The 57,671-nt window shown below is 40.5% G+C and carries 48 protein-coding genes, 2 tRNA genes and 4 pseudogenes (2 of these 54 only partly in view); 35 read left to right on the top strand and 19 right to left on the bottom strand.

Going from position 1 to position 57,671, the window contains the following annotated elements; all coding sequences use genetic code 11:
- Together MST16_RS12215 and MST16_RS12210 are read right to left on the bottom strand one after the other, a co-directional pair.
- Nucleotides 1-1,404 carry the 5' portion of an NAD+ synthase gene (locus tag MST16_RS12215; protein ID WP_180011027.1) on the bottom strand. It extends 222 nt beyond the left edge of the window, so 1,404 of the gene's 1,626 nt are visible here — the first part of the coding sequence; it begins with the start codon at nt 1,402-1,404; its stop codon lies off the left edge, out of view.
- Nucleotides 1,405-1,779: 375 nt separating this feature from the next.
- Entirely contained in the window at nt 1,780-2,292 is a 513-nt protein-coding gene (locus tag MST16_RS12210; protein ID WP_218946173.1) for a hypothetical protein, read from the bottom strand.
- Between the two features lie 165 nt (nt 2,293-2,457).
- Here MST16_RS12210 and MST16_RS12205 point away from each other — a divergent pair, with 165 nt between their 5' ends.
- From MST16_RS12205 to MST16_RS12185, 5 genes and pseudogenes are all read left to right on the top strand, one after another.
- Complete coding sequence (locus MST16_RS12205; protein ID WP_180011025.1) at nt 2,458-3,960, top strand: AAA family ATPase; 1,503 nt, start codon at nt 2,458-2,460, stop codon at nt 3,958-3,960.
- Nucleotides 3,948-5,387 carry a VWA domain-containing protein gene (locus MST16_RS12200; protein WP_180011024.1) on the top strand — a complete coding sequence of 480 codons (1,440 nt, stop codon included), beginning with the start codon at nt 3,948-3,950 and terminating at the stop codon, nt 5,385-5,387. The genes MST16_RS12205 and MST16_RS12200 overlap by 13 nt, the downstream gene beginning before the upstream one ends.
- 233 nt (nt 5,388-5,620) lie before the next feature.
- Nucleotides 5,621-6,577 carry a metal-dependent hydrolase gene (locus MST16_RS12195; RefSeq protein ID WP_180011022.1) on the top strand — a complete coding sequence of 319 codons (957 nt, stop codon included), beginning with the start codon at nt 5,621-5,623 and terminating at the stop codon, nt 6,575-6,577.
- Between the two features lie 12 nt (nt 6,578-6,589).
- Nucleotides 6,590-7,456: pseudogene (locus tag MST16_RS12190) on the top strand (SDR family NAD(P)-dependent oxidoreductase).
- A gap of 2 nt (nt 7,457-7,458) precedes the next feature.
- Nucleotides 7,459-9,093: an NAD(P)/FAD-dependent oxidoreductase gene (locus MST16_RS12185; RefSeq protein WP_180011047.1), complete on the top strand. Its 1,635-nt coding sequence runs from the start codon at nt 7,459-7,461 to the stop codon at nt 9,091-9,093.
- A gap of 332 nt (nt 9,094-9,425) precedes the next feature.
- On the opposite strand, the gene gltA is transcribed toward MST16_RS12185, so the two are convergent.
- Nucleotides 9,426-10,703, bottom strand: coding sequence for a citrate synthase (gltA, locus tag MST16_RS12180; RefSeq protein ID WP_078189909.1), 1,278 nt, complete (start codon nt 10,701-10,703; stop codon nt 9,426-9,428).
- 1,027 nt (nt 10,704-11,730) lie between these two features.
- Between gltA and sdhC the strand changes: the two genes are divergently transcribed.
- From sdhC to sucD, 9 genes are all read left to right on the top strand, one after another.
- Nucleotides 11,731-12,129 (top strand): succinate dehydrogenase, cytochrome b556 subunit, encoded by a 399-nt coding sequence (gene sdhC / locus MST16_RS12175; protein ID WP_078192993.1) that lies wholly within the window; start codon nt 11,731-11,733, stop codon nt 12,127-12,129.
- The gene (gene sdhD, locus MST16_RS12170; protein ID WP_078189907.1) at nt 12,129-12,494 is read left to right on the top strand and encodes a succinate dehydrogenase, hydrophobic membrane anchor protein; all 366 of its coding nucleotides are present in this window, start codon (nt 12,129-12,131) and stop codon (nt 12,492-12,494) included. Before sdhC ends, sdhD begins: the two co-directional genes overlap by 1 nt.
- Nucleotides 12,495-12,506: 12 nt before the next feature.
- Complete coding sequence (gene sdhA / locus MST16_RS12165; protein ID WP_180011021.1) at nt 12,507-14,405, top strand: succinate dehydrogenase flavoprotein subunit; 1,899 nt, start codon at nt 12,507-12,509, stop codon at nt 14,403-14,405.
- A gap of 14 nt (nt 14,406-14,419) precedes the next feature.
- Entirely contained in the window at nt 14,420-15,127 is a 708-nt protein-coding gene (locus tag MST16_RS12160; protein WP_078189905.1) for a succinate dehydrogenase iron-sulfur subunit, read from the top strand.
- Nucleotides 15,128-15,922: 795 nt separating this feature from the next.
- Entirely contained in the window at nt 15,923-18,745 is a 2,823-nt protein-coding gene (locus tag MST16_RS12155) for a 2-oxoglutarate dehydrogenase E1 component (RefSeq protein ID WP_111884450.1), read from the top strand.
- 16 nt (nt 18,746-18,761) lie between these two features.
- Nucleotides 18,762-19,979, top strand: coding sequence for a 2-oxoglutarate dehydrogenase complex dihydrolipoyllysine-residue succinyltransferase (gene odhB, locus MST16_RS12150; RefSeq protein WP_180011019.1), 1,218 nt, complete (start codon nt 18,762-18,764; stop codon nt 19,977-19,979).
- Between the two features lie 61 nt (nt 19,980-20,040).
- The gene (gene lpdA / locus MST16_RS12145) at nt 20,041-21,471 is read left to right on the top strand and encodes a dihydrolipoyl dehydrogenase (protein WP_168379217.1); all 1,431 of its coding nucleotides are present in this window, start codon (nt 20,041-20,043) and stop codon (nt 21,469-21,471) included.
- Nucleotides 21,472-21,652: 181 nt separating this feature from the next.
- Nucleotides 21,653-22,819 (top strand): ADP-forming succinate--CoA ligase subunit beta, encoded by a 1,167-nt coding sequence (gene sucC / locus MST16_RS12140; protein WP_078192988.1) that lies wholly within the window; start codon nt 21,653-21,655, stop codon nt 22,817-22,819.
- Nucleotides 22,820-22,832: 13 nt separating this feature from the next.
- Nucleotides 22,833-23,723, top strand: a complete 891-nt coding sequence (gene sucD / locus MST16_RS12135; RefSeq protein ID WP_168379215.1) for a succinate--CoA ligase subunit alpha — start codon at nt 22,833-22,835, stop codon at nt 23,721-23,723.
- Between the two features lie 1,013 nt (nt 23,724-24,736).
- Here sucD and MST16_RS12130 read toward each other — a convergent pair.
- From MST16_RS12130 to MST16_RS12120, 3 genes are all read right to left on the bottom strand, one after another.
- On the bottom strand, nt 24,737-26,449 hold the full coding sequence (locus MST16_RS12130; protein ID WP_180011015.1) for a flotillin family protein: 1,713 nt from the start codon (nt 26,447-26,449) through the stop codon (nt 24,737-24,739).
- Between the two features lie 176 nt (nt 26,450-26,625).
- Nucleotides 26,626-27,264, bottom strand: coding sequence for a YqiJ family protein (locus MST16_RS12125; protein WP_180007473.1), 639 nt, complete (start codon nt 27,262-27,264; stop codon nt 26,626-26,628).
- 465 nt (nt 27,265-27,729) lie between these two features.
- A complete protein-coding gene (locus MST16_RS12120; protein ID WP_111884395.1) occupies nt 27,730-28,272 on the bottom strand; it encodes a hypothetical protein in 543 nt (180 codons plus the stop codon).
- A gap of 321 nt (nt 28,273-28,593) precedes the next feature.
- Between MST16_RS12120 and cysD the strand changes: the two genes are divergently transcribed.
- From cysD to MST16_RS12085, 7 genes and pseudogenes are all read left to right on the top strand, one after another.
- Nucleotides 28,594-29,508 (top strand): sulfate adenylyltransferase subunit CysD, encoded by a 915-nt coding sequence (gene cysD / locus MST16_RS12115; RefSeq protein ID WP_078189893.1) that lies wholly within the window; start codon nt 28,594-28,596, stop codon nt 29,506-29,508.
- 163 nt (nt 29,509-29,671) lie between these two features.
- The gene (gene cysN / locus MST16_RS12110) at nt 29,672-31,285 is read left to right on the top strand and encodes a sulfate adenylyltransferase subunit CysN (protein ID WP_180011013.1); all 1,614 of its coding nucleotides are present in this window, start codon (nt 29,672-29,674) and stop codon (nt 31,283-31,285) included.
- 147 nt (nt 31,286-31,432) lie between these two features.
- Nucleotides 31,433-31,705 (top strand): hypothetical protein, encoded by a 273-nt coding sequence (locus tag MST16_RS12105; RefSeq protein WP_180011012.1) that lies wholly within the window; start codon nt 31,433-31,435, stop codon nt 31,703-31,705.
- Nucleotides 31,706-31,774: 69 nt separating this feature from the next.
- Nucleotides 31,775-32,890, top strand: coding sequence for a RelA/SpoT domain-containing protein (locus tag MST16_RS12100; protein WP_180011010.1), 1,116 nt, complete (start codon nt 31,775-31,777; stop codon nt 32,888-32,890).
- Between the two features lie 64 nt (nt 32,891-32,954).
- Nucleotides 32,955-33,476, top strand: a complete 522-nt coding sequence (locus tag MST16_RS12095) for a PadR family transcriptional regulator (protein WP_180011008.1) — start codon at nt 32,955-32,957, stop codon at nt 33,474-33,476.
- Nucleotides 33,473-33,790 (top strand): DUF3861 domain-containing protein, encoded by a 318-nt coding sequence (locus tag MST16_RS12090; RefSeq protein ID WP_180011006.1) that lies wholly within the window; start codon nt 33,473-33,475, stop codon nt 33,788-33,790. The genes MST16_RS12095 and MST16_RS12090 overlap by 4 nt, the downstream gene beginning before the upstream one ends.
- Before the next feature lie 13 nt (nt 33,791-33,803).
- Nucleotides 33,804-34,063 (top strand): annotated as a pseudogene (locus MST16_RS12085) (DUF2798 domain-containing protein).
- A 13-nt stretch (nt 34,064-34,076) separates the two neighbouring features.
- Here MST16_RS12085 and MST16_RS12080 read toward each other — a convergent pair.
- Nucleotides 34,077-34,427: a co-chaperone YbbN gene (locus MST16_RS12080; protein ID WP_180011002.1), complete on the bottom strand. Its 351-nt coding sequence runs from the start codon at nt 34,425-34,427 to the stop codon at nt 34,077-34,079.
- A gap of 134 nt (nt 34,428-34,561) precedes the next feature.
- On the opposite strand from MST16_RS12080, the gene MST16_RS12075 reads away from it, so the two are divergent.
- Complete coding sequence (locus MST16_RS12075) at nt 34,562-35,554, top strand: NAD(P)H-quinone oxidoreductase (RefSeq protein ID WP_180011000.1); 993 nt, start codon at nt 34,562-34,564, stop codon at nt 35,552-35,554.
- 495 nt (nt 35,555-36,049) lie between these two features.
- Here MST16_RS12075 and MST16_RS12070 read toward each other — a convergent pair.
- Together MST16_RS12070 and MST16_RS12065 are read right to left on the bottom strand one after the other, a co-directional pair.
- A tRNA-Leu gene (locus MST16_RS12070) sits at nt 36,050-36,135 on the bottom strand.
- A 10-nt stretch (nt 36,136-36,145) separates the two neighbouring features.
- Nucleotides 36,146-36,219 (bottom strand) — tRNA-Cys (locus MST16_RS12065).
- 152 nt (nt 36,220-36,371) lie between these two features.
- Here MST16_RS12065 and folD point away from each other — a divergent pair.
- Both folD and MST16_RS12055 read left to right on the top strand, forming a co-directional pair.
- Nucleotides 36,372-37,220 carry a bifunctional methylenetetrahydrofolate dehydrogenase/methenyltetrahydrofolate cyclohydrolase FolD gene (folD, locus tag MST16_RS12060; protein WP_180010998.1) on the top strand — a complete coding sequence of 283 codons (849 nt, stop codon included), beginning with the start codon at nt 36,372-36,374 and terminating at the stop codon, nt 37,218-37,220.
- 265 nt (nt 37,221-37,485) lie between these two features.
- Nucleotides 37,486-38,154: a methyltransferase gene (locus tag MST16_RS12055; RefSeq protein ID WP_180010996.1), complete on the top strand. Its 669-nt coding sequence runs from the start codon at nt 37,486-37,488 to the stop codon at nt 38,152-38,154.
- A 65-nt stretch (nt 38,155-38,219) separates the two neighbouring features.
- Here MST16_RS12055 and MST16_RS12050 read toward each other — a convergent pair whose 3' ends face one another.
- The 3 genes and pseudogenes from MST16_RS12050 to MST16_RS12040 form a co-directional block, all read right to left on the bottom strand.
- A complete protein-coding gene (locus tag MST16_RS12050) occupies nt 38,220-38,648 on the bottom strand; it encodes a hypothetical protein (RefSeq protein ID WP_078193296.1) in 429 nt (142 codons plus the stop codon).
- Between the two features lie 197 nt (nt 38,649-38,845).
- Nucleotides 38,846-40,165, bottom strand: coding sequence for an MFS transporter (locus MST16_RS12045; RefSeq protein WP_078190125.1), 1,320 nt, complete (start codon nt 40,163-40,165; stop codon nt 38,846-38,848).
- Between the two features lie 288 nt (nt 40,166-40,453).
- Nucleotides 40,454-41,379, bottom strand: a pseudogene (locus tag MST16_RS12040) (MFS transporter); the annotation flags it as partial.
- Nucleotides 41,380-41,413: 34 nt separating this feature from the next.
- On the opposite strand from MST16_RS12040, the gene MST16_RS12035 reads away from it, so the two are divergent.
- Entirely contained in the window at nt 41,414-41,719 is a 306-nt protein-coding gene (locus MST16_RS12035) for an IS630 transposase-related protein (protein ID WP_087547287.1), read from the top strand.
- A 47-nt stretch (nt 41,720-41,766) separates the two neighbouring features.
- Entirely contained in the window at nt 41,767-42,252 is a 486-nt protein-coding gene (locus tag MST16_RS12030) for a transposase (protein ID WP_227554803.1), read from the top strand.
- A 3-nt stretch (nt 42,253-42,255) separates the two neighbouring features.
- Here the strand turns inward: MST16_RS12030 and MST16_RS12025 are convergent.
- Nucleotides 42,256-42,651 (bottom strand): annotated as a pseudogene (locus MST16_RS12025) (MFS transporter); the annotation flags it as partial.
- 342 nt (nt 42,652-42,993) lie between these two features.
- Between MST16_RS12025 and glpD the strand changes: the two are divergent.
- On the top strand, nt 42,994-44,511 hold the full coding sequence (gene glpD / locus MST16_RS12020; RefSeq protein ID WP_180011863.1) for a glycerol-3-phosphate dehydrogenase: 1,518 nt from the start codon (nt 42,994-42,996) through the stop codon (nt 44,509-44,511).
- Between the two features lie 81 nt (nt 44,512-44,592).
- Here glpD and MST16_RS12015 read toward each other — a convergent pair whose 3' ends face one another.
- A complete protein-coding gene (locus MST16_RS12015) occupies nt 44,593-46,425 on the bottom strand; it encodes a phosphoenolpyruvate carboxykinase (GTP) (protein ID WP_180011862.1) in 1,833 nt (610 codons plus the stop codon).
- Nucleotides 46,426-46,837: 412 nt separating this feature from the next.
- Between MST16_RS12015 and MST16_RS12010 the strand changes: the two genes are divergently transcribed.
- From MST16_RS12010 to groL, 4 genes are all read left to right on the top strand, one after another.
- Entirely contained in the window at nt 46,838-47,776 is a 939-nt protein-coding gene (locus tag MST16_RS12010; RefSeq protein ID WP_180011860.1) for a diacylglycerol kinase family protein, read from the top strand.
- Nucleotides 47,757-48,542, top strand: a complete 786-nt coding sequence (locus tag MST16_RS12005) for a metallophosphoesterase (protein WP_180011858.1) — start codon at nt 47,757-47,759, stop codon at nt 48,540-48,542. Before MST16_RS12010 ends, MST16_RS12005 begins: the two co-directional genes overlap by 20 nt.
- Before the next feature lie 183 nt (nt 48,543-48,725).
- Complete coding sequence (gene groES, locus MST16_RS12000; RefSeq protein WP_078192966.1) at nt 48,726-49,016, top strand: co-chaperone GroES; 291 nt, start codon at nt 48,726-48,728, stop codon at nt 49,014-49,016.
- A 73-nt stretch (nt 49,017-49,089) separates the two neighbouring features.
- Nucleotides 49,090-50,724, top strand: coding sequence for a chaperonin GroEL (gene groL, locus MST16_RS11995; RefSeq protein WP_078192965.1), 1,635 nt, complete (start codon nt 49,090-49,092; stop codon nt 50,722-50,724).
- A gap of 78 nt (nt 50,725-50,802) precedes the next feature.
- Here groL and MST16_RS11990 read toward each other — a convergent pair whose 3' ends face one another.
- Entirely contained in the window at nt 50,803-51,285 is a 483-nt protein-coding gene (locus tag MST16_RS11990) for a copper resistance protein NlpE (protein ID WP_180011856.1), read from the bottom strand.
- A 280-nt stretch (nt 51,286-51,565) separates the two neighbouring features.
- Between MST16_RS11990 and MST16_RS11985 the strand changes: the two genes are divergently transcribed.
- On the top strand, nt 51,566-52,144 hold the full coding sequence (locus MST16_RS11985) for a 1-acyl-sn-glycerol-3-phosphate acyltransferase (RefSeq protein WP_180011855.1): 579 nt from the start codon (nt 51,566-51,568) through the stop codon (nt 52,142-52,144).
- An 80-nt stretch (nt 52,145-52,224) separates the two neighbouring features.
- Here MST16_RS11985 and MST16_RS11980 read toward each other — a convergent pair whose 3' ends face one another.
- Together MST16_RS11980 and MST16_RS11975 are read right to left on the bottom strand one after the other, a co-directional pair.
- Nucleotides 52,225-52,554 carry a hypothetical protein gene (locus MST16_RS11980; RefSeq protein ID WP_078192963.1) on the bottom strand — a complete coding sequence of 110 codons (330 nt, stop codon included), beginning with the start codon at nt 52,552-52,554 and terminating at the stop codon, nt 52,225-52,227.
- Nucleotides 52,555-52,744: 190 nt separating this feature from the next.
- Nucleotides 52,745-53,482: a sulfite exporter TauE/SafE family protein gene (locus MST16_RS11975; protein ID WP_180011853.1), complete on the bottom strand. Its 738-nt coding sequence runs from the start codon at nt 53,480-53,482 to the stop codon at nt 52,745-52,747.
- A 199-nt stretch (nt 53,483-53,681) separates the two neighbouring features.
- Between MST16_RS11975 and MST16_RS11970 the strand changes: the two genes are divergently transcribed.
- Entirely contained in the window at nt 53,682-54,164 is a 483-nt protein-coding gene (locus MST16_RS11970; protein WP_180011852.1) for a hypothetical protein, read from the top strand.
- A gap of 56 nt (nt 54,165-54,220) precedes the next feature.
- On the opposite strand, the gene rsmD is transcribed toward MST16_RS11970, so the two are convergent.
- Together rsmD and mrdA are read right to left on the bottom strand one after the other, a co-directional pair.
- Entirely contained in the window at nt 54,221-54,772 is a 552-nt protein-coding gene (gene rsmD, locus MST16_RS11965) for a 16S rRNA (guanine(966)-N(2))-methyltransferase RsmD (protein ID WP_180011850.1), read from the bottom strand.
- 3 nt (nt 54,773-54,775) lie between these two features.
- Nucleotides 54,776-56,818 (bottom strand): penicillin-binding protein 2, encoded by a 2,043-nt coding sequence (gene mrdA / locus MST16_RS11960; protein ID WP_180011847.1) that lies wholly within the window; start codon nt 56,816-56,818, stop codon nt 54,776-54,778.
- 234 nt (nt 56,819-57,052) lie between these two features.
- On the opposite strand from mrdA, the gene MST16_RS11955 reads away from it, so the two are divergent.
- Together MST16_RS11955 and MST16_RS11950 are read left to right on the top strand one after the other, a co-directional pair.
- Nucleotides 57,053-57,571: a hypothetical protein gene (locus MST16_RS11955; RefSeq protein WP_180011845.1), complete on the top strand. Its 519-nt coding sequence runs from the start codon at nt 57,053-57,055 to the stop codon at nt 57,569-57,571.
- Between the two features lie 64 nt (nt 57,572-57,635).
- On the top strand, nt 57,636-57,671 hold the 5' portion of the coding sequence (locus MST16_RS11950) for a hypothetical protein (RefSeq protein ID WP_218946197.1). Its footprint extends 1,281 nt past the window's final position; only the first 36 of its 1,317 coding nucleotides appear in the window; it begins with the start codon at nt 57,636-57,638; its stop codon lies beyond the right edge, outside the window.

The raw sequence follows: 57,671 nt of genomic DNA, 5'->3' as shown, positions 1-57,671 counted from the left end.
TTCATATTCAGGTAATGAGTCTTGGTCTTTCTGATCTGGACGAAGTTCCGCAGAAGGTGGACGAGTAATTACACGTTCAGGGATCACTGGTGTTTCTGAAATGCTGTTACGGTATTTTGCTAGTTCAAATACAATCGTTTTATAAACGTCTTTAAGAACTGCAAAGCCACCGACCATGTCACCGTACAATGTACAGTAACCAACAGATAATTCAGACTTGTTCCCTGTAGAAAGGACTAAATTGCCAAACTTGTTCGATAAGGCCATTAGCAACGTACCACGAGAACGCGCTTGTAGGTTTTCTTCAGTCGCATCAGTCGGTGCAGCGCCAAAGAAAGGGAATAAGGTTTGCATAAAGCCATTCACAATTGGATTGATTTCGGCAATACCAAAAGTTACGCCCATATTCTTGGCTTGTTCAGCCGCATCTTCAACACTGATTTGTGCAGTATAAGTATATGGCATCATGACCGCTTGAACTTTATCGGCGCCAATCGCATCGGCAGCAATCGCTAAAGTTAATGCTGAGTCAATACCACCAGATAGACCTAAAATCACGCCAGGGAAGCCTGAACGTTGTACGTAGTCACGGGTTGCGATTACAAGGCTTTGGTAGATTTCAGCCATGGTATTTAATACAGGCGTGATTGCACCTGTTTTAAAGGCTTTTTGTTCAGCATCGTATTCTGCGATATATAGATCTTCAACAAAACTCGGTGCTTGCAATGCAACTTCACCTGAATTGTTCATCACAAAGCTTGTGCCATCAAAGACAAGGTCATCTTGACCGCCCACTTGGTTACAGTAAACCAAATTGATGTTCAATTGTTTGGTCAATGCAGCCATGGTTTCAATGCGATGCTGTGGTTTACCAACTTCATAAGGTGAAGCATTTAAAACCAAAGCGGTTTCAACATTTAACTGAGCAAGCTGTTGAACAGTTGGTAATGCCCAAACATCTTCGCAAATCAACACACCAAACTTATGACCTAAATATTCAAAGACAAGGTGTTGATGACCTTCACTGAAATAACGTTTTTCATCAAAAACGCTATAGTTTGGAAGATTTTGTTTATTGTAAATCCCGAGAACTTGACCATTTTTCATGACAGCAGCAGAGTTATAGCGCTGACCATCTTCAGTTTGATTTACAAAACCAAAGACTAAAACGATGTCCTTAATGCTCGCTAATTGTTCAAAAGCTTGCTGTGTACGTTTATTTAAACTTGGACGTAATAATAAATCTTCAGCAGGATAACCAACTGTAGAAAGTTCCGGAAAAACAATAATATCTGCGTTCTGTTCTTTTGCAACATTGGCTTGTTGAAGCATTTTTGCTGCGTTTGATTCTAGGTTACCAATATGCGGAGAGAACTGAGCAAGTGCAATTTTAAAACTATTCATTCCAACTAAATCCTATTCCTATAGGTGAATACACTTAACACACTGATTTGTATTATTGTGATTATTCAGCGAGTGTATTTAGATACGAAAAATACTGCCGAAAGGCGAAAACAAAACACCATCATCGTATGATAATTCACTTGTTTTGATGCAAAGCAAAAAAATAAGGTGAACCTATTTTATCTGAATTTAAGCGAGATACTAGAGGTATTCATAGCTTTTAAAAGCCTAGCTGAGCTTATGTGCCATAAAGTAAATATTAATGCTGTTTTTTTGTACTCAAAATAGCGTCAATGGTCGAGCAATAGTGTGAAATAGAATGATCAGGCGATATTCAATTTTATCTAAAAATATTCGCTACAGAGCATGGAAGCTTTATAGCTCAATTTGATGAACAAGTTCTGGATATAAAATAATATTTTTAATTCGCTTTAAATAGATGTCACGTGCAATGTCACCTTGTTGCTCAATGTTGTAGTCAAAAAATGCCTTGTGTGCTTTGAGGGTATAGCGGTATGGATTATATTTTTTAAAACTAAAGAAATACGCCATCTGTAAAACAGCACCCCGACCCAAAACATTGATCTGCTGCTGGTATTGATAAACATGGGCCATCTCATGAATAAACAGGGCGCGATATCCTAAGGACGCTTTGGCATAGTCCGCTTTAAACAGTAAATTTCGTGCATGGATATACCCCTGAGGCGCCATGACCACATGCGCAGATTGCCAAGGCAAAAAAGGGTGATTCATCACTTTCACTTGCTCATATTGAATCAAATCCCCAAACACACTGCGACACATGGATATTTCACCTGCCGTGAGGGATCGATATTTAAAACCTTCAAGTTTTAACAGTCGGATGAGTGTAGGAAAGAAGGGCAACATGATGAAAAGTTTCTAGAGTTCCAAAGGGATGTGTAGTTTTACTATAACCTGAAAATACAATATCACGCTGTTGCGCTGTATTTAAAAAGCGATATTTTTGCATCTGCTACAGCGAAAAATCGATTAGGGCGTTACAATTTAGTTTTCGGTCAAACAGATAATCAGATGCAAGCACGGATCAATACTTTAATTTCTGAAATCAGCAAAAATATGTATGAACGTGAGCAGATTATTGCTTTGAGTTTGTTGGCTGGTGTTGCGGGTATGAATACCTTTTTATATGGTTTGCCTGGCACTGCAAAAAGTTTGATTTCACGTCGAATCGCCTCTGCTTTTGAAGTTCATGACTATTTTGAATATTTGATGAATCGTTTCAGTACGCCGGAAGAAATTTTTGGCCCAGTATCGATTAAAGCCTTAAAAGAAGATCAATACATTCGTAAAACAGAACATTATTTACCACGAGCAGATTTTGCTTTTTTAGATGAAATTTGGAAAGCCAGCCCTGCGATTTTAAATACTTTACTCACCTTGGTGAATGAACGGAGTTTTAAAAATGGTGATATTGTCCAAAAAGTTCCATTGAATGTTTTGGTCAGCGCATCGAATGAAATTCCCGAACCAAATCAAGGTCTAGATGCATTGTATGATCGTTTTATTTTGCGTTTAGAAGTGCCGCCGATTGCTATTGCAGAAAACTTCCATGCACTATTAGAGGCCAAACCGAGTCAAGTCAGTGTTGAAGTCGATGCAACTTTAAAAATAACAAAAGCAGAGTTACAAGATTGGCGGGAACAGATTTATCAGGTGGATTTACCCGAATCGATTTTAAATCTGTTTGATCAACTTAAAACTCGACTCAATCATAACTTTGAAGATCACGTGGTCTATGTCTCTGACCGTCGTTGGCAACGTGTGGCTTATTTAGTCAAAGCCTGTGCATTTTTAAATGATCGTTCATCGGTGATTTTGAGTGATTTATTAATTTTAAAACATTGTTTATGGAATCAGCCTGAAGACATTGGTTTTGTTTCACAGCAGATAGATGAAGTATTGGCTGAAAATGGCTTAAATTATGGGTTGCAGTTCGAACAGCATGTGGCAGAGAAGGATGCACTTGAACAGCGGGTGCTCAATCATTTTTATTATACCGATGATGTCTATGAGAGTTATTTAATTCATGGCATTGACTACTTGCGTGCAGTGACCAATCTAGATCGACACTATAAAGATAAAGTGTTGTATCTCGAACTGGATAAAATGGATACGAAAAAGGACTTCTTTGCCTTAGATGATACGGGTGAAGAAGTGCGTGGAATCGTGTGTAATTTTAATGGTTCAAGAGTGTGTACTTTAAAAGGTGGCTATTACGGCTTAGAAGAAGTGGTGACGCCGTATATAAAACATACCAAAGGTAGTCCACGCAGCTCTCTTTCAGCACAAAGCCAATATGAGCTGTTACACGAAGTTCAACAGCTCAAAGCACTGTTTCAAACAGAATTGGAACTGTTAACGGAACGATTTAACAGTCAAAAACATCAGTTTAAATCGGTCTTTGTCACTGAACAGGATATTCAACATTTGATTCAATCTATTGAGCAGCAATTGGCAAGATATCAATTGCAGTTGCAAGATTGTGAGCGTCTGGAACAGTTATGTCGCAATTAAAACCGACAAGACACCAAACCCAATCGGCACTCGATGAATTAAGTTCGCAGCTTTATGATGAATTAAAACAATCCAGCTTAAAACATTGGTTGGATGATCATAAAGTGGCAAAAAAGCTCGATCAAAAAATTCAGGAATGGGCCTTTCAGGCAAAATCGAGTTTAGATCAGCAGCATCCCTATGCAGTGGCGCAGCAGCAATTGGAATATTGGCTTGCGTTAAAGCATTGGGAGCAGGGTGATTTTGTTCAATTCCACACTGAATATGCCGCCTTCATGCAAACCTTAGGGATTCCAGAATTCACTGAAATGTGGCAACAGAGCCAACAGCCATTGCTGACCAAGCAGCAGCGTCAATTACAAATAGAGCTATTTAAAGGCAAATGGCAGCGCAAATTGACCGAAGCCATTGCACATTGGGAGTTTGAGCAGCTCCGTTTACAACGAGATGCCTTTTTAGATGAAATCAAAGATTTTCTCGCGACATTGTCGAAAATGGTCAAGCACCATGACAGTGTCGGGTTTGAAACTGGGATTTTTCTAGACTATTCCAAAGGACAATTAACAGAGCACGATGTACAGAACTTTGAGCAATGGGCGAATTATCTCGAGCAAGATCGGGCGCTTAAACGTCTATGTCAAATGATCGGAAGCGCACAGCCGAATATGCCACGTAAGCGGATTTCTGCTCAGTTAGAACAAGAACCACAGCAGCTTATTCACACCCCGATGGCGCAAGAGGAAATTACTGGAATTAAATTAGCACAAGAGCTCAGTATGGCTTTACCTAGCGAATTGGCGCTGTTAGCAGATCCAGACTTGCAGGTTTTATTTGATTTAAAATATTTAGAATCTAACCTGATGAGTTTTAATCGACAAGGGCAGCAACAAGGACGGGTTATCGAAGACCAACGCCATACGCAGCGTCGAGTCGGACAAAAAGGCCCGATGATTGTCTGCTTAGATACCAGTGGCTCAATGAATGGACAACCTGAACTGATTTCCAAAGCGATTTGTCTATATTTATCCATTCGAGCGCTGAAAGAAAAGCGAGCGATGTATTTGATGAATTTCTCGACCAATTTAACCGCGCTGAATTTACAGCATAACAGCGCTTTGGATGATGTCATTCACTTTTTAGGGCAGTCATTTCATGGGGGGACGGATATTATCCCTGCGATGAATCATGCCGTGGATATGCTGAAACAACCGAATTTTGTACATGCCGATGTGGTGGTGATTTCAGACTTTATAATGGGTCAACTGACTGAAGAACTCATGCAAGAGATCACACATTTTAAGCAGCAGGGCAATGGATTCTATGCTGTGGCTATCGGTAATTTTAAACTGGATCATTTAGACGACAGCCTGTTTGATCATCAATGGGTGTATCAATCTGCGACCGGTGAAGTGCAAAAAATCCAATAATCATTACTCAAAATACGCCATGACCTTTAATGACAAGCTTTTGAGCCATACAACACCGATGTTTTAAAGATTGTCTGACAAAGAAAATATTTGAGCATTTTTGCAAATCTAGAGGTCGGTTTTGCTAATGGCCTAGTGATCTATCTCACTTAATTTGATCCTCAATCTATGTGTTTTTACTTTAATCGACATGAAGTCAATGAACGGTAAACACCCAAATTGAGAGCAAAATCATGAGCGCTTTTCAACCGATAAAAAAAACTTTAGCACGCGTATTTGCAGTCCCTGTCTTTGACCCAACAAAACAGTCTGCCGTTGTTCCTATTCGGCATATGAAATTTGATTTTGAACCAGAAAAAATTGATCCAAAATTTTATATGAATGCAGAATTGGCCAGTGCCTATTTTGCATCTTTATCTATTTTCTTAACTCGTGGCGAAGATTTGGTGATTGATACTGCTCGATATCATCGCGACTTTATTCAAGATCCTGTATTAAGACAACGTGTCACGTCGTTGATTGGGCAAGAGGCCATTCATTCACGTATGCATGAAGAAATGAATGAAGCGTATCGCGCAAGAAATCTGCCTGTGCAATTTTTTAGAAAGTTAGAACACTACGTCTTTGCCTATGGTTTTGAACGTATGCCACAGCCAATGAAGTTATCCTTAATGGCAGCAATTGAGCATTTCACCGCAGTGCTTGCGGAATACATGATGAATCATGAAGAAATATTTTTTAATTCAATAGATGAAAAGCAGCGCGCCATTTGGATGTGGCATATGTTGGAAGAGTCTGAACACAAAGACATTGCCTATGATGTTTATCAAGAATTATCAGGTAATTATGCTTTACGTATTGCTGGCTTTTTCCCTGCATTAATTACCATTTTGGGTTTGATTTCAATTGGTGCATCGATTGTCCCTTTCTACAGAAAGCCATCAAATTTGATTAGCCTAAGCTACTGGAAAGATGTTCCGCGCAGTTTCCAACTGATTTTTGGGCTAAGAGATGGTGTCTATGGCAGTAGCCTCGGGCATATTTTTGATTATTTACGACCAAGTTTTCACCCCAATGACCATGACACCTCTGCATTTCTTGAATATTACAAAAAGCGTTTGTTGAACCCTGTTGATGGCGTGTTGACACCTTATTTTGTCAAAGAATTCACCCCAGCATTAAAACGATAAAAGGACACAACCATGGGGCTATTTGGAAAAAAGAACAAGCCAAGTGAAAACGCCTACGCGGTGGTTACTGGTGCAGGCAGTGGTATTGGGCGAAGCTTTGCTTTGGAGTTAGCACGTCGTGGCGGAACAGTGGTCTGTGCTGATATTCATTTAGAGGCAGCACAAGAAACGGTGGATCAAATTCAATCCATGACCTCATCAAATGCTTATGCGGTGCAGTGCGATGTAGGTAAGGCTGAAGAAGTAAAAGCATTGTCATAGCAAGCTGAGCAGTTGATGGGACATGCTGTGACTTTGGTGATTAACAATGCAGGCGTCGGGCTGGGTGGTAAATTTGATGAGCTGAGTTTAGACGACTGGCAGTGGTGCATGCATGTCAATTTGTGGGGTGTGGTGCATGGCTGCCATTATTTTGTACCCAAGCTAAAACAAAATAAGCAGGGCGGCGCGATTATTAATGTTGCTTCTGCTGCGGCATATACTGCTGCACCAGAAATGACAGCATATAACGTGACGAAGTCGAGTGTGTTGGCATTGTCTGAAACTTTATCGGCAGAGCTCCGATCGGCAAATATCCGTGTGAATGTACTGTGCCCAACCTTGGTGCCGACCAATATCATGAAGAATGGACGCTTGCCCAATCGATATTCAAGCTTAGCTGATCAACTGCTGATGAATCATGCATTTACGACGAGCCACGATGTAGTCAATTTGACATTGAATAATTTAGATGCAGGGAAGTTGTACACCATTCCGCAACCTGATGCCAAATTATTTTGGTGGTTAAAGCGTTTATCCCCGCAAACCTATACCCGTTTATTGGGGGTGGGTTATCCCATATTTAACAACTATATTAAAAAGTCGGGAGCAAAAGCATGAACATGCCGACACAATTACATGACGAAGATGTAAAAGCATTAGATCAAGAGAAAACTCAAACTAAAAAGCCCACAGCACATACTAATGCACGTCGTCCTGCATCGTCTTCTGCTAAAGCTAAAAAAGCAGCACAAGACCAAGCAGAGCCAGAACCTAGCCTACAAAAACCAAGCGTAGAAAATCAAGTGCGTGTCTACGATACCATTGTGATTGGTGCGGGGATATCCGGTTTAGCTGCCGCTCATCAAATGAATGAACGAGGTTATACCGATTATGTGGTTTTGGAAAAAGCCAATCGCGTAGGAGGAACATGGCGCGACAACACCTATCCAGGTTGTGGATGTGATGTCCCTTCGGCTTTATATTCTTTTTCATTTGCACCGAGTCATAAATGGAGTCATTTATTTGCCAAGCAACCTGAGATTCTGAACTATTTAGAAGGTGTTGCGGAGCAGCATGCGCTGTATCGCAACATTCAGTTCAATTGTGAATTAATTGCAGCGGAATGGAATGAGCAATTAAAGCAATGGCAATTGGAGACCAGTAAAGGTAAGTATGCGGCAAGAACAGTGATCTTTTCCACTGGGCCGATTACTGAACCGCAAATTCCAAAAATTAAAGGTATTGAAAGCTTTGAAGGTGAAATGTTCCATTCTGCGCGATGGAACCATGCCTATGACTTAAAAGATAAACGTATTGCAGTGATTGGTACGGGGGCATCTGCGATTCAGTTTATTCCTCAGATTCAACCTATTGCCAAAAATGTGGTGGTGTTTCAACGGACTGCGCCATGGGTATTACCAAAAGCAGATTTACCACTGAATGACCGTGCGAAAGGCATCATTACCCGTTTTCCGACTGTTCAAGAAACTTGGCGCAAAAGTGTGGCCGGTATATTAAATGGTATTAATTTAGGACTGCGTAATCCTTCACTACTAGAGCCTGTGAATTATTTAGGTCGTCAGTTGTTGAAAACACAAATTCAAGATACTGAATTACTTGAAAAAGTAACACCAAACTTTTCTATTGGTTGTAAGCGTCTTTTATTTGCCAATAACTATTATCCTGCTTTGCAGCAAGCCAATGTTGAACTTGTGCCACATGGTTTAGTGGAAATAGAAGGTAATACTGTCATCGCTGCAAATGGTGAACGTCATGAAGTCGATGTCATTATTTGGGGCACAGGTTTTGAAGTTTCTCATCCGCCGATTGGGCAACGTGTAAAAAATGCCAAAGGGGAGTTATTGTCAGAACTTTGGAAAAACAGTTCTCCTGAAGCGTTTTTGGGTACCAGTATCGCGCAAGTACCTAATGCCTTCTTGGTGCTTGGGCCAAATATTTTGGTTTATGACTCATTCATTGGGATTGCAGAAGCACAGGTTGGGTATATCGTTGATGCTTTGGTAAAAATGAAACAAGAGAAGATACAACGGCTTGAAATTAAGCCAAATGTATTGGCCTATCACAATGCAAAAGTACAGACACATTTACAGACTACAGTCTTTAATAGTGGCGGCTGTAAGAGCTATTACTTAGATGCCAATGGACGCAATTTTGTAGCTTGGCCGTGGTCACTGAAACAGTTAAAGCAGCGTCTTAAACAGGTGGACTTGACAGACTATGAGTCGGTTGCTTAGAGAAGGTTGCTTAATAAAAGTTACTTAACTTAATAAGCTAAAATAAAGCATCATCAATATTTAAACCTTTTGTTTACAGCCTAATTTCTACGTGGAATTAGGCTTTTTTATGACGATATCTGATGAAGCAGTGTGAGATTTTCTAGAAAATGGCGATTTAAAATACACTCAGCAATAAACAGCATACTTTATAACTTGTGAGACATCGTTTTATCTAATGATTGAGTTGAAAAATCAGTCAGATGGGGCTGTTTTAAAGTGCAAAATAAATCTAGCTGCATAAAAAAACCGCCCCAAAGGGACGGTTTTTAGATTCGCACAATTCTTTCGAATTAACGACCTTGGATATCGCGTTGAGTTTCGCCAGTGTAAAGCTGACGAGGACGACCGATTTTGTAAGGTGCGCTGTGCATTTCTAACCAGTGGCTGATCCAACCAACAGTACGTGCAAGAGCGAAGATTACTGTAAACATTTCTGTTGGGATACCAATCGCTTTAAGGATGATACCTGAGTAGAAGTCTACGTTAGGGTATAGGTTACGTTTGATGAAGTATTCGTCAGAAAGCGCAATACGTTCGAGTTCCATAGCCAAAGCAAGTTGTGGATCGTTGATACCAAGTGCAGTTAACACTTCGTCACAAGTCTCTTTCATTACTTTCGCACGTGGATCGAAGTTTTTGTAAACTCGGTGACCGAAGCCCATAAGTTTAACTTCTTTAGTTTTCACTTTTTCCATGAACGGAGCAACGTTTTCTACAGTGCCGATTTCATCAAGCATCTTAAGAACAGCTTCGTTCGCGCCGCCGTGAGCAGGTCCCCATAGAGCCGCGATACCCGCAGCGATACATGCGTATGGGTTAGCGCCAGTAGAACCAGCAAGACGTACTGTAGAAGTAGACGCGTTTTGTTCGTGGTCAGCATGAAGCGTGAAGATACGGTCCATTGCTTTAGCAAGAATAGGGTCAACTTTGTAATCACGGTCTGCAGGAGTAGCAAACATCATGTACAAGAAGTTTTCTGCGTAGCTTAAATCGTTACGTGGGTAAACGAATGGTTGGCCTACTGTGTATTTGTAAGTCCAAGCAGCTAAAGTAGGAACTTTAGCGATTAAGCGAATAGCAGTGATTTCGCGGTGGTCAATGTTTTCAACATCGAAACCGTTGTGATAGAACGCAGAAAGCGCACCAACAACACCACACATGATCGCCATAGGGTGAGCGTCACGACGGAAACCATTGAAGAAACGGCCAACTTGATCGTGAACCATAGTGTGGTTACGAACTTTAGCATCGAATTCTTGTTTTTGTTCAGCAGTAGGAAGCTCGCCGTTCAAAAGAAGGTAGCAAGTTTCTAAGTAGTCTGCTTTAGTAGCAAGCTGGTCGATTGGGTAGCCACGGTGTAGAAGAACACCTTTACCGCCGTCAATGAAAGTGATTTTAGATTCACAAGCAGCCGTTGAGACAAAACCAGGATCAAAAGTAAAGTGACCTGCGGCCAACACATCTTTAACGTCAATTACATCTGGGCCTAGAGTGCCACTGTAAATTGGTAAGTCAATTTCTTTGCCATCAAGCTGTAAAACGGCTTTTTTGCCAGTTGCTTCAGACATTCAATAGATCTCCTGTCCTGGTGAATGTTTTATCTGACTCAGTACTAATCTTTTAATGCGAGAATCAGACGGATCAAAAATTTGCTCTAAGATTAGAGGGAACTGAAATTTTGTCAATTATACTTATGGATATAAATTGATGATCATTCATTGAAATGAAGCACAATTCATCCGCTTAAAAAATGAGTAAAATCACAGTGCCGACGCAGTATAATAAGTCAAATTGCAGGGGAGGTGCAGATTAAAAAAAGCCTATTGCCTTAATTGTAAGCAATTTTTAATTCTTAAAAACTCTGAAACAAATAGGAATTACAAGACCGCTATTTCATTAAATTATTATAATTTTCGTAACTTACACACATCTATGGCTTTAAATTGCTGTTTTCTTATTCATAATTAAAACGACTTAATCGCCCTTAAAAAAAAGTTCGTTTGGTTAAAAAATAGTTAATTAAACGCCTTAAAAAGCTTAATAAATGATCATTTTTGTCATTGGAAAGGTAAATAATGGCGTTTTATTGAACAGATTTGCTGTTACTGAGATTTTTATGCACAGACTAAGTACTTATTTCGTTTCATGATCTTTGAGTTTTATCATTTGAGAAAATGACGCACATTTATTTTTATGATTAAGGCTTGGCGAATGTGCTGGAAGATTTTAAAATGTAGTGGGAAAAGAAAGATTTAGATTTGTTCATCTTTAGTCTAAAAGTTTAAATCACCATATACACACAAAAACAATAAATGAAATTTACATTTAACTGATTAAAACCAATAAGATAGTATGATTTTCTTAGATAAATAAGGTATTTGTTTGTAGAAAAGTTATTGTTAATGATTCTTATTTAAGGATATTTTGCAAAATTCCTAATTGTCTTCGTTTGTGTTTTGAAAGTTCACGTTTTATAATTCCCTGTCGTTTATAAGATCAGACAGCTGCAGAGTTTATTATATTGTAATGTCTGACTATGCTAGCTTTCCTACGAATTAATTCCAACAAACTCCGGATGGAGTTTTTACTTACAGGATGCCCGCTGTGAAAAGCAACAGACCTGTCAATTTGTCCATGGGTCAAGTTTTAGACGTAAACTTAAAATCCCCTGTGGCTATTGCATCAATTTTACACCGTCTATCAGGTGTTATCGTATTTTTACTCGTACCGGTCCTTCTTTGGATTTTAGACAAATCTTTATCTTCACCTGAAGGTTTTGCGCAAGTTCAAGCTGTGTTTGATAGCTTTATTGTGCGTTTTGTCGTATGGGTATTTGTAGCCGGCTTAATTTATCACCTTATTGGTGGTATCAAGCATCTATTTGCAGATCTTGGCGTTGCTGAAGAACTTCAAAGTGGTCGTATCGCAGCTACTATTTCATTGATCTTGTCTGCAATCGGTATTGTTGCAGCATTTGTATGGATTGTTCTCTAATGAAAAGTGCTACAGGTTTAACAGGATCAGGTTCACGCGATTGGTTTATCCAACGTGTAAGTGCCGTTGTATTGGCTGTTTATACTATTGTTGTGCTGGGCTGGATCCTTTGCAATAGCGGATTCACTTTTGAGCAATGGTATGGCTTTATGATGACAACACCAATGAAGATTTTATCTTTATTGTCTGTCTTATCTCTTGTTGCGCATGCTTGGATTGGTATGTGGCAAGTATTCACTGACTATGTGACTACTCGTCAAATGGGTCCTTCAGCAAACGGTCTGCGTTTAGTGCTGACTTCTGCAGTGATTGTTGCAGTATTTGCATACGCGATCTGGGCGATCCAGATTTTTTGGGCAAATTGATAGGAAGATATCATGGGCGCTATAACCCCTAAAGAAGATTACACAAATATTCCACACCTAACTTTCGATGCAGTCATCGTTGGTGGTGGTGGTTCAGGTATGCGTGCTTCTTACCAACTTGCTCAAGCTGGTTTGAAAGTTGCTGTACTGACTAAAGTATTCCCAACTCGTTCACACACTGTTGCAGCGCAGGGTGGTATTGGTGCATCTCTTGGTAACATGCAAGAAGATAACTGGCACTACCACTTCTACGACACAGTTAAAGGTTCTGACTGGTTAGGTGACCAAGACGCAATTGAGTTTATGACTCGTGAAGCACCTCAAGTTGTATATGAGCTTGAACACCTAGGTATGCCATTTGACCGTAACGCTGACGGTACAATTTACCAACGTCCGTTTGGTGGTCATGCTGCGAACTATGGTGAAAAACCAGTTCCACGTGCATGTGCTGCTGCCGACCGTACAGGTCACGCTCTTCTTCATACGCTTTATCAAAGCAACGTGAAAATGGGTACTCAATTCTTCGTTGAATGGATCGCACTTGATTTGATCCGTAATGAAGAGGGTGATGTGCTTGGTGTGACAGCAATTGACCAAGAAACGGGTAAAATTGCAGTATTCCAAGGTAAAGCAACATTGTTCGCTACTGGTGGTGCTGGTCGTGTTTACCGTGCATCTACTAACGCTTATATTAATACTGGTGACGGTCTTGGTATGGCAGCTCGTGCAGGTATTCCATTACAAGATATGGAATTCTGGCAATTCCACCCAACAGGTGTTGCGGGCGCAGGCGTATTGTTGACAGAAGGTTGTCGTGGTGAAGGTGCGATCCTTCGTAACGATGCTGGTGAGCCTTTCATGGAGCGTTATGCTCCGACACTGAAAGACTTGGCACCTCGTGACTTTGTATCACGTTCTATGGACCAAGAAATTAAAGAAGGTCGTGGCTGTGGTCCTAAGAAAGACTACATCTTGCTTGATATGACGCATCTTGGTGCTGAAACAATCATGAAACGTCTTCCATCTGTATTTGAGATTGGTAAGAAATTCGCGAACGTTGACATCACTAAAGAGCCAATTCCTGTAGTACCTACAATCCATTACCAAATGGGTGGTATTCCTACAAATATTCATGGTCAAGTGGTTGTTCCTGTATCTCGTGAAACTGAAGCTTTGGTTGCGAACTACAATAAAGAAACTGGTGTGTACTCACACAATGCGGGTGACCGTGATTTCACTAAACCAGTGAAAGGTTTCTATGCAATCGGTGAATGTTCATGTGTATCTGTACACGGTGCAAACCGTCTAGGTACAAACTCATTGCTTGACTTGGTTGTATTTGGTAAAGCTGCTGGTGAACATATTGTTGACTACGTAACTAAACACCACGGTGATGAATACGCTCCATTACCTACAACTGTTCTTGAAAACACTTTGAATCGTGTTCGTCATCTTGATGAATCTACTTCTGGTGAAAATGCTCAAGAAGTTGCTGATGCAATCCGTGACATCGTTCAAGATCACGCTGGTGTATTCCGTACATCTGCACTTCTTGAAGAGGGTGTGAAACAGATTCTTGCGATCGAACCACGTGTACGTAACATTCACTTGAAAGACAAATCTAAAGTATTTAACACAGCGCGTGTTGAAGCTCTGGAAGTTGAAAACCTGTATGAAGTTGCGAAAGCGACACTGATTTCTGCGGCTGCACGTAAAGAATGTCGTGGTGCGCATACAGTGGTAGATTTTGAATTACCACCTGATCATGCTGACTACCCATACGGTCGTCGTGATGATGAGTGGATGAAACACACTTTATGGTTCTCTGTAGATAACCGTCTTGAGTACAAACCAGTACGTTACAAGCCTTTATCTGTAGATGCTATTCCGCCTAAACCACGTACATTCTAATTGGGAGAAGTAAGATGAGTAGAGGTACTCGTACATTTAATATCTACCGCTACGATCCTGATAAGGATGCAGCTCCGTACATGCAAACTTTTAAACTAGAGTTGACTGATAAGCATCGTATGTTGCTTGATGCACTTCTAGCATTAAAAGTTCAAGACGAATCATTAACATTCCGTCGTTCATGTCGTGAAGGTATTTGTGGTTCTGATGGTGTAAACATTAATGGTAAAAATGGTTTGGCGTGTCTTTGGAACCTAAACGACTTACCAGAAGTGATCACAATTCGTCCACTTCCAGGTCTTCCAGTAATTAAAGATTTGGTTGTAGATATGAATCAGTTCTACGATCAGTACAATAAAATCCATCCGTTCCTAATCAACAATCAGCCTGCGCCTCCTAAAGAGCGTTTGCAGTCTCCTGAAGAGCGTGAACATTTAGATGGTTTGTACGAATGTATTCTTTGTGCATGTTGTTCAACTTCATGTCCATCATTCTGGTGGAACCCAGACAAGTTCTTGGGTCCTTCAGCATTGTTGAACGCATATCGCTTCATCATTGACTCTCGTGATACAGCAACTCAAGAGCGTTTGGCTCGTCTTGACGACCCATTCTCATTGTTCCGTTGTAAAGGTATCATGAACTGTGTATCTGTATGTCCTAAGGGTCTTAACCCAACTAAAGCAATCGGTCACATCCGTAATATGCTTTTAGATCTTGGTTAATAGATTTAGCAGTAAAAAGAAGCGCACCATTGGGTGCGCTTTTTTTGTCATATATAAAAATGATGATAGTGAAAGTTATTCGCTGTCATTGCAGAGTGCTATAAATGGATTTCATAGAAACGTAGTGAATTAAAAGTATAAAGTGATAGATAAATGGTTATTTATTGATGAAACGCTCGTTCAAGTCTGTCAAAAGGATTAGAAGATGTTATTATGTAACGTAGTAAAAAGAGAGAGGATAGGAATGTCAGCTCTCTTTTGTTTTTGTATATGAGATGAGGTAAAAATCGAACGTAGACTTTTGTCTTAATTGAAAGATCATTTTATATGTAGCACCATATCATAGATGAAAATACAAACAGTGTATTTCGCTAATTTATGAGAGGTATGTGTCAAAAAAATCAATTGAAAATGCTCGAACGTGTTAGCATTTAAAGTATCACTATATGTAAAAAATGACTTTGAATTGGGTACATTTTTTCTACAATTTAAGCGCTGTAGAAGGTATATAAATGTTAATAAAGTCGCTTTAGAAAAGATAATTGCGAAAAATTTATTTTTTCTAAGATGATTTGCAAAAATTGCCCGATTTATGTCGGGTATTTCTCAATGAGTAATGATGCCGCTGAGGGCGTTATTGTTCATTAATCACATTGGGTAATCCTAATGTAGTGATAACGCCTCAAGGCTTAAGCCTAATGGGGACTAATGTCATATTACCAATTTGACATTACTAATCATGGGTTCGCTTAAAAAGCATCCTGAAATGTTTTGCAATAGGAAATGGGTCCACACATGCAAGAAGTTGCTGACGCACTGCGTCTTGACACTGAACTTAGCGCTGACAGTGCAGCGTATATTGAAGAACTTTATGAGCAGTATCTAACGGCTCCAGACTCAGTAGAGGCTGATTGGCGTGAATACTTCGATAAATTCCCGAAAGGTGATCAACCACACAGCAATGTACGTGAGCAATTCCTATTATTAGGCCGTAATTCAAGCCGTGTTCAGCCTGTAGTGCAAAGTGCAGTAAGTTCTGAGCATGAACGCCGTCAAATCGGTGTATTACAGTTGATCGCTGCATACCGTAACCGTGGTCATCAAAACGCAAAATTAGATCCACTTGGTCTTGCAAAACGTGAAATCGTGCCTGATCTAGATCTTGCTGCGCACGGTCTAACTCAGTCTGACTTAGATACTGTATTTAATACAGGTAACCTTGCAATCGGTAAGTCTGAAGCAACACTTGGTGAAATGGTTCAAGCAATGGAAGCAACTTATACTGCTTCGATTGGTGTTGAATACATGCACATTGTTGATACTAAAGAAAAACGTTGGATTCAACAACGCCTTGAAGGTACTCGTGGTCAATTTGGCTACACTGCAGACCAGAAAAAACACATCCTTGAACGTCTAACTGCAGCTGAAGGCCTAGAAAAATACCTTGGTAACAAATTCGTTGGTGCGAAACGTTTCGGTGTTGAAGGTGGTGAATCTTTCATTCCTATGGTGAATGAACTTATTCAACGTGCGGGTTCGGTAGGTTGTAAAGAAGTGGTTATCGGTATGCCTCACCGTGGCCGTTTAAACCTTCTTGTAAACATCATGGGTAAAAACCCAGCTGATCTATTTGGTGAGTTCGAAGGCAAATCTCTGCATAAAAAAGGCTCTGGTGACGTTAAATACCACCAAGGTTTCTCTTCAAACGTCATGACTCCGGGTGGCGAAGTTCACTTGGCATTAGCGTTTAACCCATCACACTTAGAAATCGTTGGACCTGTAGTAGAAGGTTCTGTACGCGCACGTCAAGTACGTCGTAAAGATATCGGTGGTGATGATGTATTACCAATCATCGTTCACGGTGATGCTGCATTTGCAGGTCAAGGTGTAAACCAAGAAACTTTCCAAATGTCACAAACTCGCGGTTATACCGTGGGTGGTACAGTTCATATCGTCGTGAACAACCAAGTTGGTTTCACAACGTCTGACCCACGTGATGCGCGTTCTACAGAATACTGTACTGACATCGCGAAAATGATCCAAGCACCGATCTTCCATGTGAACGGTGATGATCCTGAATCTGTATTATTTGTTTCTCAATTGGCACACGATTTCCGTCATACATTCCGTAAAGACGTTGTAATCGATATGTTCTGCTACCGTCGTCGTGGTCATAACGAAGCTGACGAGCCAGCTGCAACTCAGCCAATGATGTATCAAATCATCAATAAAAAAGCGACTACTCGTACGCTTTATGCTGACAAACTTGTACAAGAAGGCGTTCTTGATCGTGCTTCTGCTGATGCAATGGTTGAACAGTATCGTTCTGACCTTGAAGCAGGAAAACACGTTGCAAATGCGTTGGTACTTGAGCCAAATACAAAAATGTTTGTGGACTGGAAACCTTACCTAGGCCACGAATACACAGACAAATGGGATACGACTTTCCCAATCGAACGTCTAAAAGAGCTTGGTGCGAAAATGCGCGAGCTTCCTGAAGGCTTCGTGATGCAACGTCAGGTTGCTAAAGTGATTGATGACCGTCTGAAAATGCAGACTGGTGAAATGCCATTGAACTGGGGTGCTGCTGAAACATTAGCTTACGCGTCTCTTCTAGATGAAGGTTTCCTTGTTCGTTTAACAGGTGAAGACGTTGGTCGTGGTACATTCTCACACCGTCATGCAAAACTTCATAACCAAGTAGATGGTTCAACTTACATTCCATTATGTAACTTGAAAGAAAACCAACCGCGTACTGCAATTTATGACTCTTTATTGTCAGAAATGGCGGTTCTTGCATTCGAATACGGTTATGCAACAACTCTTCCAAAGAGCCTTGTCATTTGGGAAGCGCAATTTGGTGACTTCGCAAACTGTGCACAGGTTGTAATCGATCAGTTCATCGCGTCTGGCGAAACGAAGTGGGAACGTGTATGCGGTCTGACTATGCTTCTTCCACACGGCTTTGAAGGTCAAGGTCCTGAGCATTCATCAGCTCGTTTAGAGCGTTTCTTACAGCTATGTGCTGAAGAAAACATGCAAGTGATCACACCGACTACACCAGCGCAGATTTACCATGCGATGCGTCGTCAAGCACTTCGTCCAATCCGTAAACCAATGATCGTGACTTCACCGAAGTCGCTTCTTCGTCACAAACTTGCAACCTCTACATTAGAAGAACTTGCAAATGGTTCATTCCAAACTGTGATTGATGAAATCGACAACATCAACAAATCAGACGTAACTCGTCTAGTGCTTTGTGGTGGTAAGGTTTACTACGACTTACTTGAAAAACGTCGTGAAAAAGAATTGAACAACACAGCAATCGTTCGTATTGAACAATTGTATCCGTACCCAGAAGCACGTCTTGCTGAAGTTCTTGCACAATATCCAAACGTTAAAGAATTGGTTTGGGCTCAAGAAGAACCGAAGAACCAAGGTGCATGGTTATTCATCGCTCCGCGTCTGTATGACGACGTGATGAAAGCGGGCAAACAAGTTCGTATTAGTTATGCAGGTCGTGAAGCTTCTGCTGCACCGGCTTGTGGTTCACCATATTTGCACGCAAAACAACAAGCTCAGCTCGTAAATGATGCTTTAGCTATCGTAGCTGAATAACAGGAGATTCTTAATAATGGCAACCGAAATTAAAGCACCGGTATTCCCAGAGTCAGTTGCTGACGGTACAGTTGCAACTTGGCACAAACAACCAGGTGAAGCAGTATCACGTGACGAAGTGATTTGTGATATTGAAACAGATAAAGTTGTTTTAGAAGTTGTAGCTCCTGCTGACGGTACGATTTCTGCAATCGTTAAAAACGAAGGCGATACAGTTTTATCGAACGAAGTGATCGCGACTTTTGAAGAAGGTGTTGCTTCTGGCGCTGCTCAAACTCAAGCTGTTCAATCAGAAGAGAAAGTAGAACAAGCTGCTGCGCAAACTCAAGCGGGCGCTGCGCCAGTTGTTGAGCGTGCACAACCTGTTGCTGATCAAGCACCAGCAGTACGTAAAGCATTGACTGAGTCTGGCATTGCTGCTGCTGACGTTGCTGGCACTGGCCGTGGCGGTCGCATCACTAAAGAAGATGTTGCAAACCATCAAGCTAAACCAGCTGCTCCTGCTGCTGCGCCATTAAGCGTTGCTGTTGGTGAACGTATCGAAAAACGTGTTCCTATGACTCGTCTTCGTAAGCGTGTTGCTGAACGTCTACTTGCTGCAACTCAAGAAACTGCAATGTTGACTACGTTCAACGAAGTAAACATGAAACCAATCATGGAAATGCGTGCGCAATACAAAGATGCTTTTGAAAAGCGTCATGGTGCACGTCTTGGCTTCATGTCATTCTTTGTTAAAGCAGCAACTGAAGCACTTAAACGCTACCCAGCTGTAAACGCTTCGATTGATGGCAATGACATCGTTTACCACGGTTTCTACGACATCGGTGTTGCTGTATCAAGCGACCGTGGTCTAGTAGTTCCAGTTCTTCGTGATACTGACCGCATGAACTATGCTGAAGTTGAAAATGGTATCCGTGCATACGCTGGTAAAGCGCGTGATGGTAAATTGGGTATCGAAGATATGACTGGCGGTACATTCACTATTACTAATGGTGGTACTTTCGGTTCTTTGCTTTCTACACCTATCTTAAATACGCCACAAACTGCGATTTTGGGTATGCATAAAATCCAAGAACGTCCTATGGCTGTAAATGGTCAAGTTGAAATCTTGCCAATGATGTACTTAGCGCTTTCTTATGACCACCGTCTAATCGATGGTAAAGAAGCAGTAGGCTTCCTTGTAACAATCAAAGAATTGTTAGAAGAACCAGCTAAACTCATCCTTGATCTTTAATACTTCAGAATAATGCAATGGGCTTAGAGCGATCCTCTTAAGCCCATTTTTGGAGATACACATGTCTCAATTTGATTTAGTTGTTATTGGTGGCGGTCCTGGTGGTTATGAAGCTGCTATCCGCGCTGCTCAATTAGGCTTTAAAGTAGCTTGTATTGAAAAACGTATTCATAAAGGTAAACCATCTTTAGGTGGTACTTGCTTAAACGTGGGTTGTATCCCATCTAAAGCATTACTTGATTCATCTCACCGCTATGAAGATACCGTTCATCACTTAGATGACCACGGTATTACGACTGGTGAAGTGAAATTTGATCTTGCAAAACTGCTTGATCGTAAAGACAAAATTGTTAACCAATTAACGATGGGTATTGATGGCCTACTTAAAGGCAATGGTATCGAATGGTTAAAAGGTACAGGTAAATTACTTGCAGGTAAGAAAGTTGAGTTTGTATCTCACGAAGGTGAAACTCAAATTTTAGAACCTAAATATGTAATCCTTGCATCGGGTTCTGTGCCAGTCAATATTCCAGTTGCTCCTGTAGACCAAGACATTATTGTTGACTCTACTGGTGCGCTTGAGTTCCCAGAAGTGCCTAAACGTCTTGGAGTAATCGGCGCGGGTGTAATTGGTCTTGAACTTGGTTCAGTATGGCGTCGTCTTGGTTCTGAAGTTGTTGTATTTGAAGCAATGGATGCATTCTTGCCAATGGCTGATAAAGCTTTGGCAAAAGACTACCAAAAAGTATTGACTAAACAAGGCCTTGATATCCGTGTTGGCGCTAAAGTTGCTGGTACAGAAGTCAATGGCCGTGAAGTTACTGTTAAGTACACGCAAGGTGGCGAAGATAAAACTCAAACTTTCGATAAATTGATCGTTTGTGTGGGCCGTAAAGCATATGCAGAAGGTTTATTGGCTGAAGATTCAGGCATTAAACTCACTGAGCGCGGTCTAGTTGAAGTAAACGATTGGTGTGCAACTTCAGTTGAAGGCGTATACGCAATTGGTGACTTGGTACGTGGTCCAATGCTTGCACATAAAGCAATGGAAGAAGGCGTAATGGCTGTTGAGCGTATCCACGGTCATGCAGCTCAAGTGAACTATGACACTATTATCTCTGTAATTTACACACACCCAGAAGCGGCGTGGGTTGGTTTAACAGAAGAGCAAGCGAAAGAAAAAGGCCACGAAGTTAAAACAGGTCAATTTGGTTTCGCTGCAAATGGTCGTGCAATGGCTGCTGGTGAAAACGCAGGCTTTGTTAAGTTTGTTGCTGATGCAAAAACGGATCGTCTACTTGGTATGCATGTCATTGGACCTGCAGCGTCTGATATCGTACACCAAGGTATGATTGCACTTGAGTTTGTATCAAGTGTTGAAGACCTTCAGTTAATGACTTTCGGTCACCCGACATTCTCTGAAGTCGTTCACGAAGCTGCGTTGGCTGTCGATGGACGTGCGATTCACGCGATTCAGCGTAAACGTAAATAAGATGTAAAAAGAGCGGCTTAGGCCGCTCTTTTTTGTTTCAGATGGTTGTTTTAATTTGAATAATCATCTAAAAATAAAGATAAGAAATATTTTAAGATTTAAAAAAGGTTAAAGCTGCTTTGACGGATGTCTGGGCTTTAATGGGTCATAACAAAGCGAAAAAAGAGTAAAAGGTTGTTCAATGAATCTACACGAATATCAAGCTAAAGCGTTATTAAAAAAATATGGTATGCCAGTCCAAGAAGGCGTATTTGTAACAACCGCAGAAGAAGCAGTCAAAGCTTTTGAGCAATTGGGTGGTAAGTTTGCAGTTTTAAAAGCCCAAGTCCATGCAGGTGGTCGTGGTAAAGCGGGCGGCGTTAAAGTCGTAAAATCTGCACAAGAAGCCACTGATTATGTGAACCAAATGGTCGGCTCACGCTTAGTCACTTATCAAACAGATGCATTAGGTCAACCCGTCAGCGGTATTTTGGTATCTGAAGATGTTTATCCAGTAGAGCGTGAATTGTACCTAGGTGCTGTAGTTGACCGTTCTAGCCGTCGTGTGACCTTTATGGCATCGACTGAAGGCGGTGTTGAAATTGAGAAAGTTGCAGAAGAAACGCCTGAAAAAATTATTAAAGTTGAAGTAGATCCTCTAGTGGGATTGTTACCATTCCAAGCACGTGAAGTGGCGTTTGCTTTAAACCTAAAAGATGGTCAAGTGAATCAATTTGTCAAAATCATGTCTGCGGCTTATCAAGCATTCATTGAAAATGATTTTGCTTTATTTGAAATTAACCCGTTATCCGTACGTGAAAATGGCGAGATTTTATGTGTGGATGCAAAAATTGGTATCGACTCAAATGCTTTATATCGCTTACCAGAAATCGCAGCACTACGCGATAAAACGCAAGAAAATGAGCGTGAGCTGAAAGCCTCTGAGTTTGATCTGAACTATGTTGCCTTAGAAGGCAATATTGGTTGTATGGTCAATGGTGCTGGCCTAGCGATGGCAACCATGGACATCATCAAGCTATATGGTGGTCAACCTGCAAACTTCCTAGATGTAGGAGGCGGCGCGACCAAAGAACGCGTAATTGAAGCCTTTAAAATCATTTTGGCGGATAGTTCTGTGCAGGGTGTATTAATTAATATTTTTGGCGGAATTGTACGTTGTGACATGATTGCTGAAGCAATTATTGCAGCGGTTCAAGAAGTAAATGTGACTGTACCTGTGGTTGTTCGTCTAGAAGGGAACAATGCAGAGTTAGGTGCAAAATTACTTGATGAATCAGGTTTGAAATTGATTTCTGCAAATGGCTTGGCTGATGCTGCAGAAAAAATTGTTGCTGCGGTAAAAGGCTAAGGGAGTAGAGATCATGAGCGTATTAGTTAATAAAGACACCAAAGTATTGGTACAAGGTTTTACCGGTAAAAACGGCACATTCCATTCTGAACAGTCAATTGCTTACGGCACAAAAGTGGTCGGTGGGGTGACTCCGGGCAAAGGCGGCACACAACATTTGAATCTGCCCGTATTCAATACCATGAAAGAAGCTGTACGTGAAACGGGTGCAACGGCAACCTCGATTTATGTACCGGCACCATTTGTCCTAGATTCAATTATTGAATCGATTGATTCAGGTGTTGAGCTGATCGTTGTGATTACGGAAGGTGTGCCTACACTCGATATGCTAAAAGCTAAACGTTACCTAGAAACCTATGGTAATAATGCACGTCTAATTGGTCCGAACTGTCCAGGGATTATTACTCCGGGTGAATGTAAGATCGGTATTATGCCGGGGCATATTCATCAGCCAGGTAAAATCGGCATTATCTCGCGTTCAGGGACATTAACCTATGAAGCTGTAGCGCAAACTACGAAGTTGGGTCTAGGTCAGTCGACTTGTATCGGTATTGGGGGAGATCCAATTCCGGGCATGAACCAAATTGATTGCTTAAAGCTGTTCCAAGATGACCCTCAAACTGAAGCGATCATCATGATTGGTGAGATTGGTGGTACAGCAGAAGAAGAAGCGGCTGAATATATCCAGTCGAATGTTACAAAGCCTGTTGTTGGTTATATCGCGGGTGTAACTGCACCTAAAGGTAAACGTATGGGGCATGCAGGGGCAATCATTTCGGGCGGTAAAGGCACAGCTGAAGAGAAATTCGCTGCCTTTGAAAAAGCGGGTATGGCTTATACCCGTAGTCCTGCTGAATTAGGTTCGACCATGTACGAAGTGCTGAAAGGCAAAGGTTTGGTTTAATCGCCATACTTAAACATCAAAAGAGAATCTTCGGATTCTCTTTTTTTTTACGCAAAAAAAAGCGTATTTCAGCCGCTATGCAAAAGCCATAAGGGCATGGCTATGTGTTCTGCTTTGGGGTGCAGTGACGCTGCATAAACGGATGGAATATTGGTTGTTCAATAACTATGAAATGTAAAGAACACATAATAATCCGAATATGTGATGATTGCGGGGATGGTCATAGGTTTATGATTTTTAAAAATAATTTCGTATAGCGTGCAGTATATTGATTTTAGGGAAAATAACTAATTTAATTGAGATTTTTAATGGATCTTTATCATCAAAGAGCTTTTTTACTTGGATGAAGCCTAATATTTTCAATAGAAATTATTTTATTTGTAATTTTCTCAAGCCTTATACAAAGGATGGTAGATTAGGAATATGAGAAGGGGGAGCTTTAAAATTGGTGAAATTTGCTATCTCAGTGATGAAATTTTTTTAAGAAAATCTACAGGAGCATATATCTCGATAGATAGTTATTATTTTTTAGTTGATGGTTTAAAGAGCCAGAACTTAGTTAGACCCTATTTTCCATTTAAGAAGCAATTTCCAAGTTTTATAAAAACAATAGATAGAACAAAATGTTATCGAGCTGAATATATAGAAGTAAATATCTTATTCTGTAAGATGAGAAGGATATATCAATTAATTGATTTTAAATATTTTGTTTCATAATTTTATGCTGTTTGCTCTATAGCTTCTAAATGAGTATTTTTATGAAATACGCCATTTGTTCATTGATTTAACATCAGGCTGTGATGCGAAATATAAATGTCAGAAACCATTAAAAGCGCTCTGATAAGACAGAAAATGTTGTTCATTTCTTTGGGAGATTGTATGCCCATAAGTACAAGTATCTAAGCCATAAAAAAGCAGTGCGGACACTGCTTTTTTAATTCATTTAGAATGTGTTGCTCAAGCAATCACTTCTGAATAAAGAGATTTGATGGAGCCCTATCTCAATCAAAAACTTAGTTTTTGCTGGTTTTTAAGCTCTGAGTTAAACCGTTAATATCGCCACCTTGGATACCAAGTTCACTCATCAAGCTATCAATTAGTGGGGCCTGGCTGCGGTAGCGTAAGGCACTATTCACCACTTGGTCTGATAAGGCAACATTGCCGCTGCCTTCGTGGTGAGCATCACCTTGGCAAGAACCTGCATGACCACCATTTAGACCATTTACTTGCAAAATCTTAATGTCATCAATGTTTTCCATTGGTTTAACACTTTCGCGAATGATTTCTGGTAAGTATTTCAGCATCGCTAAACGAATTTGCATTTCAACCTGTTCAGATGACAATACGTTGTTTGCTTCGTTCACTGCACGTGTACCTTCAGCATCAACTTGGTATTGTTTTTCCATCGCTTGAGCCAAGAGAACTTTTGCGTCAGCTTCACCTTTGGCTTTTAAGCGAACTTTTTCAGCTTCGGCTTCAGCTGCAATACGAATCGCTTCTGCATCATCTGCGGCTGCTTGTTTACCCGCTTCAGCCGCGACAGTAATGGCAATCGCATCTTTCTCCGCTTTTTCTTTCGCAGAGACCAATTCAACAGCTTTTTGACGTTCAGCTTGTTGGATTTGACGAACGGTAATGACTTCTTCTTCGGCTTTTACCGCTTGAGCACGGGCTTGATCGGCATGCGCTTTAGCTTCAGATTCAGCACGAGATTTTTCTGCAATAGCAATGGCACGGTCTTGCTCAGCCAACTCAATGGTTTTCTTTTGTTCCACTTGGGCTTGCTGAATAATTTGTGACTTTTGAATATTTTGATTTTCAACGTCACGTGCAGCAGTAATACGCTTTAAGTCAACTTCACGTTCAGCAGCAATACGCGCTTCTTCGGCTTCACGTTTTTTCGAAGCTTCTTGTGATGCAATTTCTGCAAGCTGTTCTGCACGACGAACTGAAATTTCACGTTCTTGTTGCAGTTTTGCATATTCTTCTTCACGCAAAATTTGTAGACGTGCTTGTTCTGCTTCTAAGTTCTTGGTCTTAATCGCAAGATCTGCATCTTGTTCAATCGCATTACGTTTACGACGACGGTCTTCAATGGTTTCTGTCAGTTTAGTTAAACCTTCAGCATCGAACGCATTTTGTGGGTTAAAGTATTTAAAGCCTGTTTGGTCTAAGCCAGTTAATGAAACAGTTTCAAGTTCCAAACCGTTTTTATGTAAATCTTCAGACACCACTTGCTGAACTTTTTGTACGAAGTCGACACGTTTTTCATGCAACTCTTCCATCGCCATTTCTGCGGCAACTGCACGCAATGAGTCAACAAATTTTCCTTCGACCAAATTCTTTAACTCATTTGGCGACATGGTCTTTTGACCTAACGTTTGTGCTGCGGTAGCAATCGAATCTGCGGTTGGTTTCACACGGACATAGAACTCCGCCATCACGTCGACACGCATACGGTCACGTGTAATCAGCGCTTGGTCATCTGCACGGCGTACTTCAAGACGTAGGGTGTTCATATTGACTGGAATAATTTCATGCAGCACAGGAAGCACAATAGCACCGCCACCTAAAATCACTTTTTCACCGCCGAAGCCTGTACGCACAAATGAAATTTCTTTACTTGAGCGACGATAAAGTCGAGCAATAATAAAACCAATAAAAATAAGTGCGGCAAAAATTATCCCGACTGAAACAAGGATACCGCTTGGAATAATGTCTAACATGGACGTTTATCTCTTTTGTTGTAGTTCAAGCTAACCCTCTAAAGTGCTAACAAGTTTGGTTTAAAAATCAGTATTTTGTTGACTCATCATGACTTCGAGATTTACAGAAGGAATGACGCGTTAAATGTATTTATATGGTGTTAGAAGAACTGATCGAGCATCAATTCATTCAAAATTTAGAGCATTGTGGCTTGAAAGCCTACATTTGTTTTTTGGGTTAAAACCACTGATTGACCTTGGCTGAAAATTTCATCTTGTTCAGGTTCAACCAAAATATAATGGGTCAATCCGTGTTGATCTTTGACTTTGGCTTGAGCAGGAGACTGGGGTCGTGCATCACCCAAAATGATCGTGGCCGTTCTACCGATCAATTCATCACTATAAATGGCAGTGGTTTCATCTTGGGGTAAAATACGGGCAATGAGCATTGCGCTAAAACGTACGAAGGGCATGCACAGAAAAATACAGGCTGGTGCAATAATCCATGCACTGAACATCATACTGGTCATTTGGTTAACGATGGCTTGAATAGCAAAGCCCAATAAACTATAGACACATAAGAAAATGATGAGCCATACAAACAGTGGAATACGACCCAAATACAACCAATCGAGCACACGTGTCACGATACCTGCATCGGCATCTACACCTAGCTCTGCATTATGACCAACATCCTCAGGTAGGAATTGATCTAAGAAGCCTTGAGAACCACCCCCTAAAATTGTTAACACAATCTCAAAAAGTCCAAACAAGAACATTAAACAGAGACTGATGCTAAACACGATATTAGACGGGTGAGTAAACAATTCCCACATTATATTTATCTCTATATTTATGCTTATAAAAAATCAAAAAAAAATAATTCTGGCTGAATTTTTTTCAGTAAATAAAATAACATTATCTGTCGAAATTGTGTAAAAAAATTACAGATCAGATTAACAAAAAGTCGGCTTTTATGTGAGCTATTACTAAGTTTTTCTTTAAAAATAGGTGATCAATTAAGTCAGGATTATCTAAATCTAAAGTTAATAGTATTTCTGCTTTACCCATTTAAGATTTAAGTCATTGTGATCAATCAAATTTTCAGTCTAATTGCAGATATATAAGTGGTCGTGCTTAACGGAGAAAAATGGCTTGTTAAAAGGCACAGAAAACAATGTTAGGAAATGTAAATTTATAACCGTCACGGCAGTGCTGAGAGCTTTACCGTGACTTTCGATGTCATATGGAGATTTGAACTGGTGTTCAAAAGAGCTATTTTTAGGTGGCTTTAACCGTTTTTATAACAATGAAGTTTGAATGCGTACTTTCATATCTAAAGCCGCTTGAACAATAAAGGTTTTCATCCACTTCACTTGTTCGCCCATCGGATTGGTTTTAATCGCAGTGTCTAAAAAGCCCATGCTTTCAAGTTGAAACAATTGCTTTTCGATCTCTTCTTCTAACTGGGTGCTATTGGCTGCGAGCGGGAAATGGATTAAGTGAAATGCTTTGGGAAAATTATAAAAAGCATAGAGCAGATTAAATGCGCGTTGATCGGCCTTTAAATTGCCAGCGCCAATTTCGTAGCCGCGATCTTGGTTACTGTGAGTCACCCCAATCAAAAATTCGAGTTTATTGTCCAAAAGTCGTAGGCCGAACTGAAGGCCAATTTGGTCAGCACTCAGCTCATGTTGGATAAAGTTATTCAGCGGGCTGCCGTCATCATTTAAGGCTTCTTGGAGCACAAGCATGTGTGAAGAATGCTGATAAATATAGCCAGCAAGACCTGCTGCTTCAATCAGCGACTTTAAGGTTTCAAGCGTATAGTGACTATATGGCATATCAATAACTATTGGAGAGTGATATAGCTACTTTAGGTAATTTGAGCGAGTTTGAATACCGATTGTTTAGAGGATTTAGCGATTAGTTAATCGATAAAAAATTGCGTAAACTTAGGGATCTCGGACTAGAATAATAATGAAATTGATAAGCCTATCGTATTAAATTAATTAAAATTGATAAGCAGTATCAGACAATTTGTATATGACGAATAAGAATATCAATATCACAAAACAAGCAATCGTTATGAAAGCTTAATCACTATAATGTATATATATCTTTAAAAGTGTAATAAGTACACATATTCTAAGCTGGTGTTGTCCATGTCATTAAATGAGGAAAGACTTACTCATCTTAAACAGCTTGAAGCTGAGAGTATTCATATCATCCGTGAAGTTGCTGCTGAGTTCGAAAACCCAGTCATGCTGTATTCAATCGGTAAAGATTCAGCGGTCATGCTGCATCTTGCTTTAAAAGCATTCTATCCTGCCAAACTTCCATTCCCACTACTGCATGTAGACACGGGTTGGAAATTTAAAGACATGATTACTTTCCGTGACAACATGGCAAAAGAGCATGGCTTTGATTTGATCGTGCATCAAAACAAAGAAGGTAAAGATGCAGGCGTGAATCCGTTCGATTACGGGAGCTCAAAATATACTGATATCATGAAAACTCAAGGCTTAAAACAAGCACTTGATAAATATCAGTTTGATGCGGCTTTCGGTGGTGCGCGCCGTGACGAAGAAAAATCTCGTGCCAAAGAACGTGTTTACTCATTCCGTGATACCAAACATCGTTGGGACCCTAAAAACCAACGTCCTGAACTTTGGAATCTTTACAACGGTAAAGTGAACAAAGGTGAAAGTATTCGTGTGTTCCCATTGTCTAACTGGACTGAGTTGGATATTTGGCAATACATCTACCTCGAAAATATTAAATTGGTTCCTTTGTACTTGGCTGCTGAACGTCCAGTGGTTGAGCGTAACGGTACACTGATCATGGTTGATGATGAGCGTATGCGTTTAAACGAAGGTGAAGTGCCACAAATGAAATCGGTGCGTTTCCGTACTTTAGGTTGTTACCCACTGACAGGTGCGGTTGAATCAACTGCAACAACTTTACCGGAAATTATCCAAGAGATGCTTTTAGCCACCACATCTGAACGTCAAGGTCGTATGATCGACCATGACGAAGCAGGTTCGATGGAAAAGAAAAAGCAGGAAGGTTACTTCTAAGAATCTCATAATCTCCCTTGCGCAGCAGTGCTGCTCACCCTCTTTACTAAAGAGGGGGAACTCCCGAGAAAGAACGGAGAAGTCTCCCTTTCTTAAAGGGAGATTTAGAGGGATTAAAAAGATTCAGAAACCGATTTCAAAAGAATATGTGGAGCTTTGAGCAATGTCTCATCAATCAGATTTAATTAGCCAAGACATCTTGGCGTATTTAAAACAACACGAAAATAAAGACCTTCTACGTTTCCTGACTTGCGGTAACGTAGATGACGGTAAATCGACTTTAATCGGCCGTTTGCTTTACGATTCAAAATTGATTTATGAAGATCAATTACAAGCTGTGACTCGTGACTCTAAAAAAGTGGGTACTACGGGTGATGCGCCTGACTTGGCTTTACTTGTCGATGGTCTACAAGCGGAACGTGAACAAGGTATTACCATTGACGTGGCTTACCGTTATTTCTCTACTGAAAAACGTAAGTTCATCATTGCTGACACCCCGGGGCATGAGCAGTACACACGTAACATGGCAACGGGGGCGTCTACTGCGGATTTAGCGATCATCTTGATTGATGCGCGTTATGGCGTACAAACTCAAACGCGTCGTCACTCATTTATTGCGAGTCTTTTGGGTATTCGTAATATTGTGGTTGCAGTGAACAAAATGGACTTGGTTGAATTCTCTGAAGCACGCTTCAATGAGATTCAAGCTGAGTACAACGAGTTCGTAAACCAATTGGGCGATCGTAAACCTGCGAATATTATCTTCACGCCAATTTCTGCGTTGAATGGTGATAACGTTGTAAACAAATCGCCAAATACGCCGTGGTACCAAGGTCAGACTCTAATGGAGACTTTGGAAACTGTTGAAATTTCGCATGATACGAGCAAGCACGAATTCCGTTTCCCTGTTCAGTATGTTAACCGTCCGAACCTCGACTTCCGTGGCTTCTGCGGTACGATTGCACTCGGTGAAGTAAAAGTTGGCGATACCATTACTGCATTGCCATCTGGTAAGTCGTCTACTGTTAAAGAAATCGTGACTTTTGACGGTAACTTAGATCATGCAGTTGCAGGTCAAGCGGTGACTTTAACACTGAACGATGAAATTGATATTTCACGCGGTAACGTATTGGTAAAAGCGGGCGAACAACCATTAATTTCACGTTCTGCACGTGCCTCTGTGGTATGGATGACAGATGCGCCTTTAGTGGTTGGTAAGCTGTATAACGTGAAGTTTGGTACGCAAACTATTCCTGCCAAAGTAGCTAAAATTAACTACCGTACCAATGTAAACACATTGGAAAAAACGGAAGTTGAACAGCTTGAATTGAATGCGATTGCAGATGTAACGATTGAGTTTGATGCGCCAGTGGTATTTGACCGTTATAAAGACAGCCGTTACACAGGTTCATTTATATTTATTGACCGTTTAAGCAACGTGACTGTTGGGGCGGGTATGGTTGAGTCTGCAGTGGAATGGACTGCACACAACGAGCCTGTTACTGCTGAAGCGCGTGCTGCACGTTTAGGTCAAAAACCTGCTGCTGTAACTGTGACTGCTAAAGCCCTTGAAAATGCGCAAGCGATTGAAAGCTTATTGATTCAGCAAGGTGTGGTTGCAATTGCGAAAGCTGGTTTAACTGTGGAGCAAGTTGCACTAGTTCGTGAAACTGGTGTGGTTGTGATTACTGATAGTGCTGAAGGTACTGATGTGACTTATACAGTGGAGACTGCTGAAGAAGTTGCTGAGAAAATTGTTGAGTTGGTTCGTCTGTAATAGATTGATCCACTTCAAATAAAAAACCCGCCTGATGGCGGGTTTTTTATTGCTATAGATTAATTGCTGAAAAATAAAACACTTAAATTATGTGTGATGGTTCACATAAATATTTTCTCTGTAAAATGATTATATAGAGGGATTTTTATGAAAAAGTTTTTATTTTTAATAGGGTTATGTTTGGCTTTTACAGTAGAGGCTAAGCAAAATGGGCAAAGTACAGAGGTAATTAAACAGAAAATAATACAGCAGTCTATTGATAGTTATCCGGGAAATTGCCCTTGTCCTTACAATACTGCAAGTAATGGTAGTCGGTGCGGTAAGCGTAGTGCCTACAACCGTGCAGGTGGTTATGCGCCACTTTGTTATCCTGAAGATGTGAGTGATCGGATGGTGAGAGAATATAAAGGTAGAGTATAGCAAAAATAAAAAATATTAATGAGTTACAGATTTTTTGATAACATGCTAAAAAATTGATCACTAATTAATATGAAATATACAGGTAAAAGAATTACTCAGGCGGGAAATGATCTACAGAATCCATTGCTTAAAGAAAACCCGGTACTATTTAGGGCAACGATGGATGTTTTGACATATTGGCGGTATAGCCACGAAAGTTCAATGAATAGTGCGGAAGTTTTATTGAAAGAGGCGACAGTAAAATTTGATAAATCTGCATTCTTGGCAAAAAGGTTGAAGCGTAGTAATTCCATAATCAAAAAATTATCTCGTTTTGATAATATGATGCTTAAAAATATGCAGGACATTGGGGGAGTTCGTGTAGTTGTTTCTAGTTCTAAAAAATTGCAAAAAATATTGAAGCAAATTCAAAGTGATAAGAGATTTTATAACAATGAAAATAAGTTAAGGAAAAAAGATTATTTAAAAAATCCTAAGCCTGACGGTTATAGGGGTGTTCATTTAGTTGGAAAGTTTTTAAATGACGAAAAAGAAAATAGAAATATAGAATTACAACTCAGAACGCAGATGCAACATACTTGGGCAACGACATTAGAAATTGTTGATTTATTTACTAAGCAAAACCTCAAAACTAATCAAGGGCGTATGTCCTGGCAAAGATTTTTTATGTTAGTTTCAAATCAGTTAGCAATTATTGAGTCCTTACCAGGATATGGAATCAAAAATGAAAAAGATTTAATGAGGGAATATATTTTATATGTTTTTAAAGATGAAAAACTATTGCGAGAAGTTGCAGAAATTAAATACATATCAAAAAAACTACAGGTACCACAACTCCTTAATTCTTTTGCTAGATCTATCAATATTATGGACCAATCAGAACGGTTAGAAAATTGTCCAGATGGATATATATTAGTTAGATTAAATACAAATACTAAAAGTATTCAATGTGATTACTTTAAAAAGGAGGAAGCTGAAAAAGCTTCTGAGTATTACACATTATTAGAATCCACAATACAGGAAGGAAGTAATTGGATTGTTGCGTTGGTATCGAGTAATGCTGTGGATGGTATAAAGCAGGCATATCCAAACTATTTTGCGGATTCTAGGAACTTTTTAACATTTTTAGGATTCATTCATTTGATAAAAGCACAGTATGTAGAAAGAGAGCCAGTAGTTTCGTAATATTGAACTTAAAACCTCAAACTGATAAGATATATCTTAATTAATCTTAAGGTGTATCTTTGCTATGCCAAATTCTGACCTGATTGCAGACATCGAAAGTCCTGTCAAAACCCGAAAACGCCTGTTTGAAGCAGGGCACATGAAACTATTGGTGCTGCATCTTATTTCCCAAGCGCCTAAGTTTAGTTACGACATCATTAAAGATGTCGGCGCAATCGTTGGCGGCGGTTACAGCCCAAGCACAGGGACGATTTACCCAACGCTGAACTACCTCGAAGAACAGCAATACATCCATGCAGAACTAAATGCCGAAGACCGTAAACAATACAGCGTCACACAGTCAGGCTTAGTGCATTTAGAGGCAGAAAAAGCCACAGTAGAGAAAATTCTGTGTTGTTTTGATACCCGTAAGCAGATTCATAACAATGAACAATTCGTCGACATCAAACGTGCGATGGAAAACTTAAAAGCATCACTGCGCATCAAAATTCAGCACTGTGAACTAACACCTGAACAGGTCTATGCCATTGCAGAAAAAATAGATCAGGCGGCAGTCGAAATCAGCCGTATGGAGGTGACACAATGAAACAGCATCAATATGAAATCACGCTCAAACACATTGCTGATGCGCAGGGCAATCCTTCGACTTATACCGAAGCGTTGCAGTTTAATGCCTACAACCATGATGACATGTTTAAGGTGCTGGAGCATTTGACCAAAGCGCAATTGTTAGATGATGAAAAAACCAAAGCCTTTGCTGTGGGTCTGAAACTGTTTGGTGAAACCTTGTTGGAAAATAAAGACCATCCTTTATTTAAAGATTTCATGCCGCATTTCGGCCAATTTATGAAAACACTGAAACAAACCGTAAAAGCCCAGAACGCAGCCCAAGACGAATAATAGGTATTTACAGATGAATCAACTCCCAAAATTTCATCCCAAACACATGACTTGGCTGATGCCCCTAATCTTGTCCGGCATTATGAGCGGTTCAATTTCTTGCTTTAACATGCTGATGAATAAAGGCTTGGTTGAAGGCTTTCTTGGTATTTGGCTGCGCGCTTGGGGTATGTCATGGATGGTGGCGTTCCCGCTCATTTTGATCGTGTTGCCATTGGTGCGTAATACTTTATGAAGTTTGTACGCCTGCCGAATGAGTCTGCATCCAAATAAAAGGTACATCCGTTTAGTCATGAGTTGAATGTGACTGCATCGCATCTTGAATGATGGCTGTTAATTCAGTCAGCGATTTAACTCCTGCAATACGTTGAATGACTTGCCCGCGATAAAATACTAAGGTTGAAGGTAGTCCATAAACGTTATAGCGCAAGGTTAGTATCGGTGAGGAATCAATATTTACCTTGCCAAATTTGAGCTGTGCATGCTGTGCGGACATTTGACTTGCGCACTGCTCAAATACAGGGAAGTTCTGCACACAGGGCGCGCACCAGTCTGCATAGAAACGAATCACGGCAAAACCATCGAACCATTCATAGTCACTGGCGTTATCTTCATTGTATTCAATGATCTGAGACATGCTTGGCCTATTATTCATTTACGAAATACACTACAGATTATACATAAGTCCATGTTTATTCATTCTGCGGCATTTCTATGTTCAAATAGTGCAGAGATAGAAGATGAATAGTCAATAATTGAAAAGGAAAAACAATGTCACAGCAAAGCATGCAGCAGGTCATTATTACTGAACCGGGCGGTGTCGATAAACTGGCGTATGAAAGCGTTGCCATCCCAGATGCGAAAGCGGATGAAGTGTTGGTTAAAGTGCATGCCTTTGGTATTAACCGTCCAGACATTTTACAGCGCCAAGGCTTGTACCCAATGCCGAAAGGGGTAACACCAGTACCGGGTCTGGAAGTGGCGGGTGAAGTAGTTGCTGTGGGTGCAGATGTCACTTTGTTTAAAGTGGGTGATAAAGTCTGCGGTCTGACCAATGGTGGTGGTTATGCAGAATATTGCGTAGTACCTGAAAGCCAAACCATTCGTATTCCTGAAGGTGTAAGCTTTACTCAAGCAGCAGCGATTCCTGAAACTTTCTTTACGGTCTGGGCGAATGTATTCCAAATGGGTAAAGCCAAAGCAGGTGAAACGGTACTTATTCATGGCGGTACTAGCGGTATTGGTACTACAGCGATTATGTTGTGTAATGCTTTAGGTATGAAAACCTTTGCGACGGTAGGTTCAGATGAAAAAGTCGCTGCGATTTCAAATATCACTCATGCCATTAACTATAAAACTCAAGACTTTGAGCAAGTGATTAATGAGGCGACCGCTGAGCAAGGCGTAGATGTTATTTTAGATATCGTTGGCGCGCCGTATTTGGCGCAGAACCTCAATCTATTACGACGTGATGGTCGTTTGGTCTATATAGCCTTCTTAGGTGGTGCAAAAGCCAAAGAAGTAAAACTGGGTCAAATCATGATGAAGCGTTTGACCATTACAGGCTCAACCATGCGTGCGCGTAATACTGAAGAAAAGGCAGAGATTGCCAAAGGCATTCAGGAAAATGTTGTTCCGTTATGGTCTAAAGGTGAATGCCTGCCAATGATTTACAAAACATTTAAGTTTGATCAAATTCAAGAAGCACATGCAGCCATGGATACAGGCGAGCATGTAGGTAAGATTGTGGTTGAAGTGATCTAAAGGATTATTTTTAAAACGCGATGTATTTGCAGGGTGTTTTAAAATAATTAAAGAGGGCAATGTCCCTCTTTTTTATTGTATTCCTATCTGATTTGACGCAGTAACATCAAAAGCACAATTTGATTCAAATAAAAGAATGATACGCGGTAAGGTCATCCGCAAGTGTGTGAGACAGGGTTGTTTTTAATCAAAAATGTTTTTGCAATACTTTGAATAAGTAGACGCTAGTGAACGAGTTTTGTCGGTGAGGTGCATTGCACCGCAAGATGGTTTCCTTGCGAAGCTTCGCTTCTCATTTTGCCGAAACAAAAGTACCTCCAGCCGAAGGCTAATCCCTTTATTCAATCCCTAGATGTAAGACTCTGTCGAGTAGATTTAAATATCGGTAAATAATGTGAAATTACTTTTACGTGCGTAACATCTGTTGCTAAATTTTAGGCATAAAAAAACCAGCTTATCGCTGGGTTCTTTATTACACCATCTTCAGTAGAAGAATGGTGCCCGAGGCCAGACTCGAACTGGCACGCTTTGTGGGCGGGGGATTTTAAATCCCCTGTGTCTACCGATTTCACCACTCGGGCTTAACAAGATTGGAGGCGGAGGTCGGAATCGAACCGGCGTACACGGAGTTGCAGTCCGCTGCATGACCACTCTGCCACCCCGCCATGTCTTGTTGATGCGTATATTAGCAAGCTCTGAAAAAAAAACAATAGCAGATTCATCTGTATGAGCATAAAAGCAGCATACAAGGTAAAAAATTTAAAATAATCATGTATTATGTGCAAAATTGATTCATATCATCACTTGGAGAAGTGCCGTGGCATTAGTTTTAGATGGTCGTGCATTGGCGAAGAAAATTGAAGCTGACTTGTTGACTCGCGTAGAAGCGCTAAAAGAGAAAACTGGTCGTACCCCAATTCTTGCGACTATTTTGGTAGGTGACGATGGTGCATCTGCAACTTATGTACGTATGAAAGGGAATGCTTGCCGCCGTGTTGGTATGGATTCATTAAAAGTTGAGCTTCCTAAAGAAACTACAACTGAGCAATTGCTTGCTGAAATTGAAAAATTGAATGCAAACCCAGATGTTCACGGTATTTTGTTACAACACCCCGTACCTGATCAAATTGATGAGCGTGCATGTTTCGATGCGATCTCGCTTGAAAAAGACGTAGATGGCGTAACTTGCTTAGGTTTTGGTCGTATGGCAATGGGTGAAGCTGCGTATGGTTCTGCGACTCCTGCAGGTATCATGACCATTTTAAAAGAAAACAACATTGAAATCGCAGGTAAACATGCGGTTGTTGTGGGACGTTCTGCAATTTTGGGTAAACCAATGTCTGCAATGTTACTTGAAGCAAATGCGACAGTGACTACTTGCCATTCACGTACTCAAAACTTGGCTGACTTTGTTAAACAAGCTGACATTATTGTGGGTGCGGTAGGTAAAGCTGAATTAATTCAAAAAGATTGGATCAAACCGGGTGCAGTGGTTGTTGACGCTGGCTTCCATCCACGTGATGGCGGCGGTGTAGGTGATATCCAATTGGTGGGTATTGAAGAAGTTGCTTCTGCTTATACACCTGTTCCGGGTGGTGTAGGTCCTATGACCATTACAACGTTGATTCGTCAAACTGTTGAAGCTGCTGAAAAAGCGTTGGGTTAATCTTTTAATTAAAAGATATTTATGTCACAACGGAGTCTTACCGTTATGACTTTTAAATGTAAGAAGACCGTATGTTACTTTTGTTTCGGCAAAAGTAACCAAAACCATTTGTCATCTGCTGAACTCGACATAATCAGTTTTTTGATTAATGGTGTCGCAGAAAAAGTGTTCATTCGATTAAGTTCTGTCTCGCACAGCAGCAGATGACAATGTCGCGTATCTGATACGTTTATAAATTCAAATAAAATCATCTCCAAGGCTTAATATGAGCTGTACTTTCCAATTTCCCAAAGCCCCTGAACATTTACTGAAAGCACTGCATGAAGTCATTCCGCATTGTGAATTACATGCACAACAGTTGCCTGAAACCCCGATTTCTCTATGGTTGATTCCACCGGTATTTCCAACCGATAAATTGGATGATGAGGTCATTCGCCGTATATGGAATGACACGCCGTATTGGATCTTTTGTTGGGCTTCAGGGCTTGCAATGGCGCAGTGGTTGTTGGCAGAGCCGCATCATGTCAAAGATAAAGTGGTGTTGGACTTTGGTGCAGGTTCAGGCGTGGTGGCGATTGCAGCAAAAATGGCAGGGGCGAAACGCGTGATCTGCTGTGACATCGACCAAGTGAGCCTAGATGCCTGCCGTGCCAATGCAGAGTTGAATAATGTTGAATTCGAATATTTGGACGATCTGTATAAAGCCGAACAAGTCGATATTTTATTGGCTGCAGATGTGCTATATGACCAATGCAACCGTTTCTTTTTGGATGAGTTTTTAAAGTTTGCTCCAGAAGTGTGGGTGGCAGACAGTCGTGTGAAAAACTTTAGTCATCCTAAATATGAAAAACTCGATGAACGTAGCGCAACAACATGGCCTGATTTGGATGAATCACCTGAGTTTCGAAATGTGAGTTTTTATAAAACCCTATAAATATTGAACCCATAAAAAAAGACGCTCAAAGCATCTTTTTTTTGTCTTTTGAACAGCAAATTTGATTAAGAACAAGTATAACGAACCACACGTAAAGTGGCAGGGCGAGCATCGAGTGCATCGCGTGCGCCTAAGTTTTCAGAGTTACGAAGGTCTGGGGTATTTGACAGACCGAAGTTCGCACGTGTATTACCAATTTGACGGCCGTACTGGGTATTTTCCAAAGCAGGATTTGCAATTTCGTTCACGCTTAAGATTTGTAATTTATAGGTCTTTTGCGTATTTAATACTTTTTGGCAAGCACGTTGTAATTTATTGGCATCCAGTTGTTGGTTTTGGCGACCCGCTAAAGTATATGCAAGTGTTGCGCTATCTGCAGATTTGGACTCTATTTGAAAGCCCGTTTGACCATTAAAAGCACGTGGAGTGCTTTGGCAAGCAGCCATCGACATTGCAACAATACCCAAACTTAAAACTTTGTAAATATTTTTCATCATTCATTCGCCGTGTGTATTTGTATGCTCAGTATGCCATAGTCCGTCTTTCGACTCGATGGCGAAAACCAAGAAAGCCAAAGAAGTTTGATTAAATTATGATGTGGACGAGTCGATGAATGGATGGAAATGGAGATAAAAAAAGCTCATCAAAATAGGCTTTGATGAGCTTAAGTGGAATAGCAGGGCTGAGCGACTTAATCGTCAGTGATCATGCTATGTTTTTTAGTATCTTTCATGAAGACATAGGTAATTAAAGATAAACCAATCATGAATGTAATGTAGTAGAAGAAGTAGTTTTCATGGCCTGCATTTTTGAAGCTCAAAGCCACAAGTTCTGCTGTACCACCAAAGAGTGTATTTGCAATGGCATAAGGTAATGCAACACCTAGGGCACGGATGTGTGCAGGGAACAACTCTGCTTTCACTACAGCATTAATCGCAGTATAACCAGTGACAATCACCATACCACTCATGCAAAGCATAAATGCTGTGGTTGGGCTGGTCGTAGAACCGATACCGTTGAAAATTGGAATGGTGAAGAGTACACCAAGCACACCAAAGGCGATCATAATTGGCTTACGACCAATTTTGTCTGAAAGCGCACCGACAGCAGGTTGTAAAAGCATAAAGATGAAAATCGCAGCAGTGGTAATTTCGGTAGCTGTGGTTTTCTCAAAGCCAGACGTGTTGACCAAATATTTTTGCAAATAAGTGGTAAAGGTGTTGAACGCTAAAGTACCACCGGCAGTTAACATGATCACAGTGAAGGCTTGTTTAGGATATTTGGTAAATAACGCTAAAGCCCCTGATTTTGGACCACCATTTTTAGCTTGTTCTTGGGCTTCTTTAGAGGATTGAGTTTCAACTAAACCGCGACGAATCCAGAACACCACAATAGCGAGTAATGCACCGATGAAGAACGGAACACGCCAGCCCCATTCAGTTAAAGCTTGTTCTGAGAAATTGCGTTGTAAGATAATTAAAACGCAAAGTGCCAATAGCTGACCTGAAATCAGTGTGACATATTGGAAACTTGAGAAGAAGCCACGATGGTTTTTACCTGCCATTTCAGTCAAATAGGTGGCACTAGAACCATATTCACCACCAACACTTAAGCCTTGGAGTAAACGCGCTAAAAGTAGAATAGCGGGTGCGAGCATGCCTACAGAATCATAGGTTGGTGCACATGCGATCATCAGTGAGCCGACACACATCAACGATACAGACAGCGTCAAACCTGCTTTACGACCTTTACGGTCCGCATAAATACCCATGACCCATGCGCCGATTGGACGCATTAAGAAACCGAGTGCAAAGACTGCAGCTGCTTGTAAGAGTTTTACAGTATTGTCACCGTCAGGGAAAAATTGCGGTGCAAAGTAAAGGGTAAAGGCAGCGTAGACATACCAGTCGTACCATTCAACGAGGTTGCCGGCAGATCCGCCGAGGATAGATTTGACACGAGTTTTTCTATCCAATTGTTCAGGAACAACTGGCTCAGATGAGTTTGACACATCATTCTCCAAGGAATGAATGCAAAACATATCCATTTAAACTCTTTGGGAAAAGTTTAAATCAATATATTTTGTCGAAATGGGAGATGGAACTATATTTATTTAATTTATACTCCTGTTGTCGCAGAAAATCATGCGACTTTAGTCTATAAAATGCGATATTTTTGACCAGATACATTTTTCACGACTAAATGAAAAAAAACAAAGCCTCATAGACTGAGGCTTTGATGGGGAAAACATGCTGTTTTTGATCAGATTGATCAATAACTCATCTTCAAATAACCCTGATCAATGCTCCTGAATTTTGGAATGGTGTTTGGTGTCTTTCATAAAGACGTAGACCAATAACGAAATAAAAATCATGATGGTCACATAGATAAAGAACCATGACTCGTGACCAGCTTCTTTAAAACTCAGCGCGAAGAATTCTGCCGTACCACCAAAGATGGTATTTGCAAGAGCATAAGGCAGTGCAACACCCAATGCGCGAATATGCGCAGGGAACATTTCTGCTTTTACAACCGCATTGATCGAGGTGTATCCCGTGACAATCACTAGACCTGCGAGACAGAGCCAAAATGCAGTCCAATAATCTTGAGTTTGTCCTAATGCACTAAATAGAACATAGGTGAACAGCACCCCTAAGATCCCAAAAGCGATCATTAAAGGCTTACGACCAATTTTATCGGATAGACCACCTGCTAGTGGTTGTAAGCACATAAAAATAAACAGTGCTAAAGTGGTGATTTGCGTGGCCTCAGGTTTACTAAAGCCAGAGGTATTGACCAGATATTTTTGCAAATAGGTGGTGTAGGTATAAAAAGCCAATGTACCCCCAGCTGTTAAAAATAACACCGTGAATGCTTCTTTCGGATAATGCTTAAATAGAGAAAATAAGCCTGATTCAGGCTGGTCCTTTTGCTCTTGTGCATTTTTGAAGGACTGGGTTTCTAGTAGGCCACGTCGAATGCGGAAAACCACTACCGCTAAACACGCACCGATAAAGAACGGAATACGCCAGCCCCAATCATGCAATTGTTCTTCTGTCAGCAACCATTGCAAAATAAGTAGTACGCACAGTGCAGTCAACTGACCTGCAATCAGTGTCACATATTGAAAGCTTGAAAAAAACCACGACGGTCACGGTCAGCCATTTCACTGAGGTAGGTCGCACTAGCGCCATATTCACCGCCGACACTTAAACCTTGAATTATAGCCAAATCCTAAAAACTATAGAACAATAGAGATATGGGATATTCAAAAGATTTTAAAGACAAAGTCATAGAAATTATGATTCGAGATGAAATGTCTGTGCGAAAAGCAGCACAGCATTTTAACATCTGTATACAAACGATTCAGAACTGGAAAAAGTCCACTACAAACAAACCTATTCCTGGCCGTCCAGCTAAAATTAGCAGAGAGCAAATATTGAAGGATGTTGAACAATATCCTGATGATTATCAGTATGAGCGAGCTGAACGTTTAGGAGTAAGCACTCATGCGGTATTTAATGCATTACATGCCGCAGGAATATCGCGTAAAAAAAGACGTTAAAGCATCCTAAAGCAGATCAAAATCAACGTCAGCAATTTCAAAATCTCATAGAGTGTTTAGAAGGGAAATTGCCTCTGATTTACATAGATGAAAGTGGTTTTCAAAGTGAAAGTACCAGAACTCATAGTTATAGCCTTCAAGGAACACGTGCTGAAGGTGAATTTAACTGGCAGTTGAAGAATTGCAGTAATGCGATCGGTGCAATTATCGAAAATAGATTGTTGACAGTTGGTGTGTTTAATTGTTCTGTGAATACAGAAGTATTTGAATGTTGGATTGAACAGGATTTATTACCTAAGTTGAAAGAAAGCAGTGTTTTGATTATGGACAATGCGACCTTTCACAAAGGGAAAAGACTTCAGGAGTTGATACGTTGTGCAGGCCATTACATTGTGTGGCTTCCTAAATATAGTCCAGATTTAAATCCAATAGAAAATATGTGGTCACGAGTCAAGGCGATTCGAACTAAGTTTAGAGTTAAAGATATTGATAAATTATTTAAAGATTACTGTAATGATTTATTTGGTATTTAGCTATAGTCGTGCAACCACAAGAATAATCGGCGCCAAAATACCAATTTGGTCATGCGTTGGAGAAATGGCAATCATCAATGAGCCGATACACATGAGTGTGACGGAGAGGGTTAAACCTGACTTTCGACCTTTTTTGTCTGAATAGATCCCCATAATCCATGCACCAATGGGTCGCATGAGGAAACCGACTGCAAAGATGGCCGCAGCTTGGAGAAGCTGTGCAGTCTGGCTACCTTGAGGGAAAAAAGCATGGGCGAAATAGAGGGTGAATGCTGCATAGACATACCAATCGTACCATTCAACAAGATTACCGGCTGAACCACCGAGAATGGATTTCACTCGGGTCTTTGTATCTAAATTTGATTGAGTAACAATTTCTTCCGTCATTTTAAAATCCATCTTTTTTTATTATGTGAAAATATCTTATGCGTATCGAAAAGCATGAAATGTAAACTAAAAAAGAGGTTTTGTTTAAAAAGTGTACAAATCAACAACTTGTCATGAATTTTGCTTTGAATAATGGTTTGGGCCTTAAAATGATTGATTTCATACTTGAGCCAGCAGGCTTTTAAACGTACATTTAAAATATAACTTCTCATTTATTGAAGGATATAAAAAACTCAGCGTACAGATATCTTGATCAAAATAGGTACTTGATCAAAAAAGCATGATCAATGAGAAAAATAATAAAGCAAAGAAAACGAAGCATTGTTGAATAAAAAGACATAGCGGGAGGGAGCGATGAATACACAACAACAATCAATATATGACATGGTGGTCATTGGTGGTGGAATAAATGGTGTTGGTATTGCCTGTGATGCAGCGGGGCGGGGTTTAAGTGTTTTGCTCTGTGAAAAAGACGATCTCGCGAGCCACACTTCATCTGCAAGTAGCAAATTAATTCATGGTGGTCTGCGCTATTTGGAACATAAAGAATTTCGTTTGGTACGTGAAGCACTGGCAGAGCGCGAAGTTCTGCTTAAAAAAGCCCCTCATATTATTCGACCGATGCGTTTTATCATGCCACATGAACCGCACTTACGTCCGGCTTGGCTGATTCGGACTGGATTATTCTTTTATGATTATTTGGGTAAGCGAGAACAGCTTTCAGGCTCAAATGGTATTGAATTTGATGTGGACGCTAGTCCTTTAGCATCCAAATTTACCCGAGGGTTCGAATATTCCGATTGTGCAGTAGATGACGCACGCTTAGTTGTACTCAATGCAATACAAGCACGAGAACATGGTGCACAGATTCTGACTCGAACAGAATGTTTAAATGCATATAGTAAAGCTGGAATTTGGCAGGTATGTCTAAAAAATGCCAAGGGATTGCAAAATGTGCAGGCTAAAGTCTTGGTGAATGCGGCAGGTCCTTGGGTCGCTGACTTTATAAAACAGGGGTTAAAGCAAGAGTCACCTTATGGTATACGGCTGATACAAGGTAGTCATATCATTGTTCCAAAACTTTTTGAGGGTGATAAAGCTTTTATTATGCAAAATGATGATCATCGCATTGTCTTTGCGATCCCTTATTTAGAACAATTTACACTGATCGGCACGACAGATCGTGAATATCACGCAGACCCAAATCGAGTAAAGATAAGCCAAGAAGAAATCGATTACTTGCTTGATGTGTCAAATGATCACTTTAAAACTCAATTGACGCAAACGGACATCATTTCAACTTATTCAGGTGTGCGCCCGCTGTGTGATGATGAGTCAGATAATCCAGCTGCAGTCACGCGAGATTACACCTTGGCACTGACGGATGTAGAAGGGGCTGCATTACTTTCAATCTTTGGTGGCAAGCTCACTACTTACCGAAAACTTGCAGAAGCGGCATTAGATCAGCTTAAAACGGTTTTTCATCATCGATCCAAACCGTGGACAGCTGATGCAACATTGCCCGGAGCGGAAAATTTAGAATCCATAGAGCAGTTGATGGTTGAAATCCAACAAAAAGTGCGAGGTGTTTCGAGTAGCCTGGCCAGTCGTTGGGCACATGCTTATGGAACACGTGTTTGGGCTTTACTGAATCATTTAACTTCGATTGATGAATTGGGTCAAAACTTTGGACATGGTTTGTATGCTCAAGAAGTGGATTATTTAGTTGAGCAGGAGTGGGCGAGAAGTTCTGAAGATATTTTGCAAAGACGGACAAAGTTATATTTGCAATTCAGTGCAGCTGAAGTTGATGTTTTGGATGAATACTTAATGGCAATACGAATAAAGCAAAAAGCTCAAGATGTGGCTTAGTTGATATAAAAAAAGACCGCGCAAGGCGGTCTTTTAAATCTTCCTTAATCCCTCTTTTAAAAGAGGGAAATTAAAGGCGGATTAAGCAGATTTTTTTACAGCTTCTAAAAGCTCGTCTTGACGTGCTTTAAGTGCTTTAGGTAAGCGATCACCAAGTTTGTTGAACAATTCAGTGTGGCTTTCAAGTTCTTTGATCCACTGTTCTTTGTCTTGTGAAGTTACAAGATCAAATTGTTCTTTAGTGAAGTCTGAACCAGTCCAGTTCAATTGTTCGTAAGTCGGTACGCGGCCAATTGGAGTTTCAACAGCAGTTGCACGACCTTCACAACGGTCAATGATCCACTCAAGAACACGCATGTTTTGACCGAAACCAGGCCATACAAAGTTGCCTTCAGCATCACGACGGAACCAGTTCACGTTGTAGATACCAGGAAGTTTGTTGCCAGCAGCTTCTGCTTTAGCAGCAACTTGTTCACCAAGTTCTAACCAGTGAGAGAAGTAGTCAGCCATGTTGTAACCCGCAAATGGAAGCATTGCGAATGGGTCACGACGAACGATACCTTGTTGACCAACAGCAGCAGCAGTTGTTTCGGAGCCCATAGTTGCAGCTTTGTAAACACCGTCAACCCAGTCAAATGCTTCTGAAATTAGAGGCACTGTGTCTGCACGACGACCACCGAAGATGAACGCAGAAATCGGAACACCTGCTGGATTTTCCCAGTCAGCATCAATAGAAGGACATTGACCCGCTGAAACAGTGAAACGAGCATTTGGATGCGCAGCTTTTTCACCAGCAACGTGTGGCTGACCTTTCCAGTTAGTTAGATTAGCAGGTACTTCTTTAGAAAGACCTTCCCACCATACTTCACCGTTGTCAGTTACAGCAACGTTTGTATAGATCACGTCTTTATGAAGAGTTGCCATACAGTTCGGGTTAGTCTTGGTATTTGTACCAGGTGCTACACCGAAGAAACCAGCTTCAGGGTTGATTGCATATAAGCGACCGTCTTCACCTGGTTTGATCCAAGCAATATCGTCACCTACAGTTTCAATTTTCCAACCTTCATAACCAGCTGGTGGAATCAACATCGCGAAGTTTGTTTTACCACAAGCAGAAGGGAATGCAGCTGCGATGTAGTGTTTTTCGCCTTGTGGGTTTGTCACGCCAAGGATGAGCATGTGTTCAGCTAACCAACCTTGTTGACGACCCATAGAAGATGCAATACGTAAAGCTAGGCATTTTTTACCCAACAATGCGTTACCGCCGTAACCAGAACCGTAAGACCAGATTTCACGAGTTTCTGGGTAATGAACGATGTATTTTTCAGGGTTGCAAGGCCAAGCAACGTCTTTTTGACCTTCTTCAAGCGGAGCACCAACAGTGTGTACGCAAGGAATGAAGTCACCGTCAGTACCAAGTACGTCATAAACAGCTTTACCCATACGAGCCATTTTAGACATGCTTACAGCAACGTAAGGAGAATCAGTAAGTTCGATACCGATGTGAGCAATATGAGAACCTAAAGGACCCATAGAGAAAGGAACAACGTACAAAGTACGGCCTTTCATTGAACCGTCAAATAAACCATTCAGACGAGCACGCATTTCAGCTGGAGCTTCCCAGTTGTTTGTTGCGCCTGCATCTTCTTGTTTTTCAGAACAGATGTAAGTACGACCTTCAACACGAGCAACGTCAGAAGGATCAGAATTAGCAAGGTAAGAACCAGGATGTTTTTCTTGGTTAAGTTCTTGCATAGTGCCGTTAGCGATCATCAAGTCGATATAACGTTGATATTCTTCTGCGCTACCGTCACACCATTCGATTTTTGCTGGTTTGGTTAATTTGGCAATTTCTTCCACCCAAGCAATTAGCTTAGGGTGACGAACGAATTCTGGTGCGTTCACTTGGGTCATGGTGAGGCCTATCTCAAAAATGTACTAACCGTACAAAGTATAATCTGCATCATGGGTTACATCATGCAGATAAAAGATGAAAAAAAGTGGCTGTATTAAAGCATAAAATCATAAAAAAAATAAGACTAAAGAAGTGGTAGATTTTTTTTGGTAGTTAATGCTATTTAAGTTAAATGTAAATAAAATACAATAACTTAATAGATTTTATCGCGAATTTTAACTTTATTTATTAACGTGATGGACAATATTTTATATAGTTATTTTTAATAAAAACAAAAAGTTGCATGTAATTGATATTTGAGAATTATTATTGATTAAATAAATGGTGGTAATTCGATTTTTACATAAAGGCGCTATTATTTGCTGTTAAATTCGACAAAATACAATACTAAGCGGCCAAGATGTATAAAAAGTGATTAAACAAGCCAAGCCTTTATCTATTATCTATAATAAAAAATCAGGATTTCATGCTGCAAACAAAGATGAAGTCTACGAGGAACTTGTGCGGATATTATCCGATCATAATTTCGAAATACAGTCATTTGAGCTTGGGCAGGAAGCGAGTTTTGATACTTTAATGAGCAAGGTATTTGCACGCCATAAAGACCCTGATAATTTGGGTGTTGTGGTTGCTGCAGGTGGTGATGGAACCTTAAATGCTGTTGCTCATCAGTTGATGCATACCGATATTCCTATGGGGGTCTTACCTTTGGGCACATTTAATTATGTGGCGCGGGTACTCAATATTCCTCTCGATTTAATTCAAGCGGCACAGGTGATTGCGACAGGCAATAATCGGCAGGTACATGTGGCGCAAATCAATGAACATATCTATTTAAACAATGCCAGTTTGGGCTTGTATCCTTTATTTATACAAAAAAGAGAGTTTTATAATCAAAAGTTTTGTCGTTTCCCATTACATGCTTATACCTCAGGTTTGGATGTGCTCATTCGAGATCGTAAAGAGCTGAAATTGGAAATCGAAGTGGATCATCATATTTATCCAGTCAAAACGCCCTTGATCTTTTTTGGCAATAATCAATTGCAATTGGCCGATTTAAACTTGCAAATTGCTAAGGATGCAGAGGCAGGTAAAGTTGCAGGTGTGGTGGTCGCAAAAAGTGATAAGAAAACGTTATTTAAAATTTTATGGCAGTTAATCCGTGGCAATATCGACAATGCACCAGATGTGTATAGTTTCGCCGCTGATGAAGTCACCATACATACCCAACGAAAAAAAATGACCGTTGCTGTGGATGGTGAGATTGTAGAAATGAAACCGCCGCTTAAAATTCGAGTGCAAAAACAAGCCTTAAAGATACGGGTGCCACATGATACTGCATCTGTCTGATCTGCATTTTGGCACTGAAAAGCTAGAGTGTATGCGCGCTATTCAACAATTTTGTCACGAACAGCGTATCGAGGCCGTGGTTGCGAGTGGGGACTTAACCCAACGTGCGCGCTATCGTCAGTTTTATGTATGTAAGCAATTTTTAGAAAGCTTAAAGCTGCCTTATATCGTTGTGCCGGGGAATCATGATATTCCGCTATATCATTTATGGAACCGTGTTTTTAGTCCTTTTGCACGTTATCAACTTTTTTTTGGTGCCATGGAAAATGTACTGGAAACCGAGCATTTTTATTTAATTGGGATCAATAGTATTCGCCGTCGTTACCATACGCGAGGGCATGTATCGCTGGAGCAAATACATCATGTCGAGGAATTACTTAAACATGCGCCGCCCAATAAAGTGAAATTAATCATAGCGCATCAACCTTTTTATACGCCGCCCAATGACCCGCATGGTGTGAAAGATTGTCCTGTTCAAGGGCGTTTGGCACTCGAACAGTGGAGTCAACACGGTTTAAATGGTTTATTGCATGGGCATTTACATGTTCCAGCCAGCTATGACCTCAATCAGATTTATGCTTTAGGTGCTGCGCATCCAGTTTGGGATATTCATGCTGGAACTGCAACGTCATATCGCCTACACGAGAACCTTGCCAACAGTTTTAATGTCATTGATGAGCAGATGAATGTGCAGCATTATTTTTATCATTCAAAGTTAAAAATATTCGAAGAAAATCTTAGTACTCATATTTTGGATGAGCTTTAATCCTTTAAATTTAAATTTTGAAGAAAAAAAATACAAAAAAATGAAAAAAATTAAATTTTGCCCTTGAAGGGTTTTTTTCCATCCCCACAAAAGTGTCATCTAAATTATTTTTTGTCGATGGCTTATGGAAATCAAAATGTCATCGTCTTTTATCTAGTAAATAGACTTAGTCTGGAGTTAACTATGAGCAATATTCGTCCTTTGCATGACAACGTTGTGATTCGCCGTGTTGAAAAGGAAACTAAAACTGCTGGTGGTCTTATTTTAAGTACTTCAGCAGCTGAACAACCTGCTCAAGGCGAAGTAATCGCTGTAGGTAATGGCAAAGTAACTGACAATGGCGTACGTGCATTAGACGTTAAAGTTGGTGACAACGTATTGTTTGGCACTTATGCCGGTACAAAAGTAAAAGTAGCAGGCGAAGAGCTTCTTATTATGAAAGAGTCTGACATCTTAGCGGTACTTGAAGCTTAAGTTTCGTACACGCATTTAGACCCTTTTATTCATCATAAATTGTTAAAAATTTTAAAAAGATTCGGAGTTAGACATGTCAGCTAAAGATGTAAAATTTGGTGATTCAGCGCGTTCAAAAATGATCGCGGGTGTAAATGTACTTGCAGATGCTGTAAAAGTGACTTTAGGTCCTAAAGGCCGTAACGTTGTCATCGACCGTTCTTTCGGTGCGCCGCACATCACTAAAGATGGTGTTTCTGTTGCTAAAGAAATCACGTTAAAAGACAAGTTTGAAAACATGGGCGCTCAGCTAGTTCGTGAAGTGTCTTCAAAAACCAACGACATCGCGGGTGACGGTACAACAACTGCAACTGTTCTTGCACAAGCAATCCTTAATGAAGGGATTAAATCAGTAACTGCGGGTATGAACCCAATGGATCTTAAACGCGGTATCGATATCGCGGTTAAAGCTGTAGTTGCTGAAATTAAAGCGACTGCAAAACCTGCATCTGACTCTAAAGCGATTGAACAAGTAGGTTCTATTTCTGCGAACTCTGACACCACTGTTGGTAAACTTATTGCTCAAGCAATGGAAAAAGTCGGTAAAGAGGGTGTAATTACAGTTGAAGAGGGTTCAGGCTTTGAAGATTCTCTAGATGTTGTAGAGGGTATGCAGTTTGACCGTGGTTACATCAGCCCGTACTTTGCAAACAAACAAGATACACTAACAGCTGAACTTGAAAACCCATACATTCTTCTTGTTGATAAAAAAATCAGCAACATCCGCGAATTAATTGCTGTACTTGAAGCTGTTGCTAAAACAGGTAAACCGCTTCTTATCATTGCTGAAGATGTTGAAGGTGAAGCACTTGCAACTCTTGTTGTAAACAACATGCGTGGCATTATCAAAGTTTGTGCTGTTAAAGCACCTGGTTTTGGTGATCGTCGTAAAGCGATGCTTCAAGACATCGCGATTTTAACTGGCGCGACTGTAGTTTCTGAAGAGGTTGGTATGTCTTTAGACCAAACTACACTTGAGCACTTAGGTACAGCTCATAAAGTTACTGTTTCTAAAGAAAACACAGTAATTGTTGATGGTGCAGGTGTTGCAGAGCAAATTGCTGAACGTGTAACTCAAATTCGTGCTCAAATTGAAGAATCAACTTCAGAATACGACAAAGAAAAACTTCAAGAACGCGTTGCTAAATTGGCAGGCGGTGTTGCTGTAATCAAAATCGGCGCTGCAACTGAAGTTGAAATGAAAGAGAAGAAAGATCGCGTTGACGATGCACTTCATGCAACTCGTGCTGCAGTTGAAGAAGGTGTTGTAGCAGGTGGTGGTGTTGCACTTGTACGTGCTGCAAAAGCACTTGAAGGTGTGTCTGGTGCTAATGATGACCAAAATGTTGGTATCAACATTTTACGTCGTGCAATTGAAGCGCCGCTTCGTCAAATCGTTGCAAACTCTGGTGATGAGCCATCAGTTGTAATCAATGCTGTGAAAAACGGTGAAGGTAACTTCGGTTATAACGCTGCAACTTCAGAGTATGGCGATATGCTTGAAATGGGTATTCTTGACCCAGCTAAAGTAACGCGTTCTGCGCTTGAGCATGCTGCATCTGTTGCAGGTCTTATGCTTACAACTGAATGTATGATCACTGAAATCCCAGAAGACAAACCTGCTATGCCTGATATGGGCGGTATGGGTGGCATGGGCGGTATGATGTAATTCATACTGATCATCCGATCTAAAAAATCCCCGCTTTTGCGGGGATTTTTTTATAACAATCCTAGTTAGAGTAAAACACTAATCAAGCTTTTTGGTGAGTTTAAGATTTACTTCAGGCATTTCTAGTTTTTCACCTTTATCACCACGAAGCTCAATAAAGTTTTCACCTACAAAGTAAATTCGATTGTCGCCCTCGGCATCAAGTTGAATCATTCCAGGTTGATCTGGCAAGAACTTAAAACTGCCTTTCACTTTATTTTCAGTGTTCGCAGGTTTACCTAAAAACTCTTGGCTGAGTTCATAGCTCTTATCAAGTTTGAGTTCAAGTTCAGTTTCAATCCCTTTGCAATCATGGCAAGGTAGAACCCCTTTATACTCACCTGCCCAATCAAGTGCATTTTCGGTGTTATCACCTGTGGCAATCGGACTTTCTGAGGCAGCGTCTGTATTAGCAATGACATTATTATCTGGTGGTATAGCGGTTTCAGATTCATTGCTGGTCTTTGAACATGCCGTTAGGGTTGCACTGACCATACAGAGAGCGAGCATTAGTTTTTTCATGAGATTTATACACCGTATGTACCCAATATAATGCTAAGCGTGACTTTTATTGCTCAAGAAAAATAGCCTATTCCTGTTAACAATTGTGTGTTTGGTTAATACATCAAAACAGACATTTGATTTTTAAAATTCGTAAATAGTGAAATATTGGTGATTTACCTAAAAGTGAACGCTAAAGGACATTTATATATTAATTGGTGAATAACTAAACAATATAGGCTTTTATAATTATTTTGCGTTGTTAAACTCTGCGGCATAGAAAAAACTGTCGGTGCAAATTGTGTTTGAAAAAACAGCGGAAAAAAGTCTGAACTTAATGGGGTGGCAAATTGATAACCATTGGGATTTAAATATCGACCAATGTGTCATGATTGCAGCGCCACATACCAGTAATTGGGATGCACTTTATGCACGCCTTGCCCTGAAAGCTTTAGGGGTAAATGTTCGCATCACTATTAAAGACAGTTATATGAAGTTCCCGTTTGGGCCTTTTGTACGTGCCATGGGCGGGATTGGTATTAATCGACGTCCAAAAAAAGATGGTGAAGCTCGTCAAAGTATGGTTGAGCTCATGGCTGACTTATTTAAGCATCATCCGAAATTGGTCATGTTAGTGACGCCTGAAGGGACACGCGCTAAACAAGAGAAGTGGAAAACTGGTTTTTATCATGTTGCTATGCAAGCGGGTGTGCCGATTGCTTTAGCTTATATGGACTATGCGCAGAAAAAAACAGGTGTGGGTAAAATTGTTTATCCTACAGGTGATTATGAAAAAGATATGGCGGAAATCATGGGTTTCTATGCGCAAATACATGCCAAATTTCCTGAAAAATTCAGTGTCGATACACGCTATTACTAATCTAACAATCCAATAAAAAAGGACAGTATTGGCTGTCCTTTTTACGTTTAGATGATTTTGTTTAGACTTTTATATTGAATTTAATCATGAAAATCGGGATGGATACCGCCCAGATTTTGACATGCCGCCTTATAAATAATGTATTGCTGGTCAACCACATCGATGAGCGGGATACGAAATAACTTTTCGCCTTGCTTATAGCTATCGATATAAGACACGACTTTTTGTTTACTTGATGCTAGTTTTTCTTCATGGAAAGTTGTAATCGAGCTATGAGTCATATGTGAACTTTCAATATTATTGCACTGAAAATGTGAGAGTAGTTTTTCAGCTTTTTTAATTTCGCTGGACGTGCCAAACATACAGCCGCTAAGCAGAGTTACACCTGCAAGCAGGATGAACTTTTTCATGGTTTTATTTTAAGCAAAATTATGAGGTGCAATATTCTATTAATTTTCGTCAGAAAAATTAATTACTTTTTTACCATTTGGCTAATTTTTATTTAAATGTGAACTGTGTCATTGTTACAAGATGTGAATGTCTAACTGAAAAGGCGTTTTATTAGAATAATTTCTACAAATATCTTTAGGTTTTGAGTTATCAGATTAAGATACTCATTGTCACCAAGAAGCAGCCTGAAGAAAATAATAGCCCTAACACGATATGCTTAAATTGGCGTTCTGAAATACGATAGAAAAGTTTGGCACCAAAAATCACGGGAAAAGCCATAATTACCAACAGCACGGCTAAATAGGGCAGATGTTCACGATGGATGATCCCTTGTAGCAGATAGCTAATGAGTGTGACGAGCTGAATGGCTAAATTGAAATGTCGCAAAATATAGCGTTGTTCTGCTTTGGGTGTATTTTTCAGCATGAGCCATGCAGAGGGTAATGCACCACAAAAGCCTCCAAGACCACCCAAGATTCCAGCAATATATCCAATACTAGAATCCGCCCATTTCCCTGATTTTTGGATGAATGAAAATTTAGGATTAAAAAATAAAATTGGGCACCAAAACATTAAAAAAGCGCCCAAAACCAATTTAAATGTATCTGGATTAATGCTGTCTAATAAATAGGTACCGAGTGGTACACCTAAAATTCCTGCAATTAAATAGGGATAAATGATTTTTTTATTGATCGGAATGCTTTTACGTTCTGATGATAATGAAATGAAGTGGCTATAAACTGAAGCGCAGACCACCAAGGGTGCGGCTATTTGTGGGGGGAGTATCCAAACCCAAAATGACATTGCGATAAGGGCGAATGCAAACCCTGTTAATCCTTGTACGAATCCCGCAAAGATGGCACCAAGAATAAAAATCAGCCAAGTCATTAAATTACAGCTTTGAAATACGTGGTGCTATTGTAGTGAATTTTTCTATATAAATGTGGCTGACTGAGCAAATGGAGCAAAATTGGATGTCAAATGATGAATAAAACATGAATGTTTAAATACAGCAGATGTACACAGACTTCCGATTAAATTCATTTCGATAAGTGAAAATGCTCTTCATCAAAGAGGAGTGCTACGCATGCTTAAACAAGTTGCTTTGCTATCTGTGGTGGCAGTTACATTTACAGGGTGTGTCGTGGCGCCATTTGATGATGGCCGATACCATTCGAATCAATATGGCTATGCAAATCAATATGGTAATTCAGGTCAACATGGTGGTACATACGGACAGCGCTATGACTCAAGTCAGCGTTATGACCGCTCATATGGTCGAGTGAATAGCCCGCAACATCGACCAAACTCACCACGATCGAATTCGAATAGCCGTCCAGACAATATATATAAACCAAATGCGCATAACCCGAATGTACAGAAACCTTCATCTCAGCATCCGTCAAATGTGCAGCGTCCAAGCTCAAAGCCTCAGACGCCAGTTAAACCCAATACAAGTAAGCCCCAGCAGCAAAAACCACAGCAACAACGTCCAAAAGTGACGCCCGTGGATAAAGCTAAAACCACAGGTGGATTTAACAGCCAGCGTCCACTTCGACCACAGGTTTAATGATTTTCAAGTAATAAAAAAGGACGCATTGACGTCCTTTTTTGTGTGCATTTACATTAAGCCTTTTTATATAAGCCTGCACACACCGTCCCAGCTTTGGTTTGTTTGATTTGCTGCCAACTGCTCGGGAGTTTTAACTGAGCAAGATCACGATCAGCTTCGATATAAATTAAACCATTGTCTGCAATGCACGGATCGACCAATTCAGCAAGTTCTTGCCATAAATCAAGACTATATGGTGGATCTAAGAAAATCAGATCAAATTGGTCTTTCAAGTTAGGAATGGCTTGTTGTGCCGTCATGTTTTTAAGTTGTACGCGTTGTTTACTGACTCTTAAAAGTTCTAAATTGTCCATGAGAAACTTCACTTGGGTGCGATCAGGTTCAATTAAAACGGCTTCTGCTGCGCCACGTGAGAGTGCTTCAAACGACAAAGCACCTGAACCTGTACACAGGTCGAGAACTTTGGCATTTTGAACATCCCACATGAGCCAGTTAAATAATGTCTCGCGGACACGGTCAGGTGTAGGGCGTAAACCGTCAATACTGGCAAAAGGCAGTTGACGGCGTTTCCATTCACCCCCAATGATTCTTAATTGATTTTTCATGAATTATTCCTCATCGGTTGCATGTGCGGCACTGGCAGCACGAGGTGTTGTATTTGCACTATTCGGTTGTTGAGTTGCACTATTGTTCTGCTGTGCAGTTGGGCTTGCATTTGGATCGGCAGATAAAATATTCGAGCCGCTTGGTAATTCACTCGGTTTTAGACCTGCAGTCATGAGACCACCGCTAATTTGATGGCCTGCAGGACGAATTGGATTCTTTTTACGTGTTAATAACCAGTAGTCAAACATCGGTTTCGCAATTTGAGCAGCAGAACCACCGTGACGACCATTTTCCCAAACGACGGCAATCGCAATTTCAGGTTTTTCCGCAGGGGCAAAACCAACAAATAAACCATGGTCAAGTTGACGCTCTGTCAATAAAGATTCGTTATAGCGTTTACCTTGGGCAATACTTTTAACCTGTGCGGTGCCTGTTTTACCTGCGATTTGATACATTGGGGTACGAATACCACGACCGGTCCCTGTTTGAACCACATCAATCATGGCATCACGCATTTTGATCCAATCATCTGGCTTACCATTAAATTGAATGCGACCATTCGGGGCGTTATGTACTTTGTGGACTTTAGCGCCTTTACTTTCACGCAAAACGTGAGGTGTAACATGAGAGCCTTGATTAGCGGTAATGGCAGTTGCCATCGCCAGTTGTAATGGTGTTGCTGTAAATGCACCTTGACCAATACTGACAGAAATGGTTTCACCTTTAAGCCAGTTGGACTTCCGTGTGCGGAGCTTCCATTCAGGATTTGGATATAGCCCCGTACTTTCACTTGGTAAATCTACACCGGTTTTTTCACCGAAGCCAAACTGACGCATCCAAGTATTCATTTTTTCAATGCCCATACGATAGGACAAGACATAGAAATAGGTATCGCAGGAAATGACTTGAGCTTTGTGTAAATTAACTGAGCCATGACCAGTTTTTTTGTGGTCACGGAAACGATGGCTGTCACCCGGAAGCGTGAAATAGCCCGGATCTGAAATGGCAGTACTCCAATCCACTAGACCATAATGAATACCACCTAGACCAAACATTGGCTTAATCGTTGAACCCGGTGGATAAGCCCCTTGTACAGCACGGTTATATAATGGCTGATCGAGGCTATCACGTAGTTCAGAATAATCTTTGCTGCTAATCCCGGTAACAAATAAGTTAGGGTTAAAACTAGGACTGGACACAAGAGCAAGGATTTCCCCAGTACGTGGGTCAATCGCAACAATTGCACCACGTCGATCTGCGAGCTGCTCTGAAGCGACCATTTGTAGTCCATAATCTAGGGATAAATATAAGTCATTACCACGAATCGGATCTTTACGACCAAGGTGACGTAACACATTACCAAAGGCATCGGCTTCAACCGACTCATTCCCCGGCATTCCATGTAAAAGTTCTTCATATGATTTTTCAACGCCAATTTTACCGATCAGGTTTGAGCCAGCGTATAAATCTTTATCAATCGTTTTTAGTTCTTTGTCATTAATACGACCCACGTAGCCAATCACATGGGCAAACAGTTCGCCATGTGGATAGTAGCGAGTCATTTGGGTCTCTATATTGACACCTGGGAATTGATATTTCACCTCACTAAAACGGGCGATATCATTTTCATTTAAATTCAGTTTAATCGAAACACGTTCAGTCTTTTTAGAGGTTTTAATCCGACTTTTGAAACGTTCGATGTCTTCATCAGTCAGTTCTAACAGAGGCGTTAGGCGCTCTACCGTATCATCAATGTCTTCAACATCCGCACGGCTCATGGTTGCTGAGAAAACCGGATAATTATCCGCTAATAACACACCATTACGGTCATAGATATAACCACGAGAAGGTGCAAGCGGTTGCAATCGAATTCGGTTTTGATCGGCAGCAGTCGAAAAGGTCTCATAACTTTTGATTTGCAAATATGCATATCGTGCCACAAGCAACAGCATAAAGAAGGAGACAATCCCTATCGAAATCACCACGCGATTACGATAAATCCGCTTTTCTTGCTGGACATTTTTTAAAGGATAATGCTGCTTCATACGCGATCGACTTAAAGACTGAGAGCTAAAATAACGGAAGAGGCATATTCTAGCGCAACTGACATTTTTTTGATAAATAAAAAAGACTCTGCTGTGATTGCAGTCTATATTTTGACTTTGCAGACATGAAAAATATGGGGCTTTGTGTATAACAGTTCATATTATTCTGCTAAAGTCGAAACGTATAAAAAAGGAATATTCCAAAAAATAATACTAAGGAAGTTTGTGAAAACAATGAATAAATTATATCCATTGCTTGCATTTATGATGCTCGGAAGCATCGCACATGCCAATGACAATTCATTTTTACCTGAGGCAAAGTTAACAGGTAAGGGTTATCAACCATGGAATGTTGGAGCAGGTTTTACTCAAAAAATTATTCACGTGAATGGTGAGTGGGTAAACCCATATGGCATTGCCTATGCAAAAGCTGGTGTTTTCTTGAACGATGATAAAATACCTGGTGGGCAAGTCGGCTTTCGTTACCCAGTTCATCTCACTGGCAAAGATAAAAATGGTTATTATATCGGAGCTTATGCGGGCCACATCGACTCCAAGAAAGTAGATGGTGAAGATGAAGCGCGTTTAGGTGGTGGTATCGATCTTGCTTATGTGATGTTGAGTGCCGAGCGTATTAGTACGTTTAGTGTAGGCTTGGGTGCGGGTGAAAAATTAGAAGACAAATCAGGTAATGTGATTGTGGAAACCGAACCGAGACTACAAATCTCATATACTTTAAGTTTTGGTTTGTAGTGAAAATAATCAACTTTATTTTATAACCGCACTCACTGAATAAAATTAAATATGGAAGTTATGCATGCTTGAGTATGTTAACGAATTGTGGCAAACCTTT

The organism is Acinetobacter sp. YH16040_T (assembly GCF_024605785.1).
Taxonomy (GTDB): Bacteria; Pseudomonadota; Gammaproteobacteria; order Pseudomonadales; family Moraxellaceae; genus Acinetobacter; species Acinetobacter amyesii.
The sequence above is the reverse complement of the archived record's forward strand: the minus strand, read 5'-3'. Positions and strand labels throughout refer to the sequence as shown.

What these genes read in the sequence shown, in the direction of transcription:
- MST16_RS12210 (WP_218946173.1), bottom strand. Translation starts at nt 2,292, where the DNA reads ATGTTGCCCTTCTTTCCTACACTCATCCGACTGTTAAAACTTGAAGGT.
- MST16_RS12205 (WP_180011025.1), top strand. Translation starts at nt 2,458, where the DNA reads ATGCAAGCACGGATCAATACTTTAATTTCTGAAATCAGCAAAAATATG.
- MST16_RS12200 (WP_180011024.1), top strand. Translation starts at nt 3,948, where the DNA reads ATGTCGCAATTAAAACCGACAAGACACCAAACCCAATCGGCACTCGAT.
- MST16_RS12195 (WP_180011022.1), top strand. Translation starts at nt 5,621, where the DNA reads ATGAGCGCTTTTCAACCGATAAAAAAAACTTTAGCACGCGTATTTGCA.
- MST16_RS12185 (WP_180011047.1), top strand. Translation starts at nt 7,459, where the DNA reads ATGCCGACACAATTACATGACGAAGATGTAAAAGCATTAGATCAAGAG.
- gltA (WP_078189909.1), bottom strand. Translation starts at nt 10,703, where the DNA reads ATGTCTGAAGCAACTGGCAAAAAAGCCGTTTTACAGCTTGATGGCAAA.
- sdhC (WP_078192993.1), top strand. Translation starts at nt 11,731, where the DNA reads ATGCCCGCTGTGAAAAGCAACAGACCTGTCAATTTGTCCATGGGTCAA.
- sdhD (WP_078189907.1), top strand. Translation starts at nt 12,129, where the DNA reads ATGAAAAGTGCTACAGGTTTAACAGGATCAGGTTCACGCGATTGGTTT.
- sdhA (WP_180011021.1), top strand. Translation starts at nt 12,507, where the DNA reads ATGGGCGCTATAACCCCTAAAGAAGATTACACAAATATTCCACACCTA.
- MST16_RS12160 (WP_078189905.1), top strand. Translation starts at nt 14,420, where the DNA reads ATGAGTAGAGGTACTCGTACATTTAATATCTACCGCTACGATCCTGAT.
- MST16_RS12155 (WP_111884450.1), top strand. Translation starts at nt 15,923, where the DNA reads ATGCAAGAAGTTGCTGACGCACTGCGTCTTGACACTGAACTTAGCGCT.
- odhB (WP_180011019.1), top strand. Translation starts at nt 18,762, where the DNA reads ATGGCAACCGAAATTAAAGCACCGGTATTCCCAGAGTCAGTTGCTGAC.
- lpdA (WP_168379217.1), top strand. Translation starts at nt 20,041, where the DNA reads ATGTCTCAATTTGATTTAGTTGTTATTGGTGGCGGTCCTGGTGGTTAT.
- sucC (WP_078192988.1), top strand. Translation starts at nt 21,653, where the DNA reads ATGAATCTACACGAATATCAAGCTAAAGCGTTATTAAAAAAATATGGT.
- sucD (WP_168379215.1), top strand. Translation starts at nt 22,833, where the DNA reads ATGAGCGTATTAGTTAATAAAGACACCAAAGTATTGGTACAAGGTTTT.
- MST16_RS12130 (WP_180011015.1), bottom strand. Translation starts at nt 26,449, where the DNA reads ATGTTAGACATTATTCCAAGCGGTATCCTTGTTTCAGTCGGGATAATT.
- MST16_RS12125 (WP_180007473.1), bottom strand. Translation starts at nt 27,264, where the DNA reads ATGTGGGAATTGTTTACTCACCCGTCTAATATCGTGTTTAGCATCAGT.
- MST16_RS12120 (WP_111884395.1), bottom strand. Translation starts at nt 28,272, where the DNA reads ATGCCATATAGTCACTATACGCTTGAAACCTTAAAGTCGCTGATTGAA.
- cysD (WP_078189893.1), top strand. Translation starts at nt 28,594, where the DNA reads ATGTCATTAAATGAGGAAAGACTTACTCATCTTAAACAGCTTGAAGCT.
- cysN (WP_180011013.1), top strand. Translation starts at nt 29,672, where the DNA reads ATGTCTCATCAATCAGATTTAATTAGCCAAGACATCTTGGCGTATTTA.
- MST16_RS12105 (WP_180011012.1), top strand. Translation starts at nt 31,433, where the DNA reads ATGAAAAAGTTTTTATTTTTAATAGGGTTATGTTTGGCTTTTACAGTA.
- MST16_RS12100 (WP_180011010.1), top strand. Translation starts at nt 31,775, where the DNA reads ATGAAATATACAGGTAAAAGAATTACTCAGGCGGGAAATGATCTACAG.
- MST16_RS12095 (WP_180011008.1), top strand. Translation starts at nt 32,955, where the DNA reads ATGCCAAATTCTGACCTGATTGCAGACATCGAAAGTCCTGTCAAAACC.
- MST16_RS12090 (WP_180011006.1), top strand. Translation starts at nt 33,473, where the DNA reads ATGAAACAGCATCAATATGAAATCACGCTCAAACACATTGCTGATGCG.
- MST16_RS12080 (WP_180011002.1), bottom strand. Translation starts at nt 34,427, where the DNA reads ATGTCTCAGATCATTGAATACAATGAAGATAACGCCAGTGACTATGAA.
- MST16_RS12075 (WP_180011000.1), top strand. Translation starts at nt 34,562, where the DNA reads ATGTCACAGCAAAGCATGCAGCAGGTCATTATTACTGAACCGGGCGGT.
- MST16_RS12055 (WP_180010996.1), top strand. Translation starts at nt 37,486, where the DNA reads ATGAGCTGTACTTTCCAATTTCCCAAAGCCCCTGAACATTTACTGAAA.
- MST16_RS12050 (WP_078193296.1), bottom strand. Translation starts at nt 38,648, where the DNA reads ATGAAAAATATTTACAAAGTTTTAAGTTTGGGTATTGTTGCAATGTCG.
- MST16_RS12035 (WP_087547287.1), top strand. Translation starts at nt 41,414, where the DNA reads ATGGGATATTCAAAAGATTTTAAAGACAAAGTCATAGAAATTATGATT.
- glpD (WP_180011863.1), top strand. Translation starts at nt 42,994, where the DNA reads ATGAATACACAACAACAATCAATATATGACATGGTGGTCATTGGTGGT.
- MST16_RS12015 (WP_180011862.1), bottom strand. Translation starts at nt 46,425, where the DNA reads ATGACCCAAGTGAACGCACCAGAATTCGTTCGTCACCCTAAGCTAATT.
- MST16_RS12005 (WP_180011858.1), top strand. Translation starts at nt 47,757, where the DNA reads ATGATACTGCATCTGTCTGATCTGCATTTTGGCACTGAAAAGCTAGAG.
- groES (WP_078192966.1), top strand. Translation starts at nt 48,726, where the DNA reads ATGAGCAATATTCGTCCTTTGCATGACAACGTTGTGATTCGCCGTGTT.
- groL (WP_078192965.1), top strand. Translation starts at nt 49,090, where the DNA reads ATGTCAGCTAAAGATGTAAAATTTGGTGATTCAGCGCGTTCAAAAATG.
- MST16_RS11990 (WP_180011856.1), bottom strand. Translation starts at nt 51,285, where the DNA reads ATGAAAAAACTAATGCTCGCTCTCTGTATGGTCAGTGCAACCCTAACG.
- MST16_RS11980 (WP_078192963.1), bottom strand. Translation starts at nt 52,554, where the DNA reads ATGAAAAAGTTCATCCTGCTTGCAGGTGTAACTCTGCTTAGCGGCTGT.
- MST16_RS11975 (WP_180011853.1), bottom strand. Translation starts at nt 53,482, where the DNA reads ATGACTTGGCTGATTTTTATTCTTGGTGCCATCTTTGCGGGATTCGTA.
- MST16_RS11970 (WP_180011852.1), top strand. Translation starts at nt 53,682, where the DNA reads ATGCTTAAACAAGTTGCTTTGCTATCTGTGGTGGCAGTTACATTTACA.
- rsmD (WP_180011850.1), bottom strand. Translation starts at nt 54,772, where the DNA reads ATGAAAAATCAATTAAGAATCATTGGGGGTGAATGGAAACGCCGTCAA.
- mrdA (WP_180011847.1), bottom strand. Translation starts at nt 56,818, where the DNA reads ATGAAGCAGCATTATCCTTTAAAAAATGTCCAGCAAGAAAAGCGGATT.
- MST16_RS11955 (WP_180011845.1), top strand. Translation starts at nt 57,053, where the DNA reads ATGAATAAATTATATCCATTGCTTGCATTTATGATGCTCGGAAGCATC.